Origin of the sequence: Rhizobium sp. BK196 (genome assembly GCF_014193255.1) — a bacterium.
In the GTDB taxonomy this organism is placed as follows: Bacteria; Pseudomonadota; Alphaproteobacteria; order Rhizobiales; family Rhizobiaceae; genus Rhizobium.
In genome coordinates, this window is sequence record NZ_JACHZB010000011.1 from 115,344 (window position 1) to 173,014 (window position 57,671).

Here is a 57,671-nt window from a genome sequence, read left to right on the forward strand (position 1 = left end):
TGCTATTGCCTGGAAATTACAGAAGTCGATCCTCAAAAGAGCACGCTCCTCTTCGATCGTTTCATTTCAATGGATCGGGACGAACCGCCGGATATCGATGTTGATTTCGAGCATGAGCGGCGGGAAGAAGTCATTCAGTCTATTTATAAAAGATACGGTATTATGCATGCCGGGCTGACGGCTGCCGTCACCAGCTATCGCACTCGCTCGGCTGGCCGTGAGGTCGCCAAGGCCTTCGGTCTGTCGGAGGATGTTCAATCGGCGATCAGCAGCCTCGTCTGGGGATGGTCCGAAGACAATCTCTCGGAGCGGGATGCCAAGGCAGCTGGTCTCGATATCAAGGATCCAGTGACACGGAATGTGCTGAAATATGCCTGCGAGCTTCTCAGTTTTCCGCGCCATCTCACGCAGCATGTCGGCGGTTTCGTCATCACACGAGACCGGCTCGACGAGGTCGTGCCGATCATGAAGACGGCAATGCCGGATCGCTATATGATCGAGTGGGACAAGGACGATCTCGACAACGTCAAAATCCTCAAGGTGGATGTCCTGGCACTTGGTATGCTGACCTGCTTACGCAGGGCTTTCACGCTGCTTGCGCTGCACTACGACGTGAAAAAGACACTCGCGGACCTCGGCAATAGGGAGCACGGAGAGGAAGGCGAACCAGTTTATGACATGATGGGTCGGGCCGATACGCTTGGCGTTTTCCAGATTGAGAGCCGGGCGCAGATGAGTATGTTACCGCGCCTGAAGCCCAGAATCTTCTATGACCTCGTGATTGAAGTGGCGATCGTCCGGCCTGGTCCGATCCAGGGCGACATGGTGCACCCCTATCTGAAGCGCAGAGAGCTGCGGAATAAGAACCTTCCAATCGAATATCCAAGCGAAGAACTGAAGACTGTTCTTGAAAGAACCCTCGGGGTTCCCCTGTTTCAGGAACAGGCCATGCAGATTGCTATCACCGCAGCAGATTTTGAACCAGCAGAAGCAGATCGGCTCCGACGGTCGATGGCGACATTCAAGAGAACCGGCACCATTGATAGTTTCCAAAAACGGTTCGTGGATGGAATGATTAAAAATGGCTACGACCCTGAGTTCGCGGAGCAATGTTTCAACCAGATCAAGGGTTTTGGTGAATATGGCTTTCCCGAGAGCCATGCGGCCTCATTTGCTCTGCTCGTCTATGCATCCTCGTGGCTGAAAGCCTATTATCCCGACGTCTTCTGCGCGGCGATGCTGAATTCGCAGCCGATGGGTTTTTATGCGCCGGCGCAACTGGTGCGGGATGCACGTGAGCATGGGGTGAAAATCCTGCCGGCAGATATCAATCTGTCGAATTGGGAGTGTACGCTTGAAGAGGCGGCTTTTGAGCCGGCAGCAATCGATTTTCGTCACGGCGAGATGCGGGATATCATCAAGACTCGCCATGCTGTTCGGCTTGGTCTTCTGCAGATCAAGGGTGTTTCCCCTAAAGATATGGGAAAGCTCATCGAAAACCGCGGTGAGAGTTACCATTCTGTACGTGACCTCTGGTTACGCTCCGGCCTGCAGAAATCTGTCATCGAGCGGCTGGCAGATGCAGATGCCTTTCAATCCATCGGACTATCACGACGTCAGGCGTTGTGGGCGGTGCGAGCACTGGATGTGAAAAGCGCGACTGAGGAACTGCCGCTCTTCGAGAAGGTTCGCCACATCGATCCTCAGCCTGAGCCGGCTGCCAAACTCCCTGACATGCTGCCGGGCGAACAGGTCATCGAGGATTACCGCTACCTGTCGCTCTCTTTGAAAGGGCATCCCGTTTCCTTCCTGCGTGAAGAGCTAGGCAGGACGGGCGTGACGCGCAATGTCGATCTGCTTCGCGTTGCGAATGGGAGGCGCGTGATCATCGCGGGATTGGTGCTGGTACGCCAGCAGCCGGGTTCCGCGAAAGGTGTGATCTTCATGACGCTGGAGGACGAGACCGGCGTTGCCAATGCCATCGTCTGGAAGAAAGTCTTCGAAAAATACCGCGCCGTGGTCATGGGCGCCCGGCTCGTGAAAATCTATGGCAAATTACAAAGCCAGAGCGGCGTCATCCATACCGTTGTCGAACGTATCGAGGATATGACGCCGCTGCTCGGTATCCTTCAGCGAGAGACGAAACGCTTCGGCGTCAGCGAACGCTCGGACGAGGTGTTGCGCGCGACACAGGATCACCGGCAGCGGAAGGAGGCGGATAGCCTGGCGCGGGACAACCTGCTCAGCAAGATCGGCGAGAAAAGACCATCAGAGAGGGCGAGGGATGGTGATATCGCGGAGACCGCGAGCGTGATGCCGCGCGGGCGCAATTTCCACTGATTGACGCTCGCGGCCTGGAAATTGATGCTTCTTAAGGACTTACGAACAAGCTCGCCGGTGTGTGATGTCCCGCTGCGGAATCGTGATCGAATGAGGGTCGCGATTTTTCTTGACAGTTCCTATCTTCTTTTGCAGAAAACACGATAGTAAGTGTCATGTTTGGAATGAAGACGTGCTCGTCTGCAGTTGCAATTACATAACCGACAAGGAAATCCGGGACGTCATCAACAATCTTCTCGATGAGGATTGCTGGCAGCTTATCGTGCCGGCGAAGGTCTATCACGCCATGGCCAAACGCGGCCGCTGCTGCGGTTGTTTCCCGAACGTTGTCGATATCATCATCCAGACAACCGAAGATTATCATGCCCGCCGCCACTCGACGGAATCGGAAATATTTGATTTCATGTCGCGCCTGAGAAAATTCCATGAAGAAAACAGGAGAGCGGACATTGAAAGGCGACAAAAAGGTCATCGAGCGGCTTAACGAGGCTCTATTTTTAGAGCTCGGTGCGGTCAACCAGTATTGGGTTCACTATCGTCTTCTCGAGGACTGGGGCTACACTAAGCTCGCCAAGAAGGAGCGCGCCGAATCGATCGAGGAAATGCATCATGCCGACCGGCTGGTCGCGCGCATCATCTTCCTCGAAGGCCATCCCAATCTACAGACGCTTGCGCCGCTGCGCATCGGTCAGAACGTCAAGGAAGTTCTCGAGGCCGATCTTGCCGGAGAATATGACGCCCGCACCGCCTACAAGAAATCGCGCGATATCTGTCATGACGCCGGCGACTATGTTTCCATGAAGCTTTTCGAAGAGCTGCTGGCAGACGAGGAAGGCCATATCGATTTCCTCGAAACGCAGCTCGACCTGCTCGAAAAGATCGGAGAAGCGAAGTACGGCCAGCTCAACGCAGACTCGGCCAACGAAGCCGAATAACGCGCTATCGACAATCTCCTCTCAGCCGGCCGCCTCTTGGGCGGCCGGTTTCGTTTTGGCGCATCGATGAATGCTTCGGCCTATGCTGTTCAATCTTCCGGGGTCAAGCTTGAGAGGTGGCTGAACTCCGCCACGACCCGTTCATAGACGGCGCGCTTGAAGGGAACGATCAGGCCGGGCAGCTCTTCCATCGGCTTCCATTCCCAAGCATTGAATTCCGGCTCATGGCCGCCGGGGGGCGGGTTGATGGCGATCTCGCTTTCGTCGCCCTCGAAGCGAAAGGCGAACCAGCGCTGGGTCTGGCCACGATATTTGCCCCTTAAGCCGATGCCGATCAGCTGCGGCGGAAGGTCGTAATTGATCCAGTCCTTGGCCTCGGCGAGCAAGGTGACGGACCTGATGCCGGTTTCTTCGTAGAGTTCTCGATAGGCCGCCTCCAGCGGGTCCTCGCCCTTGTCGATGCCGCCCTGCGGCATCTGCCAGAGCTGGGGAGAGCCGTCATATTCGGAATTGCCGTCGGGAATGCGCCGCCCGGCCCAGACGAGGCCCTCGCGGTTGAGGATCATCACACCAACGCAGGGGCGATAGGGCAGGTCCTCGGCTTTTACGGTCGCCTCGCTCATGGTTCTCTCCGCTCAAGGATTCTTGGGGTCGTTGACGAGTGCTGCGACGCCGACAATCTCGATGCCGCGCATGGTCGCTTCCTCGCTCCATTTGGAGATTGCGTCAATGCTCTCGTCGAAAGCCGAGGCAACACCGATCGCCTGGCCATTGCGGCGGGCGATGCGCTCCAGTTCATCGAGCTTCTGCAGGATGGTGTTCACATCGACCTGGCCGTCCAGTTGCAGGTCGGCGAAAGCGTAGGGAAGTTCCGTGCCCTTGGCGACCGCAGCCGTCTTGGATTGCGCCGAAGTGCCATCGTCGAGGAACAGCAGCCCACGCTTGCCGATATCCCGCATGACCGGTTCCATCGCCTTGGGATCGGAGAGGAAACGTCCGCCCAGATAGTTCATGATGCCGGTGTAATTGGTGATTTCGCCCATGGCCCGATGCAGGCTTTCGAGGTTGCGCGCGACGGGCCTCGACGTCAGCAGCGTATCCGGTCCTGGATCATTCGCTGGATAATCAAATGGCTCCAGCGGCACCTGCAGCAATATTTCGTGTCCACCGCGGCGGGCATCCTGCATCCAGCGCTGCAGGCTGTTGCCGCTGGCGGCAAAGGCGAAGGTTATCTCCTCCGGCAATTGCTGTATGGCCCGTTGCGTGCCGGTCTGGCTGAGACCGAGGCCGCTGAGGACGATTGCTATCCGGATGCCGCGCGTGCCGGACCACGGCCGCGCATATTGATCCATCGGTCGCCGGCCATCGGGACCTGTGATCGGCAGCCGGCCGAAGGGCGTCTCTTCGAGCAGGTCGTCGTTGGGAATAGCCGCCATGCGGGGGTCCTGGCCGATTTGCGTGGCATCGACTAGAACCGGGCCGCTGCCGTCGCGGGATCGGGGGCTATACTTGGTAACGACAGAGCCATCCCCGGTGACCATGCGCTCCACGTTGGCGCCTGAGTTCGGCTCCGAACGCGGCGCACCGTTTGCCGCCTGATTGCCCGAGGTTGAAGGTTGCTGGATCGTATCGGTGGGCGGGGCGGCGGACGAGTCCTGCTGCGCCGGAGGCTTCGATTGCTCAAGGCCATCACTGCGAAATGCCGTGTAAAGGGAAAAGCCGCCAATCGCGACAAGACAGATACTCGAAGCAATCTGCCCGATCCGCAGTATGCCAGGGCGCTTTCGGGCGGCCTTGCGGTTGCGGCCCAGGGGTGCATGCAGGTCCGTTCCCAATTCCTTGCCACTCCAAAACCGGGAAACAGCAGAAAGTCTCAAGGCCGGGCGTGTTGCCCGGCCTTGAGATCGATGAATTACTTGGCGACGACGGCCTTATCCGGGTTCGGCGGGAATGACGGATCGGTCTTCTTGCCTCGCAGCAGGTCGAGCGCGTAGTTGAGCTGGACGTCGTCCTTCGGATCCGGCGGGACGTAGGCGACCGAGCCCGAACCTTCGTCGGTCTCGCTCTGGCCCTTGATGTGGCCGCGCAGGGCGGATTCGCCCTCGGTCACCATCTTGCCCTGGAGATCGGCGGGAAGGGGTTCTTCCACCTTGATGTCAGGCGTGATGCCGGTACCCTGGATCGAGCGGCCCGATGGCGTGTAATAAAGCGCCGTCGTCAGGCGCAGCGCGCCGTTTTCGCCAAGCGGAATGATGGTCTGCACCGAGCCCTTGCCGAATGAACGCGTGCCGAGAACGGTGGCACGGCGCAGATCCTGCAGGGCGCCGGCAACGATTTCCGATGCGGAAGCCGAGCCGCCGTTGATGAGGACGATCAGCGGCTTGCCATCCGTCAGATCGCCCGGACCGGCGTTGAAGCGGCGGGTTTCGTCCGGATTGCGGCCCCGGGTGGACACGACTTCGCCGCGCTGCAGGAAGGCGTCGGAAACATTGATCGCCTGATCGAGCAGACCCCCGGGGTTGAGACGCAGGTCAAGGACGAAGCCCTTGAGCTTGTCAGCCGGAACGGTCGCCTTGATCTTGGTGATCGCCTTTTCGAGATCGGGATAGGTCTTTTCGGTGAAGGAGATGACGCGCAGATAGCCGACATCATCCTCGACGCGCGACTTCACAGCCTGGACGGCAACGACGTCACGAACAATCGTCAATTCAATCGGCTTGTCGGCACCCTTGCGGATCAGCGTCAGCTTGATTGGCGTATTGACCGCGCCGCGCATCTTTTCGACGGCGTCTTCGAGCTTCAGGCCGCGGACGGACTGGCCATCGATCTCGGAAATATAGTCGCCGGCCAGAACGCCAGCTTTGGCAGCCGGAGTATCGTCGATCGGGGTGATGACCTTGACGAGCTCGTCTTCCATGGTGACTTCGATGCCGAGGCCGCCGAACTCGCCCTTGGTCTGGGTGCGCATGTCTTCGGCGTCCTTCGCATTCATGTAGCTGGAATGCGGATCGAGCGAGGACAGCATGCCGTTGATGGCGCTTTCGATCAGCTTATCCTCGGCCGGCGGCGTTACGTATTGTGCACGCACGCGTTCGAAGACGTCGCCGAATACCGAAAGCTCCTTATAGGTCGATGCGCCCGCCGCCTCTGCAGGCACGCCTGCGGAGTAAATGACGCTCATTGCGGTCGCGCCCATCAGGGCGCCGACCAGAACAAGAGAAGCCCTACGAATCATTGCGTGCCTTTCCAGTGTCTTTGGCGGTCCACCACGGCCGGGAATCGACCGGTTTACCGTCCTTTCGAAACTCAATGTAAAGCGTTGGCCGATCTGTTTCCAGCGCCAATGCAGTTGCGCTTGCCACTCTTTTCGCACCCATCACAGCCAGGGGTTCGCCGGAGAAAACAAATTTTCCCTGACGGGTGCTGATCGTATCCATGCCTGAGAGAACCAGGTGGTATCCGTCGCCGGCATCAAGGATGATCATCTGGCCATAGCTGCGGAAAGCACCGGCAAAAACCACCAGCCCGTCAGCAGGGGCCGTGATCACCGTTTCCGGATTGGTCGCGACCGTCATTCCCATCGCCTCGTGTCCGGTGCCATCGGCATCCCCGAACTGGCGCAGAATATCGCCTGCCACAGGCAGCTCCAGCTTCGCCTTCAAATCTCCGAAAGGATATGCGGGCGCAATGCGGTTTTTATCGGGCACTCCGCTGTCAGCCAAAGCCTTTGCCTGAGCGCGCTGCTCGTCGGTCAGGAGCTTGCGGTTTTCCTCTGCCTGCCTGGCGGCAGCGGCAGCATCGCGCACGGAGGCGATCTCCGTTTCCATCGAGGCGACGAGGCTTTCGAGCGTCGTTGCCTTGCTCGCCAGTTCCTGAGACCGCCGCTTTTCGGCTTCCAGTTCGGCGGCATTGGTGCGGCTCAACTTGTCGTTTTCGGCAAGCAGCAGGTCCATGCGCCGCTCCTCCTCCAGGCTGTTTGCCATGGTGGTGGTCAGGCCTTCCTTCTCCTTGGCACTTGCCGTCTGCAAAGCCGCGAGATCGGTGAGATCGGCTGCCAGCTTTTCGGTCTCCTTGCGGATACCAGGAACGACAGCGCCGAGCAGAATGGCGCTGCGAACCGAAGCCAGCGCATCATCGGGTGTGACGAGAAGGGCCGGCGGCGGGTTGCGGCCCATGCGCTGCAATGCGGCAAGAACCTCGGCCAGAAGGCCGCGGCGCTCGTGCAGCGAACGTCGGATGCCGTCTTCCTTGACGCCAAGCTCGGCGAGCTTCTTCTCGCTGTCGAGGATCTTGCCTTCCAAGCCTTTGCGGCGCGCGGCGGAATCGATCAATGCCTGTCGGATGCTTGCCGTGCTCTTTTCCAGATTGTCGATGCTGCTTTGAAGCTCGCTCACCTTGTCCGAGGAGAGGTTGATCGTCTTCGACAGCTTGTCGAGCTCTGCCCGCGTCTCGTCGCGCTTCTTCGCCAGTTCGGCGGCGGGGTCAGGCGGTGGTTGTTCGGCTGACGTGACCGGGGCGGCCTGTTCGGCTGTCGCAGGCGGAGCCGGCGCGTCCTGCGCCTGTACGGCAAAGGGGTTTCCCGAAATGGCAATGACGGCCGCACCGAGCCCTGCGGCAACGGCCGGCAAAAACAGGCGGGATCGCTTGGGGGCAGCTCTCGTCATGCGTGTCGGGGTTTACTCGTTCAAATCGCTCGGAATCTAAGCTGATTTGGGGCTATTGGCCAGAAAGTTTGAAGGAGAAGAGGTCGTCACGCAAAACACGGCTGCGTGAGTGTTTTTGGCCGCGTCAAACACGATGGTAAGGGTGGCCGGAAAGGATGGTCACCGCCCGATAGAGCTGTTCGGCAATCAGCGTGCGGACGATCTGATGAGGCCATGTCATCTTGCCAAGGCAAAGAGTCATGTCGGCCCGGTCGTAGAGGGAAGGATCGAGGCCATCGGCGCCGCCGATCGCGATCGTCAGGTCGCGTTTGCCCTGATCGCGATAGGTGCCGAGGAGATTGGCGAAAGCTTCGCTGTCCAGCGCCTTGCCGCGTTCATCGAGGAGAATGAGGATGCCGCCTTCGGAGAGCGACTTCTGCAGCATCGCCGCCTCCTCGCGCTTGCGGGTCTCCGCATTGGAGGCGCGGCTTTCAGCCACTTCGGCGATACGAGAAAATTCCAGGCCAACCGCAGGACCGGCCTTGGCAAAACGGTCGAAATAGCGGGCCGCAAGATCCTTTTCGGGGCCGGACTTCAGCCGTCCCACCGCAAAAAGACCAATCCGCATTCATCCGCTCCTGCTATGCCGCGCTTTGGAAGCGCAATGTGGACTTACCGGCCAGCGATTGAAAGCTGGCCCGGCCAGTTACCACGTCTCAGGCGCCGGACGAATGCCGGGCTGCCTGTCAGTGCCGCGTTTCCTCATCCATATCCGGAGCCGCCCACATCTTTTCGATGTTGTAGAACTCGCGAATTTCGGGACGGAACACATGCACGATGATGTCACCGGTATCGATCAGGATCCAGTCACCACCTTCCTGACCTTCGACGCGGGCTGTACCGAAGCCCTCGTCCTTGAGATCGGTCAGAAGATGATCGGCGATCGCCATGACATGCCTGTTCGAGCGGCCGGAGACGACAACCATGTAGTCTCCAAGCGCCGATTTTCCGGCAATGTTGATGGTGACGATATCTTCAGCTTTGGAGTCCTCGAGGCTGACGAGGACGGCTTCCAGAGCACGGGCGGCGGCATCGGCGCCACGTTCCGCACCCTTCGGGAGAACGGCAAGCGTTTTTCCCTTGGCGTGTACTGTTGTCAGTGCTTTCCCTTTCCTGGAATGACAAACCATGCACAACACGGATCCGGTACAACCGGATCATGGTTAAGATAGGCATCAAACCATTAACGTTTCAAGACGCGGCGCAGCGCGCGAGCGGCGGAAAGCCGCATTTGGCGTCACGAAATCAAGATTTCGACCCTCGGTCGAGATGGAGGGGCTGTGTACAGCGTTTGCGGTAGGGCGTAAAGTGCCGATGATTTCCGCAAATACTGACCGAAATGACCAAAACTGCCAAAAATCCGCTCGCCCCCGTCCTGCGAATCACCTTTCCCGATGACGATCGCCTCGGCCACGGCAAGATGGAGCTGCTCGAGCATATCCGCGAGACAGGTTCCATCTCGGCGGCCGGCCGCGCAATGGACATGTCCTATCGCCGTGCGTGGATGCTGGTTGCCGAGATGAACCGCATGTTCAAGTCGCAGGTGGTGGAATCGCAGCGTGGCGGCCAGAAGGGTGGTGGCGCGGCACTGACGCCGTTCGGCGAGCAACTGCTGGCGCGCTTTCGCGACATGGAAAAGACGGTACGCACCAGCCTTGCCGATGATCTCGCCTGGCTGGAAAACAACCGCAATCCGCTGCCGGACGGCCGGCGCTGATCAGGCTTGCAGCGCCACCGTCTTGATAACGGCGAAAGCCGGCATGCCCCGATATAATCCCAGACGCTCGCAGGACAGGGCAGTGATGCGCGAGAGCACGGCGTCGCCGGTGCAATCGAGGCGGATCTCGACGGTTCCATCCTCCGTTGGTGAAACCTGCGTGACGGTTCCTTCCAGAATGTTGAGGGCACTCAGCCCTTCCGGCTTCCGCGTTGCCAGCATCACGTCTCGGGCGGGGATATGGATGCGCACGGGCCTGCCTATGGCCGGCGCAGCACCCGGAACATAGAGCCTGCCCGCCTTCAGCAGCACCGTCGAAATCCGATTGGCCAAATCGATATCTTCGACCGTGCCTTCCAGAACGGCACCGGCTTCCTTTTGGTCCTCCGGGAGCAGCGACGAACGGCTGAGGATCTCTGTTGCGGGGCCTGCGGCTTCCACCTTGCCGTCGCGCATGACCACGACCCGATTTGCCAGGCGCGCGACTTCGGAGATCGAATGGCTGACATAGACGATCGGAATATCCATCTCGTCGCGCAGACGCTCGAGATAGGGCAGAATCTCGGCCTTGCGGGCTTCGTCCAAGGCGGCCAGGGGTTCGTCCATCAGGAGCAGGCGCGGCGAAGAAAGCAGTGCGCGACCGATCGCGACACGCTGCTTCTCGCCCCCCGACAGCTTTGAAGGGCTGCGGGCGAGCAACTGGCCGATGTCGAGCAGGTCGACGACATGATCGAAATTTTCAATGCGTGCGGATTTCGGCGTGAACCAGCGGCCATAGGAGAGGTTTGCCCGGACGCTCAAATGCGGAAAAAGCCGCGCTTCCTGGAAGACGTAGCCGAAACGGCGGCGGTGCCGGGGAACGAAGATGCCCTCTGCCGTATCCGTCAGCGCCTCGCCGTCGAGCAGGATCCGGCCTTCGGCCGGTCGTGTGAGGCCGGCGATGATGCGGATCACGGAGGTCTTGCCGGAGCCGGAACGACCGAAGAGCGCCGTCACGCCGCGTTCGGAGGTGAAGGCGGCATCGAGCCCGAAGGCGCCGAGGCGATGTCTTGCTTCAACGATGAGCGTCATTCCGGATCGGTCCTCCGGCCGGCGAGATAGGCAAGGAATTCCGAGGCGAGCAGGGCCAGCATGGAAATGGCGATGGAAATAAGGGTGAGCCGCATGGCGACGGCGTCACCGCCGGGCACCTGGGTGAAGGTATAGATGGCGGTCGATAGTGTCTGCGTTTCGCCCGGGATATTGGAGACGAAGGTGATGGTGGCGCCGAACTCGCCCATCGCCTTGGCAAAGCAGAGGATCATGCCGGTAATGATGCCCGGAATGATCAGCGGCAGCGTGACGGTCAGGAAGACCCAAGCCGGGCTTGCGCCGAGCGTTCCGGCCGCTTCCTCCAGCTTGCGGTCGACGGCCTCGATGGAGAGACGGACGCTGCGCACCATAAGCGGGAAGCCCATGACGCCGCAGGCGAGCGCTGCACCCGTCCAGCGGAAGGACAGTACGATGCCCAGATATTGATCCAGCAGGCTGCCGATCGGGCCGCGGCGGCCGAAAAGGACTAGCAGGATGAAGCCGGTCACGACAGGTGGCAGGATCAGCGGCAGGTGGACGATGCCATTCAGGACGGACTTGCCCCAGAAGCGGCCGCGGGCAAGCAGCAAGGCGACGAGGATGCCGAGCGGCAGGCTCGCCACCATGGCGACGAAGGAAATGCGCAGGCTCAGCAGGATCGCCGTCCATTCCTCATCGCGCAAGCCGAACATATCCAAAACGTCATCTTCTCCGAAACAGTGAAGGCCGCCGAAGCGAACCGTTCACGCTAGGCTCTGGGCGCTGATTGCGCAATTATTTCAGGATGGTGAAACCCTGCGTCGTGAAGAATGGGGCAGCCTTGTCCGACTTCAGGAAGTCGAGATAGGCAGCGGCATCCGGGTTCTTGCTCCCAGCAAGCAGGGCGACCGGGTAGATGATCGGTGGGTGGGAATCGGCCGGGAAGGTGCCGACGATCGCAACGCCCTTATCGGCCGCCGCATCGGTCCGATAGACGATTCCGTATGGTGCTTCGCCGCGGGAAACGAGGGCGAGGGCGGCGCGCACGCTTTCTGAATAGGCAACCTTGGTCTCGACGGACTTCCAGACGCCGAGTTTGTCGAGCGCTGTCTGGCCATACTTGCCGGCCGGAACCGACTTCGGCTCGCCCATGGCGAGCTTGCCGTCGCCGAGGAGGCCGGCGAGATCGAAGCCCACCTTGATTTCAACCGGTTTCTGTTTGCCGTTTTCAGCGACCAGAACGAGGCGGTTGCCGAGCAAGTTGGAGCGTGTGTCCATCTTGATCAGCTTTTTATCGGCGACATAGTCCATCCAGTTCAGGTCGGCAGAAATAAACACGTCAGCAGGGGCTGCATTCTCGATCTGCTTTGCCAGTGCGCCGCTTGCCGCATAAGAAACAACGGTTTCCCTGCCACTTTCCTTGGCCCAAGCGGCGTTGGCCGCATCAAGCGCATTTTTGAGGCTTGCAGCGGCGAAGACAGCTACCCTTTCGGCGGCTGCGGCAGGCGTCGAAAGCGCTGCTGCGCCAAGCCAGATGGCCGAGATCGCGGCGGTTGCCAGTTTCATCCAGTGGCGGCGGCTCTGCATAGTTTCTTCTCCCCGGATTCGAAATAGTTAGACGAATATAACGGTGTGTGGGCTTTGGCTAGAGTTGTATTTGGTAGAACATAACGGTGGCGGAGCGCGAATTTTTTGCACGCCGTCTCTTCACGCATTCGTGAGGTGCATGGCTCTCCTTGAGCCGAGAGCTCGTGAGGAAAAAATGTGGCGCTTCTACCTAGTAAATGACAAGAGATCTGAGGGGCCAGTTTGGATCAACCTGTTTTTGCTGATTAAATTGGCAGCGAAGGCGGTACTGTCCCACAGAGGTTTGCATTCTAAGCATTGCTGCAATGCACCAACCTATATTCACCTTCTGAACAAATGTGCTAAAAGACAATCATCCGACGGCTTCTCCTCCTCCCATAGCCGTCCGATAGGATCGACAACACTCCTCCTCCCAGTTGTCGATCAAGTTTTAAGCCCGACGCACCTCCTCCCGCGTCGGGCTTTTCATTTCCGGGAACTTTCAAACAATCCGATTTATTCCGCGGCCTTGTGCTGATCGCCGTTACGAATGGCTGTCGAGCTCAAAGTCGAGCGCGGACCGTGAATGAAGGTCCAGGCGGGCGCCGGTTTTTTCCAGAGAATACGGGCATCATCCTCGTCAATGCGGGCAAAAGCAAAGGTCTTGGCCATTTTCGAGGAAAGGTAGGAGAGCGTCGAGCCTGGTCTGTCGATAACCGCGATCGGAAAAGTCCGAGCGATATTCTGCCATTTCTGCCAGCGGTGGAAATTCTCCAGGCTATCGGCGCCCATGATCCAGATGAAATGCACATGCGGATTGCGCGCCTTGACCCGGGCAAGCGTATTGGCCGTGTAGCTTACGCCAAATGCCTGCTCGAATGCGGTGACCTTAATATGCGGGTCGGTCGCGATCGCCTCGCTGCGCGCTATACGCTCCGAAAGAGGTGCCAGATAATTGCGGCTTTTCAGCGGATTGCCCGGTGTCACCATCCACCAGAGCTGATCCAGCCCCAGGCGGCGGATGGCGATTTCGGCGACCAGGACATGGCCCTCATGCGGCGGATTGAACGAGCCGCCGAACAGACCGACGATCATGCCGCGTTCGCTATGCGGCATGCGGAGATAGCGCCGGTCTACATGCTCTGTGGTCACGTCAGGGCCGCGTCTGTCCGTTGCCGCGAACGCGGTACTTGAAGGAGGTGAGCTGCTCGACGCCAACAGGACCGCGCGCATGCATCTTGCCGGTGGCGATGCCGATTTCCGCACCCATGCCGAATTCTCCGCCATCGGCAAACTGGGTGGAGGCGTTGTGCAGCAGAATGGCCGAGTCGATCTCCGTAAAGAAGCGCTCGACGACCTCAGGGTCTTCGGCAAGCACGGCTTCGGTGTGGTTCGACGAATATTTCTGGATATGGCCGATCGCGCCGGAAATGCCGTCGACGACGGCAACGGAAATGATCGCGTCCAGATATTCGGCCGACCAGTCTTCTTCGGTCGCAGGCTTGAGGCCGGATACTACGTTGAGAACCGCGGCCGAACCGCGAACCTCGCAGCCGGCTTCAGTCAGAACCTTGAGCAATGGTGCCAGATGCGTGCCGATGGCAGCACTGTCTACCAGCAGCGTTTCAGCCGCGCCGCAGACGCCGGTGCGGCGCATCTTGGCATTGACGATGATTTTTTTCGCCATTTCGAGATCGGCGGAGGCGTCGACATAGATATGGCAGAGGCCTTCGAGATGGGCGAAAACCGGTACGCGTGCCTCGCTCTGGACGCGAGCAACGAGGCTCTTACCGCCGCGCGGTACGATAACGTCGATTGCACCATCAAGCCCGCGCAGCATGGCGCCGACGGCGGCGCGATCGGTGACGGGCACAAGCTGAATCGCATGTTCCGGCAGGTCGGCAGATTTCAAACCCTCGACCATGCAGGCATGGATCGCAGCCGAGGAACGGCGCGAATCCGAACCGCAGCGCAGGATCACCGCATTGCCGGCCTTCAGGCAGAGCGCACCGGCATCGGCCGTGACGTTCGGCCGGCTTTCGAAGATGACGCCGATGACGCCGAGTGGTGTGCGGACACGTTCGATCTTCAGGCCGTTCGGGCGATCCCAGGCGGCGATGACCTCGCCGACAGGATCGGGAAGAGCCGCAATCGCGCGGATGCCCTCAGCCATTTCCGTGACGCGCTTGTCATTCAGCGTCAGGCGATCGATGAAGGAGGCGAGCATGTCCGTGCCCTCGACATCCTTCAAATCTTTCGCATTTTCCGAAAGGATATGGGCTTTGTTCGCAAGGATGGCATCCGCCATGGCGTTCAGAGCCTTGTTCTTGGCATTGGTGGAAGCAAAGCCCAATGGTCGCGCGGCGGCCTTGGCCTTGCGGCCGATGTCGTTCATCAGCGCGTCAATGTCAGGGCTTAGCGCAACCGTATCAAGCATAGCTTGCGTCCTTCTTCTGCCTTTCTGATCTCGAACCGATCTGCGCCGTCATCACCATATCGTCGCGATGGACCATGGCGGCGCGGCCGGGATAACCGAGGATCGCCTCGATTTCAGCCGATTTGCGGCCGGCGATCTGGCGGGCTTCTTCTGCGTCGTAGCTGACCAGCCCACGGGCGATCTCGCGGCCGGAGGGGGCGATGATCGCGACCGTATCGCCGCGGGCGAAATTGCCGGAGATGCTGCGCACGCCGGCGGGCAGCAGGCTCTTGCCGGCGCCGAGTGCGGTGACGGCACCTTCATCGAGATGCAGCATGCCGGCCGGCTGAAGCTGTCCGGCAATCCAGGTCTTGCGGGCGGTGACGGGCGTGCCCGAAGGCGCAAACCAGGAGGAGCGCGCACCGTTTTCGATTGCCGAAAGCGGGCTTTCCGTCTTGCCTGACGCGATGATCATGGCGCAGCCCGAAGTCGTCGCGATCTTGCCGGCATCGATCTTGGTGCGCATGCCGCCGCGTGAGAGTTCGGAGGCCGCACCACCGGCCATGGCTTCGATCTCGGGGGTGATTTCCGCAATGGTTTCCAGGAACTGCGCATTCGGATCGAGATGCGGCGGGGCAGTGTAGAGACCGTCGATATCGGAGAGAAGGATCAGCAGGTCCGCGCCTGTCATGGTCGCGACGCGAGCAGCCAGGCGGTCGTTATCGCCATAGCGGATTTCGCTGGTCGCGACCGTATCGTTCTCATTGATGATCGGCACGGCGCCGATCTTCAAAAGCTGGTTGATGGTGGCGCGGGCGTTGAGATAACGGCGACGCTCTTCGGTGTCGCCGAGCGTCAGCAGGATTTGGCCGGCGACGATATCGTCGCGCGACAGGCTTTCCGACCAGGCACGTGCCAGCGCGATCTGGCCGACGGCCGCCGCCGCCTGGCTTTCCTCCAGCTTCAGGGCGCCCGAGGGAAGATCGAGCACCGAGCGGCCGAGTGCTATAGCGCCTGACGATACCACAAGGATATCGACGCCTTTGGACTTCAGCGCAGCGATATCGGCGCACATGGCATCGAGCCATGATTTCTTCAGACCGGTCTTGCGATCGACCAGGAGCGCCGAGCCGATCTTGATGACGACGCGGCGGTAGCGATCCAGCGGTTTGCGGCTACTCATCGCTCTCGTCCTCGTCGTTGAGGATCATGTCGCGATGGCGCAGCTTAGGGGTCTTGGCCGGCTTTTCCTCGGTATTGGCTTCGACGATGATATCGCGAAGCGCGCGCAGCACTTCCGTCATTCCCTTGCCGGTGACGGCGGAAATCAGGAACGGCGTCTTGCCGCAGGCCTTGGCGAGTTCCTTCGCCTTCTTCTTCAGGGTCGCATCGTCGAGCACGTCGATCTGCGAGAGCGCGACGATTTCCGGCTTGTCGACGAGGTCGTTGCCATAGGCTTCGAGCTCGTGCTTCACCGTCTTGTAGGCCTTGCCGACCTTTTCCTCCTGGGCAGAGACGAGATGCAGCAGTACGCGCGTGCGCTCGACATGACCGAGGAAACGGTCGCCGATGCCCACGCCCTCATGCGCGCCCTCGATAAGACCGGGAATATCGGCAAGGATGAATTCTTGGCTGTCGATGGTCGCGACACCGAGGTTCGGATGCAGCGTCGTAAAAGGATAGTTGGCGATCTTGGGGCGCGCGCGGGTGACCGAAGCGAGGAAGGTGGACTTGCCGGCATTCGGCAGGCCGACGAGGCCAGCATCGGCAATCAGCTTCAGATGCAGCCAGATGGTCTTTTCTTCGCCCTCAAGTCCGGGATTGGCCCAGTCCGGCGCCTGGTTGACCGAAGACTTGAAATGAGCGTTGCCGAAGCCGCCATTGCCGCCTTTTGCCAGGCAGAAGCGCTGGCCTTCCTCGGTCAGGTCGCAGATGAGGGTTTCCTGATCCTCTTCGAAGATCTGCGTGCCGACGGGAACCTTGAGCGTCACGTCGTCGCCATTCGCGCCGGTGCGGTTCTTGCCCATGCCGTGCATGCCGACCTTGGCCTTGAAGTGCTGCTGATAGCGAAAATCGATCAGCGTGTTGAGGCCATTGACGGCCTCGACCCACACATCGCCGCCGCGTCCGCCGTCGCCTCCGTCGGGCCCGCCGAACTCGATGAACTTCTCACGGCGGAAGGAAACGCTGCCCGCGCCGCCATCACCCGACCGGATATAGACCTTTGCTTCATCGAGAAATTTCATTTTACTTCCAGTACTCGGTGCGTTTGGGCGACCCCTCTTGGCCCACTCGATATAGGCGGTTCAGGCGGAGGTCAAAGAATATCGTGATTTTTGCGAGCTATAACATACAGTACGGCTTCGGTCTCGATGGCAGATACGATCTGGAACGCATCGCCGAAAGTCTTGAAGGCGCTGATGTCATCGCCCTGCAGGAGGTGACGAGAGGTTTCATTCGCAACGATTATGCCGACATGCCCGCCATCATCGCGGCCTTGTTTCCCGACCATTTCTGGGTCTATGGAGCGGCCTGCGACATCCATGTCGAGGCGCCGGAGGGCCAGGTTCCCCTGCCGCGCGGCACCCGTTTCCAGTTCGGCAATATGGTCCTGTCGCGATGGCCCATCCTGTCGACGCGAACGCTGCTTCTGCCGCGCAGCCGTACGGTCGACAAGGTCAATTTGCAGCGCGGTGCGACGGAATCCGTCATTGCCACACCTGAGGGTGCTCTCCGCGTCTATTCCGTTCATCTCGACCACGTTTCGATCGACGAGCGCATTGCGCAGCTCCACTATCTCAGCGATCGCATCAATGCGTTCATTCAGGAGGGCGCGTCGCTGACCGGAGCCTGTGAACTCGGGCTTCCTGAGCCGCCGCTGCCGGAGGATTACGTGATCATGGGCGATTTCAATATGGAGCCGGAATCGCCGGAATATTGCACCTTCGCTGGCGCTTTTGACGGGTTTTACGGCCGTACGGCGCGGATCGGCACGCCCGTCGACGCTTTTGCGGCGCTTGGCGCCTACACGCCCGGCAGCTACAGCTGGATGGATCCGGAAGATCACGGCAGGCGTATGCATATCGATTACTGTTTCGTCAGTTGCGGCCTCAAGGACCGGTTGAGATCGGCTGTCATTGATACGAATTCCCCAGGTTCGGATCATTTTCCCCTGCGGGTCGAGATCGGCGATTGAAAGGACGCCGCTTTTGCCGCGGCGTCCTCGTTAATTCAGGCCACTTTCTGCTGCTGCAGCGCGCCGGGCTGCAGCACGGTTTCGATATGGGCGACCATGGTGTTGCGGGCGAAAGAGTAGATTTCGCTGCAGCCGGTCATCCGGAAACCGAGCTTTTCCTGCAGCCGGAGCGACGCAGGATTGTCGGCAAAGACGCCCGAATGAACGGGAATGTCAGGCATGCGCTGTGAGAAACGCTCCAGCGCTGCTTCCGCCGCCTCGCTCATGTAGCCGCGCTGCCAGTAGTAGCGGTTCAGCCAGTAACCGAGGTGCCAGCGGCCGTGACGGAGTTCGATCGACACATTGCCGATATGAACATCATCACTGCCGGTGATCGCCAAACTCCAGTCAGGCATGACGCCTGACGTGACCGCGATCAGCCAATCCAGCGCATCCTGCCGGTCGTAGGGGGCGGGAACGCGGGCCAGCATGCGGGTGACTGCGAAATCGGAAAGTGATTCCGCGATCGCCGGAGCGTCACTCAGCCTGTGCGGGCGAAGCGTCAGCCTTGCCGTCGTGATGACCGGAGCAGGGCCGGGCATCATAGGCTTGCTCTTGGGCCGCTGAAGGGTAGCCGGACTCATGAGATTGCCCCCCAGCTTCTCAGAGACATCCAGGTCTTCCGGTCGAGCCGGTACCATTCGACCGGCACGTTGCTGCCGAGCGCCAGCGAAGCGGCAAGGCCGGATCCCTGGAACTGGAAGCCGCACTTCTGGATGACGCGGCGCGAGGCGACGTTCATGACCCGGCAGCGGGCGTCGATCTGCTCGACCTGCTGCCGCGTCCTGAATACCATGTCGACGAGGGCATGGCAGGCCTCGGTCATATAACCCTGGTTCCAATAGGGTTCGCCGAGCCAATAGCCGATCTCGACGGTCTTTTCGTCGGTATGCGGCTCCACGCCGCAGCAGCCCATGAAGGCGCCGTTTTCGGCCTTGGTGATGGCATAGACGCACTTGCCAATCTCGCCATTTCGCGTACGCCAAACAAAGTCGGCGGCATCATTGGCGGTATAGGGGTGCGGCATACGCGATACCATGGTGGCGACTTTGGCGTTGTTGGCGAGATGGGCAAGGGCGTCAATGTCTTCCTCGTGGGGCGCGCGCATGACGAGCCTTTCCGATAACAAGACAGGGCAATCGGTCCTTAACCGCTCCGGCCTCAGCCGTTCCATGGAAGACCGCTGGTCTTCCCGGGTTGACCGTGATTGGTCGACCCTTATCAATTCGCCTTGCATGTTCAGTCCTCCTGTTTGGACAAAGAAAAAGGGGAGATGGCGCCCCATCTCCCCTGTTTTCTGGACTGAACCTGGTACGGTCAGCCGGGTCGATGAGACGCCGGCTGTTTTTGAGCGCTACCGGCTTATTCCGCTGCTTCCGCTTTCGGCATTACAGACACGTAGACGCGACCATTGGCCTTCGTTCGGTAGTCCACATTGCCAGCCGTAAGCGCAAAAATGGTGTGATCCTTGCCGAGGCCGACATTGGCGCCCGGATGCCACTGGGTTCCGCGCTGGCGAACGATGATGTTGCCAGCTACGACGTTCTCGCCGCCGAACTTCTTCACGCCGAGGCGCTTGGATTCGGAATCGCGACCGTTACGCGAGGAACCGCCAGCTTTTTTATGTGCCATTGGAGTTCTCCTTTAAACCTGAAACCCGTTGATCTTACTTGGCGGCCACGATGTCCGTGATGCGGACAACCGTGTGATGCTGGCGATGGCCGCGCGAACGCTTCGAATTCTGACGACGACGCTTCTTGAAGGCGATGACCTTCTTGCCGCGGGTCTGGTCGACGACTTCCGCCTTGACGGAGGCGCCGGCTACGAAGGGCGCACCGATCGCTGCGTCGGCACCTTCGCCGATCACGAGGACTTCGGTGAATTCAATGGAGTCGCCAGCGGAGGCTTCAAGCTTCTCGATGGTCAGCACGTCATTGGCTGCCACACGGTACTGCTTACCGCCGGTCTTGATGACTGCGAACATTATTTTATCCTTTCATGTTCGATCCAGCTCTCCCCGCAAAGCGCAGGTGGCTGTCTTTTTATCAGTCGAAGTTAAGCAGGGATTTCAGGGAACTAGCCCGGAACTCTGGTCTGCCGGTGAAACCCCACGCGAGCGCGAGGCGGGCAAGGGGCGGATTACTCCACTCCTATTGCGGATGCGGGATACGCGAGTGACAGAAAGGTGTCAAGGCAAAAGGATGGAAAAGCTTGAGATTTCGGCTTGCCAGCCTGTCATTTGCTCGTTATGAGAACGCCCGCGCCGAACAAGCGCCGACCTAGACCGCGGAGAGGTGGCAGAGTGGTCGAATGCACCGCACTCGAAATGCGGCATACCTGCAAGGGTATCGTGGGTTCAAATCCCACCCTCTCCGCCATACCGCCGGCAACCGATTGCAGCCCTTTGTCGATCGTCGAGCCCAAGGCATCGACCGTCGCCAGTCTTTCACTATATTCTGGCCACAGCGTGAAGCGATTCCGATTTTTCTGAGTGGACTTTTACCACGTCATCCAGCCTTTCGCCTTTCCCCATGTTGATGATCACGGAGATTATCGGCGAGAAGGTTGAGTCCGAGACGGACGTCAGGAGAAAGAGGGGCGTCGGGAGAAGTCAGCGGCGAGAAAGGCCCATTTGTTTTCGGGGCCTGCATAGGATGCATGAGATGCATAGGCCATTTCAACGGCTCTATAGGAAATGTCAGATTCAATGCCTGTCATGTCACCGTCTGACATTTCCCGCACGACCAATGAAAAAGCCTATGCATCTTATGTATCCTATGCGCTGAGGTATTCGAAGCCCTGTCATTTGGACTCAGAATTTCCGGGCCGATGCATATCCGGTTCGGCGAGAGCATCATGATGCTGGTGATGCCGGCGTTCAATGTCTCGGAGAAGGTAGCGCTGCCGTATCTTTTGCGTAGCTCTCACAGCGATCGGAGAACAGCTTCTCGCTCAGGAAATCGACGAGCACTCGGACCTTGGGAGAAAGGTGCCGGTTGGACGGCCAGAGCAGGTGGAACTGGCCGGGGGCATCTATGTGAGCGTCCAGCACGGTGCGCAGCCTGCCGTCGGCCAGCGGGTCGCGGGCGAGGAAATCCGGCATGCAGCCGATACCCATGCCGCTGATGGTGGCGCCGCGAAGGGCTTCCATGTTGTTGCAGGTCAGAACGGTACGGGTTCTGATTTCGGGATGGTCCGCGGTGAGGCTGAGCGGCCAGGGCTGCAGCTTTCCGGAATTGGGGAATCGGAACCGGACGCTCTGATGGCCTTGGAGATCGCGGGGACAATCCGGTGTTCCGTATTTTTCCAGATAGGCAGGCGCGGCGCATAGCAGGAGCTGAAACGGGCGAAGTGCGCGCGACATCAGTCTCGAATCTGGCAAGGTCCCGCTGCGGATTGCAACATCGACGCCTTCTTCGATCAGATCGACAATCCGGTCGTTGAAGTCGAGATCCAGTTCGACCTCCGGGTAGAGGTTCACGAATTCCGGCAGGATCGGCAGAATCAGATGGTAGCTGACCAGCGGCACGCTGACGCGCAGCCGCCCCCGAGGGGTCGCGACAGCCTGAGCGAGCGAGGCCTGGGCATCTTCCAGGTCATCAAGGATGCGCCGGCAGCGCTCGTGGAACAGGCGGCCTTCTTCGGTCAACCGCAAGCTTCGTGTCGAGCGCTGGAACAGGCGGACGCCGAGTTGTTGTTCAAGCGCGGTCACAGCCTTGCCGACAGCGGAGGCGGAAAGGCCGAGAGCTCGGCCGGCGGCGACGAAACTTCCAAGATCCGCAGTTCTGACAAATGCCGTGAGGCCACCCAGAGGTTGGTCCATAAGTCGATCCATTCGAGCGGTTTCTTCCTTTATATGCGGAACAAACCGTAGGTTATTGAAGCATTATCCTCAATTTATGCTGCTTCCCGCAATCGAAGTCCAGGCGTTTCAGCGCCGCCCGCGCCCCTCTCAGGCGCGTCCCACATTCGAACCAGCGGATATCAGATGACCGTTCCCCATAAATCCAAACCTGCAAGTATGGCGGAGAAAATCTTCGTCTTGATCGCCGTCTGCTCGGCAGCGGCGGCCATGCCTCTCACCTTTACAGGTCCCGCCGTGGCCCTGCCGGCGATCAGTGCCGAACTCGGCGGCAGCCCGATCGCTCACAACTGGGTCACCAACGCCTTCATGCTGACATTTGGCAGCACATTGATGGCGGCCGGCGCGCTGGCAGACAGCTATGGCCGCAAGCGCGTCTTCCTGTGCGGCCTTGCCGCCTTCATCCTATTTTCCGGGGGGCTTGCCTTTTCGCCTGACATCGTCTGGTTCGACAGCCTTCGCGCGCTTCAGGGCTTCGGCTCGGCCGCGGCCTTTTCCGGCGGGATGGCATCGCTGGCGCAGGAGTTCGACGGAAAGGAACGCATGCGTTCCTTCAGTCTCGTGGGTGCCAGTTTCGGGGTCGGCCTGGCGTTTGGGCCGATGGCGTCGGGCATGATGATCGAGGCCTACGAGTGGCGGGCGATTTTCGTGCTCGTGGTCGGCCTCGCTATCATCGCCTTCGTCTTCGGGTCGGTATTCCTGACGGAAACCCGCGACCCCGAGGCAAGAGGGCTCGACTGGCCAGGCGCGATCAGCTTCACGTTGGCCCTGTCGCTCTTTACCTATGGCGTGCTGCGGGCGCCGGAAAGCGGCTGGAGCGATGCTCTCACGCTTGGGCTCATTTTGGGCTCGGCGCTGCTGATGGCCGTCTTCTGCTTCATCGAGCACCTCGTAAGGCGGCCGATGCTCGATCTGACGCTTTTCCGCTATCCTCGCTTTGTCAGTGTGCAGCTTCTGGCGGCTGCTCCCGCTTATGCTTTCGTTGTCCTGCTGATCCTGCTGCCGTTGCGCTTCGTCGGCGTCGAGCGTTTGAGCGCGGTTGCCGCCGGACAGATGATGATCGCGCTTTCCGGTCCGCTTCTCATCCTGCCGGTCGCGGCCGGGCTGCTGACCCGGTGGTTGCCGGCAGCTACGATCTGCAGCGTCGGTCTCGTCATTTCGGCCGCCGGTCTTTTCTGGCTCGCACACATTCCCGTCGGTTCGGATCATGTGGCGCTTATTGCACCGCTGCTGACGATTGGTATCGGCATCAGCCTGCCCTGGGGCCTCATGGACGGGCTTGCCGTCAGTGTCGTGCCGAAGGAGCGTGCCGGCATGGCAACCGGGATATTCAGTACGACCCGCGTCGCAGGCGAAGGGGTAGCGCTCGCCATCGTGAGCGCAGTCCTCTCCGCGCTGACGCAGTCCTATCTTGGAACAAGCCATGAAGCGACGGTGGCGGCACAGCGATTGGTGACGGGAGATCTCAATGGTGCGGGCCGGGCTCTTTCGGGCATGGGAGAACTGGAACTCATCCATGCCTATAATAGCGCCTTCGGGCTACTTCTATGGTTTTTGACCGGCATCACGATCCTGACGGCAATCGTCATTTTCACCTTCATGGGACGAGGTACCGGCGAAGCCAGGGAGGCGGCTGAAGAGTCTATCGCCGTTTGAACATATCAGGGCGGATGAACGTTTCCGCCCTTTTAACTATAGATATTGAAAAACTACTCTTACCGAAGCAATTTATCCTGCAAAATTACATCCCGCAGTAACGACTCCTAAAGTCCGGGCTGGCACTTTTATTCTCATTGGCATTGCGTATGCGTTTTTACTGGCTGGGGTTTTGCAATGAGTCGTAATCGGGATGATTGGGTCAGCCAGCGGGCATATGCTATCTGGGAAGAGGAAGGCCGGCCGCATGGTCGGGGCGAAAGCCACTGGGCGCAGGCGCTCAGGGAATTCGAACAGCTCGAGGCTACCAAGGCTTCCGCCGATGGGAGCGATCTCATCGAAAAGCTCAAGGCAGCCGGGCGCCTGATGCGAGTCTATGATGAGGCCGAGGCAAAGGACGATCAAAGCAGCCGGTGCAAGGCGGCGGGCCGCTAGGCTCGGCTGAGGCCTGCATCGCAGAGGCGCTTTTATATGCTGAATGGTAAAAGCCGCCAGCCGTCGTGCCGGCGGCTTTTTCGTCGTCAGGCCGGCTTGTTCGCAAACATGGTGTGAACGGTCCACGGCTCTGTATATTCGTCGAAGCCGCCAGCCAAGCATCGCAGCTCGTTCCGGTCCTGGCCCCCGATTACTGGCGAGCGGCCCAGCTGAGACCGCGTCGGAGAATGAGGGGCATGTAGGGGTGGCTGAATTCGGCAGCGACATGGCCGAGTGCGGAATAGAAGACGCGACCCTCGCCGAAATGCCGCTTGAACACGACGGGCATCGTGACATTGCGGGCGGCGGGATCGTACTGGCCGGTGAAGGTCGTCGTGGCGAGAATTTCGACTGAGGGATCGTAGTGCAGATAATACTGCTCCGAGCGATAGTCGAAGTCCGGAATACCTTCCATCAGCGGATCGTCCTGCCGCGTTACGGCAACCTTGAAGTCAATGATATTGCCGGGATGGGCAACCCAGGTAACGCCGGAGACGTAGCGGAAGGCTGCGCTTTCCTTGAAGGAGGTGGCAAGGCAGCCGTGATGGCCGCCAAGGCCGAGGCCGCCGCGAACGGCTTGGGTCAGGGCATCTGCGTGCGGCTTTTCCAGCTTCTCGCCGGTAATGACCGGCACCAGAAGATCGGCATTTGCGAGAAGCCGCGAGCCGAAGATGCCGAGGTCATTGGTGATTTCGACTGCAAAGCCGTCCTCGCGCAACAATTCACCAACGATATTGGCGCAGGGCTCCGGCTCGTGGCCCTGCCAGCCGCCCCAGACGATGATCGCCTTTTTCATATTTCCTCCTCTAGGCCTGATTAAGCAGGCTTTCGACGGTAACACTATAGCGCAACGGTTCGCCGGCCAGAGGTCGCTCGATCTCTTCGACCGTGAAAGCGCTGAGACGATGGGTTCATTGCCGACGTCGCTAGCGATATAACGAATGTCTTCGATGCGAAAGTCGTTGCCGGCACACTAGAGACATGGCCGGCTTTCGATGTAGCCGGCAAGCCAATCGCTCTTTCGAAAAGCATATTCCGTATAAAAGGCATCTCTAATCTTCTTATTTTTGCAAATATGTAACCGAGATAACTTTTTACTGACGCGTAACTTGTCTAAGGTCCGCGCATCTGTGGCTTGCAAAAGGTGAGATGTATGGCAGGTGAAACGGTACTCGTCGTCGGCGGCGCTGGGTATATTGGCTCGCATACGTGTCTCGATCTGGCGAACAAGGGCTACAAGCCCGTCGTCTTCGACAATTTTTCCAACGGCCATCGCGAATTCGTCAGATGGGGACCGGCGGAAGAGGGTGATATCCGCGATCGCGCCCGGCTCGATGAGGTGCTGGCAAAGCATAAGCCGTCGGCGATCCTGCATTTTGCGGCGCTGATCGAGGTCGGCGAATCGGTCAAGGATCCAGTCTCTTTTTATGAGAACAATGTCATTGGTACATTGACGCTGCTGTCGGCGGCGCAGGCGGCGGGCATCAATGCCTTCGTCTTCTCGTCCACCTGCGCGACCTATGGTCTGCCGCAGAGCGTGCCGCTCGATGAGACGCACCGCCAGGTGCCGATCAATCCCTATGGCCGCACCAAATATATCGTCGAGCAGGCGCTTGCCGATTACGACCAGTACAAGAGCCTTCGCTCCGTCGTGCTGCGCTATTTCAATGCCGCCGGTGCCGATTTCGAGGGCCGCATCGGCGAATGGCACCAGCCGGAAACGCATGCGATCCCGCTGGCGATCGATGCAGCACTCGGCCGTCGCCAGGGCTTCAAGGTCTTCGGCAGCGACTATGAGACGCGCGACGGCACCTGCGTGCGCGACTATATCCACGTTCTCGATCTTGCCGATGCACATGTGCGCGCCGTCCAATATCTGCTTGATGGCGGCGAATCCGTTGCGCTCAATCTCGGCACGGGCACCGGCACCACGGTGAAGGAGTTGCTCGGCGCCATCGAGGATGTCTCCAGGAAGCCCTTCCCGGTGGAGTATATCGGTCGCCGTGAAGGCGATTCGCACACTCTGGTCGCCAATAACGACAAGGCGCGCGACGTGCTCGGCTGGGTGCCGCAGTATGATCTCTCGCAGATCATCCAGTCGGCCTGGAACTGGCATGCGAGATCAAACCATCACTGAACGCGGGTCACGGCCCAACGTTCTCGTCATCACTGCGGATCAATGGCGCGGCGATTGTCTCTCTTCTGTGGGGCACGCCTGCGTCAGGACGCCCAATGTCGATGCCCTGGCGAAGGAGGGCACGCTCTTCCGGCGCCATTATGCCGGTGCTGCTCCCTGTTCGCCGGCGCGCGCCACGCTCTATACCGGCCTCTACCAGATGAACCACCGGGTCTGCCGGAACGGCTCGCCGCTCGACCGGCGCTTCGACAATCTGGCGCTGGCGGCAAGGCGGGCGGGCTACGATCCGACGCTGTTCGGCTACACGGACACGGCGCCCGATCCACGCGAGATGGATGCCAATGATCCGCATCTGACGACCTATGAAGGCGTGCTGCCGGGGTTTACGGTTCGCCAGCTGCTGCCCGAGCATGAAAGACAGTGGCTTTCCTGGTTGCGGTCGCGCGGTCGTGCTGATGCCGTCAGCCGAGATGTCCACATTGCGGTCGGCGCTGCAGCAGGGGAGATCTCGGATGCAGCGCCAGCCTATTCACGCGAAGAGACGCAGACCGCTTTCCTGACCGAGGAATTCATCCGCTGGATGGGCGAGCAGGATTCACCATGGTTCGCGCATATTTCCTTCCTGCGGCCGCATCCGCCCTTCTCGGTACCAGAGCCGTTCAACCGCATGTTCAAGCCGGGTGAAGGTCCGGCCTTTGCACGCGCGACAGACCGCGAGATGGAACAGCAAGGCCATCCCTATCTCGCTTATGCCATGCCGCGTGCCGGCAAGGGCAGTTTCATCCAGGGGGCGGAAGGGCCGCTCAGCGACTGGACCGCTACCGATTTCGATGCCATCAGGTCGATCTACTACGGTATGATCGCAGAGGTGGATGACCAGCTCGGTCGTATCTGGCAAGCGCTGAAAGACGCAGGCACCTGGCACGACACGATCGTCGTCTTCACGTCCGATCACGCCGAGATGGCGGGCGATCACTGGACGCTCGGCAAGGGCGGCTATTTCGACGGTAGCTATCATATTCCGCTCGTCATCCGCGATCCTGGCGCGGCTTCTTCCGGTGGTGTCGTCCAGAATTTCACCAGTGCTGCCGATGTATTCCCGACGCTCTGCGATCGGCTGGGCATCAGACCTGCCAATGGCATCGACGGGCACTCGCTTGTGCCTTTCCTCGATGGCGGCGTGGCGCCCGGCTGGCGGGATGCGGCTTTCTGGGAATTCGATTTCCGGGATATCGCGCATGGCGGGGCGGAGCGGCATTTCGGCCTTCGGTCGAACGAGCTGAATCTTGCAGTCATCCGCGACAACAGGTTCAAATACGTGCATTTCACGGCATTGCCGGCGCTGCTCTTCGATCTTTTCGAGGATCCGATGGAACTGCGCAATCTTGCCGATGATCCGGCCTATGCTTCGGTACGGCTCACCTACGCAGAACGGCTGCTGTCGCTCAGGGCACGACATCTGGATCAGACGCTTGCCTACACCGAACTGACGGAAAAAGGGCCGGTAACGTACCGACCCTGATAAGCGTCAGAAATTTCCAAGGAAATCTCGCTTGCCGACGGGCGCACCCTGGTTGCGCAGGATGGCATGTGCCGTTGTCACGTGGAAGTAGAAGTTCGGCAGTGCGAAGAGGGCGACATATTCGATGCCCGGCACGACCGAACCGTTGCGGCCGGGTATGGTTATATCCCTGACGTCGCTGCCTTCCAAAGCCTCCGGCGAGAAGCTGGCGAGATAGGCTTCCGTCTTCGCCATGCGCTCACGCAGCTCTGCGATCGTGGTTTCATTGTCCTCGAATTTCGGTGCGTCGGTTGCAGTCAGTCGGGAGAGCGCAAATTTAGCGGTGTCGCTGGCACGCTGATACTGGCCGGAAAGCGGCAGCATGTCCGGGGCGAGACGCGCGTTCACGAGAATGGTGGGATCGATCTTCTTTTCCTCGGCAAGCGCTTCTGCCTTGTCGAGGTAGGTTTTCAGGCTGGCAATGCCGCGCAGGAACATCGGCACGGTCAGGCGATACATCGAAATGGACATCTGTCCTGTCTCCAAAAATCTTCAAGCAAGCAGCCCGTGTGCGCGGGCCGCTATGAACTTCGACTAGATGGGGATTTCTAGGACGATCACAATAAGCGTTTGTGACGGTTTGCCGTCCATCGTGGCTGGAGTGCAACGGGCCGATCATCCGGAATTCACCGCGGTACCCAGTCCCTGCGCTGCAATGGTATCCGAAATCGGCAAAGAGGCTTGACGCCGTTTCGATAAAATGGAATGAATATTCCGCAAAGCAAATTTAACGGTTTGTTTGTTCCGTTTTGACGGAGCCGTCGCGGGAGAGGCGGTGCGGGATTGAGGTCCGCAGATGGATGTCTGGGACTCCGGCGTGAGGAGGGTGCAGCCGGGCACCGTTTTGTGGAGGAAAAATGCAATGAAAAAATTCATCCTGGGCACTGCGATGGCGCTCGTCCTGTCGACGGCCGCACACGCGGAAACCGTCGGCGTTTCGATGGCCAAGTTCGACGACAACTTCCTGACCGTTCTGCGCAACGGCATGACCGATTATGCAAAGACCCTTAAGGGGGTCACACTGCAGGTTGAAGACGCGCAGAATGACGTTTCCAAGCAGCAGAGCCAGATCCAGAATTTCATCGCCTCCAAGGTCGACGCAATTATCGTCAACCCTGTCGATACCGATGCGACGACGGCGATGTCGAAGCTTGCTGCCGATGCAGGCATTCCGCTGGTTTACGTCAACCGCCAGCCTGTCAATGTCGATACGCTGCCGGACAAGCAGGCTTTCGTCGCTTCCAACGAGCAGGAATCCGGGACGCTCGAAACCAAGGAAATCTGCCGTATTCTCGGCGGCAAGGGCAAGGCCGTCGTCATCATGGGCGAGCTCTCCAACCAGGCTGCGCGGATGCGCACCCAGGACGTTCACGACGTCGTCAAGACCGATGAATGCAAGGGACTGGAGATCGTGGAAGAGCAGACGGCAAACTGGGATCGCACCCAGGGCGCCGACCTGATGACCAACTGGCTCTCCAGCGGCATCGAGTTCGACGCCGTGATCTCCAACAACGACGAAATGGCGATCGGCGCCATCCAGGCGCTGAAAGCGGCCGGCAAGGATATGAAGAAGGTCGTTATCGGCGGTGTCGACGCCACGCAGGACGCGCTTGCCGCAATGCAGGCCGGCGACCTCGACGTCACCGTATTCCAGGATGCCGCCGGCCAGGGTAAGGGCGCGCTCGATACAGCACTCAAGATCGCGAAGGGCGAAAAGGTCGAGAAGAAGGTCTACATTCCCTTCCAGCTCGTCACGCCTGCCAACGTCAAGGACTTTGTCTCCAAGAACTGAGGCAAACGCCAAGGAGGATGCGGGCTCCGCCCGCATCCTTTCAGCCTGTCCGTATCCGGAGGAGATGATATGGCCGTCAGCCCGTCAACCATGGCCGCCGTGCGCGCAAGCGGCGCAGTTCCGAATGCGGAATATCTTTTGAGCGCAGAAGGCGTGCGCAAGGAATTTCCCGGGGTAGTCGCGCTCGACGACGTGCAGTTCCGGCTGAAGCGCGCTTCCGTGCATGCTCTGATGGGCGAAAACGGCGCCGGCAAATCGACGCTGATGAAGATCCTCGCCGGCATCTATACGCCCGACAAGGGCGATATCCGGCTGAAGGGGGTCGAAATCCGGTTGAAATCCCCGCTCGATGCGCTGGAAAACGGCATCGCTATGATCCATCAGGAACTGAACCTGATGCCGTTCATGACGGTCGCTGAAAATATCTGGATTCGCCGCGAGCCGAAGAACCGTTTCGGTTTCGTCGATCACGGCGTGATGCATCGCATGACCGAGGAGCTGTTTGCGCGGCTCAATATCGCAATCGACCCCGATATCGAGGTCCGCTACCTCTCGGTCGCAAACCGGCAGATGGTCGAGATTGCCAAGGCGGTTTCGTATAATTCCGACGTGCTCATCATGGACGAGCCGACCTCGGCGCTGACGGAGCGCGAAGTCGAGCATCTTTTCCGTATTATCCGCGATCTGAGAGCCCAGGGTATCGGCATCGTCTACATCACTCACAAGATGAACGAGCTTTTCGAGATCGCCGACGAGTTTTCCGTCTTCCGCGACGGTCGCTATATCGGCACGCATGCTTCGACGCAGGTCACCCGTGACGACATCATCCGCATGATGGTCGGGCGCGAGATCACCCAGATGTTCCCCAAGGAAGAGGTGCCGATTGGCGAGGTCGTCCTCTCCGTCAGGGATCTCTGTCTCAACAGGGTTTTCCAGAACGTTTCCTTCGAGGTGAGAGCCGGCGAGATTCTCGGCGTGGCGGGCCTCGTCGGCTCCGGACGGTCGAATGTCGCTGAAACGCTTTTTGGGGTGACGCCGGCAAGCTCCGGCTCGATCGAGCTGTTTGGCAAGCCGGTGACGATTTCCTCGCCGACCGAGGCTATCCGCCACCGGATGGCGTTCCTGACCGAGGACCGGAAAGATACGGGGTGCCTGCTGATCCTCGATATTCTGGAGAACATGCAGATCGCCGTCCTGCAGGATAGGTTTGTCAAGGCTGGCTTCGTGCAGCAGGGCGCAGTCGAAGCGACCTGTGAAGACATGGCAAAAAGGCTGCGGGTGAAAACGCCCAATCTTTACGAGCGCGTCGAAAATCTTTCCGGTGGCAATCAGCAGAAGGTGCTGATCGGGCGCTGGCTGCTTACTCATCCAAAGATTCTGATCCTCGATGAGCCGACGCGCGGCATCGATGTCGGCGCCAAGGCGGAAATTCACCGGCTGGTCACGGAAATGGCGCGCAACGGCGTGGCGATCATCATGATCTCGTCGGAGATGCCAGAAGTCCTCGGAATGAGCGACCGCATCATGGTCATGCATGAAGGGCGCGTGACCGGTTTCCTCAATCGCGATGAAGCAACGCAGATCAAGGTGATGGAGCTGGCTGCGCAGTGATGCGCGCCTGTGATCACCCAAGGGAGGTTTGACATGAATACCACGGCAGCAGAGAGTCCGGCTCCGCTCGCAACTCGGCCGAGACGGCGGCGCATGCCGCCGGAACTCAGCATTTTCCTCGTGCTTGTTGGCATCGCGCTGGTCTATGAAGTGCTGGGCTGGCTGTTCATCGGCCAGAGCTTCCTCCTGAATTCGCAGCGCCTGACGATCATGATCCTGCAGGTCTCTGTGATCGGCATCATTGCCGTCGGCGTCACCCAAGTCATCATCACGGGTGGCATCGATCTTTCGTCGGGCTCGGTCGTTGGCATGACGGCGATGATCGCGACGAGCTTCGCGCAGTCCTCCACCTGGGGGCGGGCTGTTTTTCCTTCGCTGACCGATCTGCCTGCTCTTGTGCCGATCGTGATCGGCCTGCTGATCGGGGCGGTCGCCGGCCTCATAAACGGCTCGCTCATCGCTTATACGAAGATCCCGCCGTTCATCGCGACGCTCGGCATGTTCGTGTCGGCCAGAGGCGTCGCGAAGTGGTATACGAAGGGGCAGCCGGTTTCAGGGATCACCGAACAGTTCCATTTCATCGGAACCAAGGCATGGCCAGTCGTCGTCTTCCTCGTCGTCGCGCTTATCTTCCACATTGCGTTGCGTTACACGCGCTACGGAAAGTTCACCTACGCGATCGGTGCCAATCCGCAGGCTGCACGCGTTTCCGGCATCGATATCGAGGCGCATCTCGTCAAGGTCTATGTGATTGCGGGACTGCTGGCCGGTCTTGCCGGTATCGTCACGGCAGCGCGCGCCGAAACCGCGCAGGCGAGCATGGGTGTCGGATATGAACTCGACGCGATCGCTGCGACCGTCATCGGCGGCACATCGCTGACCGGCGGTGTCGGGCGCATCACCGGCACCGTCATCGGCACCGTCATCCTCGGTGTCATGACGTCAGGCTTCACTTTTCTCAGGATCGACGCCTACTATCAGGAAATAGTCAAGGGTGTCATCATCGTTGCGGCCGTCGTTATCGACGTCTACAGACAGAAGAAACGGACCAAGCACTGAACCGGAAAAGGGGGCTTCGAGCCCCCTTCATCGTTTCATGGGGAATGGCTGCGATCACGACGAAGGATCAAGGGCCCCCGATGTCTTCAGATGGTGCGTGAGTTTCTGGCGATCACCCAAAATCATCTCGGAAGGAATAGCGGCGGGATAGAAGAGGGCGATTTCAAGTCCCTCCGCGATAGCGTCATCCATTGGTCCCGGCAACTCTTCCTCACGCATCCGTGCTGTGAAGACGGTGAGCAGAAAATCGAAGGTTTCGCCTTGTGGTGAGATAAACCTTTTTCGTTCGACTTCGATCAGATCCACCAGATCCAAAGACACGCCGATCTCTTCCATTATCTCCCGGCGAAATGCGGCGGAGAAATCCTCGCCTTCTTCGACCGTTCCACCCGGCAGAGACCTGCCTGCATGCATACCGCTTCTCTTCGCCAGGACGATTTGACCTCTGGCATTATGAATGATGCCGATCGCTCCGCCCAACGCCCGACGGGAAAAGTGCTTGTGTTTCTGTGCCTCAAAATCAGCTTCCGGCAAGGGCTGATCGGCCGTCGACAGCCTGGCACGCGGGTATTGTCGGATAAGCGTTTGGAAAATTTCCTTGCTCATGGGGTTCTTTCAGGTCATCGGCAAAAGGCATTCCACGGCGATTGGGCCTGCGGGCCGCGCCATTGACGGTACTTGTGTCGCTCTGCTTCTGCATCGCAAAATTGCATGGCTTCCACAGCGCGCCTTTGTAAAAAAAGAGGTGGCGCTTTCCGTCAGCTTTTCTATTCTTGCCGCTTCGATCCGCCCGCTCGGGCAGTGCAGGAAAGCAGATGCAACTCGTATTCGACGGTCATAACGACGTTCTCCTTCGACTCTGGTCTCATGCGAAAGACGGAAGTGATCCGGTCGCGGAATTTGCTGATGGCACGACGGCAGGTCATATAGATGCTCCGCGTTCAAAGGCCGGCGGTCTGGCGGGCGGCCTTTGTGCCATCTACATTCCCTCGGGCGATCTGGTTTTTGCCGATCCCGATGCGAATGGCCATTATGCGACGCCGCTTGCCGCTCCGCTTGATCCCCTGCCCTCGCTTGCCATAGCCACAGAGATGGCGGCGATCGCGCTCAGACTCGACCGTGCCGGTGCCTGGCGACTTTGCCGCTCGGTTCAGGATATCCGCAAGGCGATGGCGTCGGGCGTTTTTGCCGCTGTCATGCATATGGAGGGCTGCGAGGCGATCGGCGCCGATCTCGCTGCTCTGGATGTTTTTTATGCCGCCGGGCTGCGTTCGCTCGGCCCGGTATGGAGCCGGCACAATATCTTTGGGCACGGCGTGCCCTTTGCCTTCCCGAGCTCACCGGATACGGCGCCGGGTTTGACGGAAGCCGGCTTTGCGCTGGTGCGCGAGTGCAACCGCCTCGGCATCCTGATCGATCTCGCCCACATCACCGAGAAGGGTTTCTGGGATGTGGCGGAGACGAGTGACCAGCCGCTCGTCGCCAGCCATTCCAACGCCCATGCTCTGACACCGGTCGCCCGCAACCTCACCGACAGGCAGCTCGACGCGATCCGTGAGCGTCGCGGTCTTGTCGGTGTGAACTATGCGACGGCAATGCTTCGTCCGGATGGCCGCTCCGATGCCGATACGCCGCTTTCCGACATGATCTGCCATATCGATTACCTCGTGAACCGGGTCGGAATCGATTGCGTGGCGCTCGGTTCGGACTTTGACGGCGCCACCATTCCGGAAGAAATTGGTGATGCCTCGGGCAACCAGAGGCTGATTGCCGCTCTCCGGCAAGCTGGCTATGGTGCGGAGGACTTGACCAAAATCGCCAGCGAAAACTGGCTTCGCATTCTGGCTTCGGCGTGGAGGGAAGAGGACGCCTGAGACCAAATAATACTTAGTAATCAATCAAAACAGGGGAACAAGCCATGATGATTACCAAACTCAACCGCAGCTTCCGCCTTCTTTCCGCAGGGGCTGCGCTTTCGCTCCTGATGGCAGCAGCGCCCGCTGCCTTCGCAGAGACGCCGAAGGACACGCTCGTCGAAGGTTTTGCCATCGACGACATCATCACGATGGATCCGGGCGAAGCTTTCGAGCTTTCGACGGCTGAGGTCACCAGCAATACCTACAGCCTGCTCGTTCGTCTCGACATGAACGACACTTCGAAGATCAAGGGCGACCTCGCCGACAGCTGGACCGTTTCCGATGATGGTCTCACTTATACGTTCAAGCTGAAGCCGGATCTGAAGTTCGCCTCCGGCAATCCGATCACCGCCGAAGACGTTGCCTGGTCCTTCGAGCGCGCCGTCAAGCTCGACAAGAGCCCGGCCTTCATTCTCACCCAGTTCGGCCTGACCGGCGACAACGTCACCGAGAAGGCCAAGGCTGCCGACCCGACCACCTTCACCTTTACCGTCGACAAGGCCTATGCGCCGAGCTTCGTGCTGAACTGCCTGACGGCAACAGTTGCTTCCGTCGTCGACAAGAAGTTGGTGATGGACCACGTGAAACCGGTCACGGTCGATGCCGATCACAAATACGACAATGACTTCGGCAATGAATGGCTGAAGACGAATTATGCCGGTTCCGGCGCTTACAAACTGCGTGAATGGCGCGCCAACGAAGTCGTCGTCATGGAACGCAACGACAATTATTATGGCGAGAAAGCCAAGCTCAACCGCGTTATCTACCGCTACATGAAGGAAAGCTCGGCGCAGCGCCTGGCGCTTGAGGCCGGCGATATCGATATCGCCCGCAACCTTGAGCCTGGCGACCTCGATGCGGTGGCCAAGAATGCGGATCTCGCGACCACCAATGCGCCGAAGAGCACGGTCTATTACGTCAGCCTCAACAGCAAGAACGAGAACCTGAAGAAGCCTGAGGTCCAGGAAGCCTTCAAGTATCTCGTCGACTATGACGCGATTGGCGCGACCCTCATCAAGGGCATCGGTGAGATCCACCAGACCTTCCTGCCGACTGGCCAGCTCGGAGCGCTGAACGAGAACCCCTACAAGCTCGACGTTGCCAAGGCGAAGGAACTGCTCGCCAAGGCAGGCGTGCCGGACGGTTTCTCGGTCACCATGGATGTTCGCAACACGCAGCCGGTCACCGGCATTGCCGAATCCATGCAGCAGACGCTTGCCCAGGCCGGGGTGAAGATGGAGATCATCCCCGGTGACGGTAAGCAGACGCTGACCAAGTACCGCGCCCGCACGCACGACATGTATATCGGCCAGTGGGGATCGGACTATTTCGATCCGAACTCCAATGCTGATACTTTTACCTCCAACCCCGACAATTCCGATGCGGGCACGGTGAAGACGCTTGCATGGCGCAATACGTGGGAAGCGCCCGAGCTTGACAAGGAGACGAAGGCTGCCCTGCTCGAGCGTGACGCCGCCAAGCGTGCGGCCATGTATGAGGACATTCAGAAGAAGTTCCTGGCCAACAGCCCCTTCGTCATCATCTTCCAGCAAATCGAAGTGGCTGGCTATCGCAAGAGCCTCAAAGACTTCAAGCTGGGTCCCAGCTTCGACACCAACTATGTAGGCCCGATCTCGAAGTGATGGGGCCGGCTAGGCTGATCCAGTGAGTATCGTCGAAACGAGACAGGAGGCGCGGCCCCGCAAGGGCCGTGCACTCTCCTTTGCGAAGGCGCTGGGGCGTTTCCTCTTCGCCGCCGTCACCACCTATCTCGGCCTTCTGGCTGTCACCTTCTTCATTGGCCGCGTCGTGCCGATCGATCCCGTGCTCGCCATTCTTGGCGACCGCGCGCCGACCCATGTCGTAGAGCGCGTGCGCCGCGAGATGGGCTTTGACCTGCCGCTCTACGAGCAGTTCTACATCTATCTCAAGGGCATACTTTCCGGTGATTTCGGCAATTCGGTGCTGACCACCAATCCTGTCATGGTCGATATTCGCCGCGTCTTCCCGGCCACGCTGGAACTTGCGACCGTCGGCACGATCATCGGCTCTGTCATTGGCGTGCCGCTCGGTGTACTGGCTGCCGTGCGCCGCGGCAGCATTGCCGACCAGGTCGTGCGCGTCATCGGCCTTGTCGGCTATTCGGTGCCGATCTTCTGGCTGGCGTTGATCTCGCTCGTCATCTTCTATGCGCAGCTGCGCTGGGTGGCTTTCCCCGGTCGCATCGATATCGTCTACGAATACAGCTTCACACCGGTCACCGGCTTCTATCTCCTCGATAGTGCCTGGCAGGGGCAGTGGGATGTTTTTTATGACGTCTTCCGCCACATCATCCTGCCGGCCTCGCTGCTCGGTTATTTCTCGCTCGCTTATATCAGCCGCATGACCCGCAGCTTCATGCTGAACGAGCTGTCGCAGGAATATGTGGTGGCGGCTCGCGCCAAGGGCCTTTCTGAGACACGGGTGATCTGGGGGCATGCGTTGAGAAATGCAGCGGTGCCGCTCGTGACCGTCATAGCGCTTTCCTATGCAGGTCTGCTTGAAGGCTCGGTATTGACGGAGACGGTCTTCTCCTGGCCCGGCATCGGCCTCTACATCACCAACTCGCTGCAAAACGCCGACATGAACGCCGTGCTTGGCGGCACGATCGTCATTGGCACGGTGTTCGTCGGCATCAACCTTATTTCCGATCTCCTCTATCGGATACTCGACCCGAGGACGCGCGACCGATGACGGTTCCGACCACGCCTTCCACGCCCGTGAGCCGCCGTGACTGGTTGCTGTCCGACCGGCCGCAGTCGCGCATGCAGGCTCGACTCGGCCGCGCCTACGTTACCTGGCGGCAATTCACCGCTAACCGGCTCGCCGTCATCGGTCTGCTGATCATCGTGGCGCTGTTGCTGATTGCTGCCTTTGCCAATCTGATCGCCACCCACAATCCCGTTGTCGGCGATCTCAAGAATGCTCGCCTGCTGCCGCCCGGCAGCGCCGGCTATCTGCTTGGCACCGATGATCAGGGCCGCGATATCTTCTCGCGTCTCATCTACGGCTCGCGGCTGACGCTGCTCGTCGTGGTCCTTGTCGCCGTTATCTCCGCGCCTGTTGGACTCATCGTCGGCACGGTATCGGGTTATGCCGGCGGATGGGTGGATGCGACGCTGATGCGCATCACCGATATCTTCCTTGCCTTCCCGAAGCTCGTGCTGGCACTTGCCTTCGTCGCAGCCCTCGGGCCTGGCATCCAGAACGCCATCATCGCCATCGCCATCACCTCCTGGCCGCCTTATGCGCGCATCGCCCGCGCCGAGACACTGACGGTCCGGCGGTCCGATTATATCTCGGCGGTCAAGCTGATGGGCGCTTCGCCGCTGCGCATCATTATCAGGCACGTCATGCCGCTCTGTATTTCCTCGCTGATCGTGCGCGTGACGCTCGACATGGCGGGCATCATCCTGACGGCGGCCGGCCTCGGCTTCCTCGGTCTCGGCGCACAGCCGCCGCTGCCGGAATGGGGCGCGATGATCGCCTCTGGGCGCCGTTTCATCCTCGACCAATGGTGGGTCGCAGCCATGCCCGGCATTGCCATCCTCGTTGTCAGCCTCGGCTTCAACCTTCTGGGTGATGGCCTGCGCGATGCGCTCGATCCGAAGGAGGCTGGCCAATGAGCTCGCTTCTGACAGTGAAAAACCTGCGTGTCAGCTATCCGACCCGCACGGGTGTCATTGAGGCCGTGCGCGGTGTTTCCTTCATCCTCGGCAAGGAGCGGCTCGGCATCGTCGGCGAATCCGGCTCCGGCAAATCGCAGACCGGCCGCGCCATCATGGGGCTGACGCCGAAGCACGGCCTCGTCACCGCCGACACGCTGGATTTCAGCGGCCTCGATCTCCTCAAGGCCTCGGCCGCCGACCGGCGCAAGCTTCGCGGCAAACGCATCGCCATGATCCTGCAGGATCCGAAATATTCGCTCGATCCGGTCATGACCATCGGCAAGCAAATCTGCGAAACATTGCGCACGCATGAGAAGGTCGGCAAAGGCGAGGCGCGAGACCGTGCGCTCGACATGCTGGAAGCGGTGCAGATCCGCGATCCCCAGCGCGTCTTCGATCTCTATCCGCACGAGGTTTCGGGTGGCATGGGCCAGCGCGCGATGATCGCCATGATGCTGGTCGCCGGGCCCGAACTCTTGATCGCCGACGAGCCTACCTCGGCGCTCGACGTAACGGTTCAGCTCGATGTTTTGAGGATCATGGACCGGCTGGTGTCCGAACGCGGCATGGGGTTGATTTTCGTCTCCCACGATCTAAGGCTCGTCTCCTCCTTCTGCGACCGCGTCATCGTCATGTATGCCGGCCGCATCGTCGAAGAGATTGCCGCGTCCGAACTCCGCAATGCGAAACATCCTTATACGCAGGGCCTGCTGAACTGCATGCCGCAGATCGGTGAAAACAGGCATCCGCTGCCGGTTCTCGACCGCAAGCCGGAGTGGGCTTTATGAGCACAGCGTTGTCCGCAGACCATCTCGGTGTCGTCTACGACCATTTCCATGCGCTGAAAGATGTGAGCATTTCCATTGAAAGTGGCGAATCCTTCGGCCTCGTTGGTGAATCCGGCTCGGGCAAGTCCACGTTGCTACGCGCCGTTGCCGGGCTCGCTCCTGTCAGTGAGGGAGCGATCCACATTCACGGCGAGGAGCTTAAAGGCTGGAAGCGCAGCAGAAGCTTCTATCGAAGCGTCCAGATGGTCTTCCAGGATCCCTATGGCTCGCTGCACCCCCGCCAGACTGTCGACCGGTTGCTTCTGGAGCCGCTTGCCATCCACGGTATCGGCGATGGCGAGAAGCGTATTGCCCGGGCGCTCGACGAGGTTGGGCTCGGCAATGGTTTTCGGTTCCGCTACCCGCATCAGCTTTCCGGAGGTCAGCGGCAGCGTGTGGCAATCGCCCGCGCACTGATCGTCGAACCGTCCATCCTGCTGCTCGATGAGCCGACATCGGCGTTGGATGCCTCCGTGCAGGCCGAGGTTCTCAATCTTCTGGAGCAGATCCGGCGTGATCGGAAATTGACCTTCGTCATGGTCAGTCACGATCTCGGTGTCGTCACCCATATGTGCGAGAGGCTTGCGGTGATGCGCGGCGGCGCCGTCGTTGAACGGCTGACATCGGCCGAACTTGCCGCAGGCAGCGTTCACGAGGAGTATACGCGAAATTTGATGATCGCGAGCAAGGGTTTCGTGAAGGCTTGAAAGCCAATGGTTTCAAGTCCTTGAAAAATCTGGCATGCCCGCGGGCGTTAAGGATAATGTTTCCCTAAAACACGACCATTCGACTAGACTATTGACAGCTGCCTTAGTTCTGTCATGATCTCGTTAACGACCGTTAGCTTTCGTGATCGATGGAGGTTGAGGCATGTTCTTTCTCGGTGGGATGACCATGGGTTACCTCGATCCGCCTGTTAAGGCCGAGCGGAGGGAAATCGCCTCCGCGACTATCCCGGCGGAAAAGGATCGCCGGTTGATCGAAACATCCCCGAGCGCACCTCAGAGCGACAGCTCTGCCGAACGTTCCTGGCTCTGGGCATGGCGCGCGCTCTGCTGAAATCGGACCCGGGCGGATTTTCTCTTTCGTCCGCTCTGGACGGAAAATTATCTCTACCTACATTATAGAGTATAAGAATATAAAGCGAGCCGGCAATTCGGCCGCAAAACAAACAGACGGAGGCGACACATGGCAAATCTGGGTATCTCGCATACTCATGTGAACCAGTACGGATCCGTACCGGCAAAGAAGCCGGTCACCACGCGGCATAGAATCCAGACCGCGATCCATGCAGCCCTTTTCACGGCGGCTTTCCTTTTTGTCGTCGCTATGGTTTGTGGCGTCGTCGGCTGACGCCGGCGCGTCCTTGAGCGCCCATTTGATGGCGCTCATTTGATCGAGTAATTTTCCATCTGGAACAATTGGGGCGCGTCAGCATTCTCCTGACACTTTGGTGCTCACAGGAGAGTGGTCATGAAGGGCATTCCACGATGGTTGCTCGATAGTCCGATGCCCATCACCCTTTTTCTTTCCTGTTCTATGCAGTTTAGTCCATATCCGAAAGTAGGCGTAAGGCGCTGATCGCGTCAGGACGCCGTAAGGCGCATGGATGTTGCCATGCGCCTTTTTTCATGCCGGCGGCTGGAATTGCAGGATCGTCCTTTGCCTTGAATTATTTCGATTGCGTCCAAGTTTCTCCAGTGGCTTCGCAGGGGCGCTGGAAAGCCACGGCCATCCGTAAAGTCATGCCATCATCCGGATGGCCTGTCGCCGAAAGGGAGCAAGCCTCCTGTCGATCCTGCTTTTGCTGATCTCGAAGATGACCAGCCCGTTCATGCGACAGTCATCGCAAGCAGTGCAGACCTAGCCGGAATAAGAGAGCTGTTTGGATCCAGAACCGAAAGCCATGAACATTTCCAATCCATCTCCGAGCCTGTCGCGCGCGTCCGAGAAGCAGATCGACCACAACGACTCGATCCGCTCGACTTATTTATCCAACGAAGACATCAGGGCAATGGGCGAAGGTGTGGCCAGCGGTGCAGTCAGCGCATTGCCTGCCTTCGCGCCTTTCGACTTCTTCTCGCGCACCAGGGAAAACGAGAAGGAAATCCTGCGAGTCTACCGCACGACCGCAGCCGATGTCGAAGCCGGAGAGACGATCACGCCGGCGGCCGAATGGCTGCTCGACAATCATTACATCGTCGAAGAGGCCATTCAGGAAATCCGCCGCGATTTCCCGCGCCGTTTCTATCGCGAACTGCCGCTTATGAACGTCGGCGGTGTCGGTATCCCGCGTACACTCGTTCTCGCCTGGCTCTATGTCGCCCATACCCACAGCACCGTCTCGCAGGAAAGCCTGACGGCGCTGGTCGACGGCTTCCAACAGCACGAGACGCTGAAGATCGGCGAACTCTGGGCGTTGCCGACGCTGGTGCGCTACGTGCTCGTCGAAAATCTCCGCCGTATTTCGAGCCGCGTCGAACGGAGCCGCCGCCTGCGCCGCCGTGCCAACGAGGCTGCCGACGAATTGGTCCGCCTTGCCGACACGGCAAAGGCCGCTGCCTATCTGAAGACGCTCGAAGAGTTTGCCGAGGACAATACGTTTTCGACGCAATTTCTTTACCGCATGCGTGATGGCTCACGGAGTTCGAGCCTCGCCATTTCCTGGCTCGACGAGCGGCTTGAGAAGCTCGGTCGTGACAGCGAAGAAACGCTGATGGCGGAACACGGCCGGCTCTCCTCCGGCAACGTGATGATGGGTAATATCATCCGCAGCCTGCGTGAAATAAACGATGCGGACTGGTCCGTCTGGGTCGAGCAGGTCAGCCGTGTCGACAGACTGCTCTGGGATCATTCCGATTATGGCAATCTCGATTCCGGCTCGCGCAATACCTATCGCAGACAGATCGAAAAGCTTGCCATGCACTCGCCGCTGAGCGAGGTGGAAATCGCCAAGCTTGCCATAGACATGGTGGTAGAGGCCGGGCTTTCCGATGAGCCGCTGGGGCACGAGCCCAACATCGGCGATTTCATTACGGGGACTCAACGCCCGAAACTCGAAGCGCGGGCAAACTATCGTCCAACACTGGCGCAGCATTTCGTTCGCTCGGTGCGGAAGTTCAACTGGATGGCGATCGCCGTTCCCGTCGTGATGATCACCATCATCGCCATGGCTGTAGTTGGAAGCTTCATGGTCGAGGCCGGCATGGGGCCAATTGAAATCGCCTTACTGCTGATCCTCTTCTCGCTGCCCGCGTCGGAAGGCGCAACCGGCTTTTTCAACACAGCGCTTTCCTTCCTCGTCACGCCGGCGCGGCTCGTCGGTTATGAATTCAAGCAGGGCATTCCTGCGGATGCGCGCACTCTGCTCGTCGTACCATGCCTGATCTCCAATCGTGACAGCGTCGACGAGATGGTGCGCAACCTCGAGGTTCACTATCTCGCCAATCCGCGCGGCGAGATCTATTTCGCGTTGCTCAGCGACTGGCCGGACAGCGATGTGGAGGAAACCTCTGCCGATCTGGAAGTCCTGGAATATGCGCGCCGGGAGATCGCCAATCTTTCGGCTCGCTACGCCCATGACGGCAAGACGCGTTTCTATTTACTGCACCGCCGCCGGCTCCATAATCCATCTGAAGGCGTCTGGATGGGCTGGGAGCGCAAACGTGGCAAGCTGCACGAGCTGAACCTGCTGCTGCGCGGCGATCGAGACACCACCTTTCTGCCGGGCGCCAATACCCTACCGGCCGACGTTCAATATGTCATGACGCTCGATGCCGACACGCGGCTTATGCGCGATATCGTCACCAAACTCGTTGGCAAGCTCCACCATCCGATCAACCGTCCGACCATCAACCTGAAAAGCGGGCGTGTCGAAAGCGGCTACGGCATTTTGCAGCCGCGCGTCACACCGTCACTGACGACCGGCAAGGATGCCTCGGTCTTCCAGCGTGTTTTTTCGATCAATCGTGGCCTCGATCCCTACGTCTTCACGGTTTCGGATGTTTATCAGGACCTTGCCGGCGAAGGCACGTTTACCGGCAAGGGTCTTTATCATGTCGATGCTTTCGAGGCTTCGCTCAAAGGTCGTATCGAAGAGAATTCGGTGCTCAGCCATGACCTTCTCGAGGGGTCGATGGCGCGCTGCGCACTCGTTACCGATCTCGAACTCGTCGAAGACTTCCCGGTTCGCTATGAGGTCGAGAGCTCACGCCAGCATCGCTGGGCGCGGGGCGATTGGCAGCTTTTGCCCTATATGTTCAGCCCGAAACGCGGTGTTACGGCGCTCGGGCGTTGGAAGATGTTCGACAATCTGCGCCGGTCGGCGACACCGATCGCCTGGTTCCTCGCTTCCGTGCTCGGCTGGTATCTGATGGAGCCATTTGGGGCGCTGATCTGGCAGATCCTGTTGATCTTCTGCCTGTTCGTGGCGCCAACCCTTTCGCTCATCAATGGTATCATTCCCCGGACCAGCGATGTCGTCGCCCGCGCCCATCTTTATACTGTCTGGTCGGATGTTGCGGCTGCCAATGCCCAGGTGGCGCTGCGCATCATCTTTATCGCCGACACTGTCTGCATGATGGCGGACGCGATCGGACGATCGCTCTACCGTCTCTTCGTCAGCCGCAAGCTGCTCCTGCAATGGCGCACCGCGGCCAGTGTCGGGGCCGGGAAGCAGGGCACCATCCTCTCCTACTATGGAGCGATGTGGCATGCTCCGGTTCTGGCGATTTTGTCGGTTGTTTTCGCCGCATTGTCGGGCAACGACTCTTTCTTGGTCGGCATTCCCTTCGGGCTGCTCTGGATCTGTTCGCCCGCCGTCGCCTGGTATGTGAGCCAGTCGGCCGAGACGGAAGACCGGCTCAACATACCGGACGCGGTCTCCGGCGAACTGCGCAAGATCGCGCGCCGCACCTGGCGTTACTTCGAAACCTTCACGACCGCAGAGCAGAACCATCTGCCGCCCGACAACGTACAGGAAACGCCCCACGTCATCGTCGCGACACGCACTTCGCCCACAAATATCGGCGTCTATCTCCTATCCGTCATTTCCGGCCGCCAGTTCGGCTGGTTCTCCTTCGAGGAGACGATCGAGCGCCTGGAGCATACGATCGCCACGATCGACCGCATGGAAAAGTTCCGCGGCCATCTCTTCAATTGGTATCACACCGATACGCTGCAGACGCTTGGACCTCGCTATGTTTCGGCAGTCGACAGCGGTAATCTGGCCGGTCACCTGATTGCCGTTTCAGCGGCTTGCCGCGACTGGGCGGAAGCACCTTCGGCACATGTCCAGGGGAATCTCGACGGTGTGGGTGATACGGCGGGCATCCTCGGTGAAGTGCTGGCCGATCTTCCCGATGACCGCAAGACCGTGCGGCCACTGCGCCGCCGTCTGGAAGAACGCATTTCCGGCTTTCAGAATGCACTTGCCGCTGTCAAGCGCGAGCACGAGTTTGCCTCGATCCGTGTCATCAACCTCGCGGTCCTGGCGCGCGACATCCAAAACCTTGCCGGTAACCTGCATCACGAGGTGAAGTCGAAGCAGACGGAAGAGGTCACGTTGTGGGCGGCCTCGCTGGTCAAGGTCTGCGAGGCTCACATCTCCGATAGTACCTTCGACCTTTCCAATATCGATGCATTGCGCCCCCGCCTGGTCGCGCTCCGCGACAAGACCCGCGATCTCGCCTTTTCGATGGAATTCGGCTTTCTATACCGTCCAGAGCGTCGCCTGCTGTCGATTGGTTATCGCGTGGAAAGCGGCGAGCTCGATGCGGCCTGTTATGACCTTCTGGCTTCGGAATGCCGTCTCACCTCGCTCTTCGGCATCGCCAAGGGCGACCTGCCGACGGAGCATTGGTATAAGCTCGGCCGGCAGGTCGTTCCGGTCGGCTCGCGCGGAGCGCTGGTCTCCTGGTCCGGCTCGATGTTCGAATATCTGATGCCGCCGCTCGTCATGCAGGAGCGCGGTGGAGGCATCCTCAACCAGACCAACAATCTCGTCATCGCCGAACAGATGAACCATGCCCGTAAGCTCGGCACGCCCTGGGGCATCTCGGAAGCAGCCTTCAATGCTCGCGACCACAACCTCAACTATCAGTACACGAACTTCGGCGTGCCGACGCTCGGCCTGAAGCGCGGTCTCGGCCACAATGCCGTCATCGCACCCTATGCCTCGCTGCTCGCCAGCCAATATTATCCGGGGGCATCACTTGAAAACCTGCAGAGGCTTCGCAAGCTCGGCGCTCTCGGCAAGTTCGGCTTTCACGACGCCGTCGACTTCACGCCAACACGCGTGCCTGAAGGCAGGCAATGCGCTGTCGTCTACAACTACTATGCGCACCATCACGGCATGTCGATCGCAGCCGTGGCCAACGTCGCTTTCGACGGCATGCTGCGTGAGCTCTTCCACTCCGATCCTGTCATCGAGGCGGCTGAACTGCTGCTGCAGGAAAAAGCCCCGCGCGACATCTCCGTCATGAGTGGCAAGGATGAATCCAGTACGCCCGCCAGCATCCAGGACGATTTGATGCGGCCCGTTATCCGCAAGATCGACGATCCGGCTTCGCGCGAACGCGAGCTCGTCTTCCTGTCGAATGGCCATTATTCCCTGATGCTGACGGCAACGGGTGCGGGTTATGCCCGCTGGAACGGTCTATCCGTCTCCCGCTGGAAAGCAGATCCGACCGAAGACCGCTGGGGCAATTTCATCTTCCTGCGTGACACGGAGACCCATGAATGGTGGTCAGCCACATCAGAGCCAAAGAGCGTGGAGGGCGAAACGGTCCGAGTGGAATTTGCTGACGAGAAGGTCGTGTTCAGCAAAGTTCTTGGCGATCTCACGAGCGAAGTCGAATGCATCGTTGCCACCGAACATGATGCGGAAGCCCGCCGCCTGACGCTATTCAACATGGGCACGGAAGATCGCTTCATCGAAGTGACGTCCTATCTCGAGCCGGTCATTACATCCGACGACACGGACAGCGCGCATCCGGCTTTCGCCCGCATGTTCGTGAAAACAGAGATCGACAAGCGCGGCGATGTCATCCGTGCCGAGCGTAACAAGCGCGATCCGAACGAACCGGATATGAGTCTCGCGCATCTAATCGTCGACAATGGCGGGGATACGCGGCACACGGAATCCGAAACCGACCGGCGGACGTTCATCGGCCGTGGCCGCACTCTTTCGAGTGCCGCTGCCTTCGATCCGGGTGCTACCCTTTCCGGCACCGACGGTTTCACTTTGGATCCCATCCTGTCGTTGCGCCGGACGGTGCGCGTGCCAGCCGGCAAGAAGGTGAGCGTGATCTTCTGGACCATTGCAGCACCAAGCCGTGCCGAGGTGGACAAGGCCATCGATCGCTATCGCCATCCGGATGCCTTCAACCACGAACTCATCCAGGCCTGGACGCGCACACAGGTGCAGATGCGCCATGTCGGTGTCAGCTCGCAACAGGCGGCAGCGTTCCAGCATCTCGGCCGCTTTCTCGTCTACCCCGATATGCAGCTTCGCGGCGACCACGGCGCCGTCCGGGCCGGCATGCAGTCGCAGTCGGCGCTCTGGCCGCTGGCGATTTCGGGGGATTTCCCAATCTTCACACTGCGCATCGACGACGACATGGACCTCGAAATCGCCCGCGAAGCGCTCCTGGCGCAGGAATATCTGCGCTCGCGTGGGGTGGCTGCCGATCTCGTCATCATGAACGAGCGCGCCTCGTCCTATGCACAGGATATGCAGCACGCACTCGACGCCATGTGCGAAAACGTGCGCCGCCTCGGTCATGCCGACGGCTTGCGACAGCATATTTTCGCGGTCCGCAAGGATTTGATGGAGGAGAGCACCTATCAGGCGCTGATCGCCGCCTCGCGGGTGACACTGCATGCCAAGAACGGCAAGGTTGTCGACCAGATGAATCGCGCCCGCATACTGTTTACGCCCGATAAGGAAGAGCCTGAGAACACGGAACAAACCGAGCGCGCCAGGATGGCGATCAAGCGTGTAACGCCTCTGCCGGCCCCGACTATCAAGACCGTTGTCATTGATGAAGAAGGCGATCTCGACTTCTGGAATGGCATCGGCGGCTTTGTCCGCGACGGCAGCGAATATGTCGTGCGTCTCCCGGGCGGGCAGGCGACGCCGCAGCCTTGGATCAATGTCATCTCGAACGACCGCTTCGGTTTCCATGTATCGGCGGAAGGTGCCGGTTTCACCTGGAGCGTCAATTCGCGTGACTACCAGCTCACCCCCTGGTCGAACGACGCAGTCATCAACCGTTCCGGCGAAGCCCTCTACATAGCGGATCTCGAAAGCGGTGCGGTCATGACGCCGTTTGCAGGACTTTCCCGGCGCAATGACATTCGCTTCGAAGCGCGCCACGGCCTCGGCTATTCCAGCTTCTCCAGCACGCAGCACGAGATCGCGCTGGAAGTGACGCAGACCGTGCATCGCGAGAAGCCGGTGAAGCTGCAGCGCCTGCGCCTGCGCAACGCCGGCTCGGCAAGCCGTAAGCTCAGGCTCTACGCCTATGTACAATGGGTCCTTGGGAATAATCCGCAGAAGACCGCCTCTTTCGTCCTGTCGAAACATGACGAGGAGACAGGGGCGCTGTTTGCGACGAACCCCTACAGCATCGACTATTCGGGTCGCACCGCCTTCTTCGCCGCGAGCGAGAGGATTTCGAGTTTCTCGGCAAGTCGTTGCGAGTTCATCGGCAAGAGCGGGACGATTGTGGCGCCTGTCGCCGTGACCGCGGCGGCTGCTCTGTCCGGTTCCACAGGTCTTGACGGCGATCCGGCAGCGGTCCTTGCCATCGATATCGAGCTTGGCGCCGGCGAAGAGCGTGACGTCACTTTCTTTCTGGGTGATGCGTCGACCGAAGAGGAGGCGCGCGTCCTGCTTGCCGATATCAGAAAGGCCTCGTTCGATGAAGCGGTGCAGGCAAACCGGGGCTTCTGGCAGGAATTCACCGGCAGGCTGCAGATCTCGACGCCGGATCAGGGCATGAACAACCTTGTCAATACTTGGCTGCCCTATCAGAGCCTCGGCTGCCGCATCATGGCGCGGACGGCCTTCTACCAGGCGAGCGGTGCCTTCGGCTTCCGCGACCAATTGCAGGATACACTGGCCTTCGTGCTGCAGGAGCCTCGGCTTGCGCGAGGGCAGATCATCAACGCGGCCTCGCGCCAGTTTCGCGAGGGGGACGTACAGCACTGGTGGCTGCCGGAGACGGGGGCGGGCGTACGCACTGTGATTTCCGACGATGTCGTGTGGCTCGCCTATGCGATCGATCATTACTGTACCGTCAGCGGCGACAAAAGCGTGCTCGACGAGCAGGTTGCCTTCCTCGATGGGCCTGCGCTGCTGGAAGGCCAGCATGACTCTTTCTTCAAGCCGGAAATATCCGAGGATACGGCAACCATTTATGAACATGCAGCTCTGGCGCTCGACCTCGCCATTGCTCGCAAGGGAACGAACGGCCTGCCGCTCTTCCTCGGCGGCGACTGGAATGACGGGATGAATCGCGTCGGCATCGACGGCAGCGGCACGAGTGTCTGGCTCGGCTGGTTTCTTGCCGGAACACTGCGCTCTTTCATACCGTATGCCGAAGACCGCGGCGACAAAGTCCGTACGCAGCATTGGAAGGCGCATCTCATCGAACTCAAGACGGCGCTCGAAAACGTTGCCTGGGACGGCGACTATTACCGCCGCGGCACTTTCGACGACGGCACGCCACTCGGCTCGAAGGAGAGCCTCGAATGCCAGATCGATTCGATTGCACAGTCCTGGAGCGGGCTCTCGGGCGAAGGTGATCCGAAGCGGGCTGTCAAGGCGATGGATGCGGTGCTCGACCGGCTGGTTGACGAGGATGCACGGATCATCCGCCTTTTCACCCCGCCTTTTGAAAGGTCGCCGAAGGATCCAGGCTATATCGGGGCCTATCCGCCCGGCGTTCGCGAGAATGGCGGCCAGTATACGCATGCCGCCACCTGGGTGGTCATGGCGCTGGCGGAATTGAAGCGGGGTGACGATGCCCTGCGCTGCTTTCAGATCCTCAACCCGATCACCCATTCGCTGGACAAGGCGGCGGCCGAACGGTATCGCGTCGAGCCCTACGTCGTGGCAGCCGATGTCTATGGGCATGAACCCTATGTCGGGCGCGGTGGCTGGACCTGGTACACCGGCTCGGCCGGCTGGCTCTATCGGGCGGTGGTGGAGGGTATACTTGGTATCCGGCTAAAGGGTGGACAACTTTTTGTGAACCCGTCGCTTCCTTCCAATTGGGACGGGTTTGCGGCAGAGATCGAATGCGGCGGAAGCAAATACCGCATTTCGGTCTCAAAAGCGTCCAATGCTGACGGCTACAATCTATCGATAGACGGCAGCGAAGTCGCCAATCCCCACGAGGGATATCAGGTCGGATAGCAGCAATCTCCAAGCTGATTTTCCGGCGATTCGTGTGGCCACAGGGGGAACCCTTTTGGCCAGCGTAGCGTTTGCAAAACGGATGACAGGAGAGACACCATGGCAGGTATGCCGACCAAAGCCATTGGCGCCCAACGAACTTCCACATCGGTAGCGGCGTCCAAGCGCGATACGAGGCTTGATGTGATTCGCGGTCTTGCGCTCATCACGATCTTCATCAATCACGTTCCGGGGCAAATCTTCGAATATATTACGACCAAAAATTTCGGCTTTTCCGATGCCGCCGAAGCCTTCGTACTAATCTCGGGCATCGCAGTCGGCCTTGCCTACGGTGCCCGCTTCAAGCCGGGCGCGCGCCTGGAAATGGCGATCAAGGCGGCAAGGCGCGCCTTCACGCTTTACCTCGCCCATATGATCACCACCTTCGTGACGCTCGCGCTCTTCATCTGCGGCGCCTGGCTGTTTCACCGGCCGGGACTATTGGTCGAGATCAATATCCTGGCGGTGCTGATGAACTTGAAGGAAGGCATTCCGGCTCTGCTCTTGCTCGGCCACCAGATCGGCTACAACAACATCCTGCCGATGTATGGCGCGCTGATGCTGATGGTGCCGCTAATCCTGCTTCTGAACGAGAAAAGCACGCTGCTGGCATTAGCGGTTTCCGGTGCGGTCTGGCTGCTTGCGGGCATCTACCATCTTGCCCCGCAAAACATGTTGTTCGAGGGAGACTGGTTCCTCAATCCCTTCTCCTGGCAGTTCTTGTTTACGATCGGCGTCGTCTCGATGATGCATGTCAAGCGCGGCGGTATGCTTCCTCGTCATCCGTTGCTTTTCGCGCTGGCACTCAGCTATGTCGTGCTTTCCTTCATCTGGGTGACGGCGCGTCTCTGGGATCTCGGGAACTATCTTGCCGCCCTCGGCCTGCCGGCGGTGCTGACCGATTTCGACAAGACATTCCTGTCGCTGCCACGCCTTCTGCACGTGTTGGCTCTCGCCTATCTGGTGATCAATATTCCCGTTGTGTCGAAGGCTTTCCGCCGCCCGGCCGATCATCCGCTGACGATTCTCGGCCGGCATTCGCTGAACATCTTCGTCGCCGGCACCATCCTTGCGATGGTTGGGCAGGTTCTGCTCTACATTACCAACCGCGATCAGATCATCGGCCCGATCTTCGTGCTTGCCGGCATCGCCGTCCAGTTCGCCTATGCCTATCATCTCGAATACAAGCGCGAACAGGAAAAGGGCCGGCCTCTCGCCGGTGTCGTCCCGGTGCCGGTCCGTATCAACCGGTCGGTGGATTCTTACGGCCACGGCAAACTGAAATAGGCAGAGGCTTTATTGTATCGGAGAGCCGGCGGTCGACAGGCCGCCGGCTCTTTCTTCTATCCCGACATGGGGAGATCGATCTCGTTCCCTTAAAGCCAGCCCGATTTCCGAAAACGCCAAAATAGAATGCCACAAAGGCTCAGAATGACGGCGATGACGACGTAATAGCCGTATTCCGTTTTCAATTCCGGCATACTCTCGAAGTTCATGCCGTAGATGCCGGCGATCGCTGTCGGCACCGCCGCGATCGCAACCCAGGCTGCCAGCTGGCGGGTGATCATGCCCTGGCGCTGCTGCTCCAGAAGGTTGCTGGCTTCGAAGACCGACGTGATGACGTCCTTAAGCCCACCAGTCGTGGTTTCGACGCGCCTGATATGGTCGTTGACATCCCTGAAGTATTTGCGTGCCTCGCTGTCGATGCAGGGCAGATCGAGGTGAACCAGCTTTCCGCACACTTCCGACATCGGGCCGAGGACGCGCTGGAAGCGAATGATCTGGCGCCTCAAGCGGAAGAGCCGCTTGATCTGCTCTCGACTCAGGAAGGCATCGAGCATTCGCTGCTCCATTTCCAGCACGCGATCCTCTATGGCCTGCACGACGGGGAGGTATCCATCGACGATGAAATCCAGCACGCCGTGCAGGACGTAATCTGGGCCGTTCTTCAGGGTCTCGGGCGCGGCTTCAAGTTGTTTGCGCAGTGCGCCATGGCCGCGATCGGAACCATGTCTGACAGTGACGACGTGATAGTCGCCGACGAAGATTGCCGTCTCGCCGTACTCGATGACGTCACCGTCCAGATGGGCGGTCTTGGTAATGAGGAAGAGTTGTCCATCGTAGATATCGAGTTTGGGAACCTGGATCGGGCTCAGAGCATCTTCCACCGCAAGATGATGGAGGCCGAACGTTTTTTGCAGGGCAAAAAGTTCTCGCTCGTCCGGATCGTGCAGGCCGATCCAGACGAACTCGTTCTTCACCGTCGGCACGGTGCCGGTGTCAATTTCGAAGGACCCTGCTCGCTGACCATCGCGGTACAGGTAGGAGGCAACAATGCTCATCGACGCTCCACTCAATTATGCGTCCGCCATCCCCGGCATCTCGCGGCCCTCCGGAAGAAGGTGCAGCCCAAAGCCGGAAGGACAAGACCTCGCGAATAACCATGAGATCTTGATTTTCTAGCCGTTCATCACGAATGGAACGGCTACGCTCCTCGATCCATTTTGTTCCCTAAGGCAATGCCATTCATAAGGAGCACGAAGATGTGCTTCGAGTCGTCCGAAGCGAGGCCGCACCTGATGGTCAGTCGTAACGTGCCGCCGAATATTTCCTGCTTGATGCCCATCAGGACTGAACGCTCTGTGGTCGGCCGTCTTCGCGGCAAGCCGATTCCGCTGTGGTTATTGACCGGAGCGGCAGCCGCTACCGTTTCGTAGGTGTCGCTGCCAGAGATGGCCGCGGCAGACTGGATGCCTTTCGCTTAAGCAGGGTAAGTGGATCGTCGCGCCCGATCTCGTCTATGAGGAAGCTGCCTGGATCAGTTCGGCGTTGCGATCGATGCTGCAAACGCCAAGTGCCTGCTGCCAGTGCTTCACCTGGAATTTCATCCAACAAAAAAGCCGGAAGGGGAGTGCCCTTCCGGCTTTTGATTGTTTTCGTTCGAAGCCGATCAGGCGGCTTCGGTCGCGTGGGCCTTGCGGACCTCGTCGTCCGTCAGGATACCGCTGGCGCGCAGCAGGGCGGCGAAGCGGCCGTTCGAGTGGCTGAGCTCATCGAAGCTACCGTTCTCGACGATGCGACCGTTGTCCAGGAACAGCACCATATCGGCCTCACGGACCGTCGAAAGACGGTGGGCGATGATGAAAGTGGTACGGTTCTGGCGCAGGTTGTCGATTGCAGCCTTGACGCGGGCTTCCGTTTCGACGTCGAGCGCCGACGTTGCCTCGTCCAGCACCAGGATCGGCGCGTCCTTGAGGATGGCGCGGGCGATCGCGATACGCTGGCGCTCACCGCCGGACAGCTTGTTGCCGCGTTCACCGACATGGGTATCGTACTGCTCGTCGCGGTTCTCGATGAAGTCGGCAGCGGCAGCGGCTTCGGCGGCGCGGCGCATATCCTCTTCCGAAGCATTCTCGCGGCCAAGACGGATGTTGTCGCTGATCGAGCGGTTCAACAGGCCTGCATCCTGGAAGACGGTGGCGATATAGCGGCGCAGCGACTTGCGCGTGACCTTGCTGATATCATGGCCGTCGACGAGGATCCGGCCGCCCTGCGGGTCGTAGACGCGCTGGAGCAGGTTGACGAGCGTCGTCTTGCCGGCGCCGGTCGGGCCGACGATCGCAACAGTCTGGCCGGCCTTCACCTTGAAGGACACGTTGTGCAGGCCCTGGGAGCTGTTGGCGAAGCCGAAAGAGACGTCGTCGAACTCGATATCGCCCTTGACGTCCTTGATTTCGCCGTTGCCGGCCGGCTCTTCACGCTCGCGGACGGAATCTTCCAGATTGTAGAAGTCTTCCAGCTTCGAACGTGCTTCGAAGATCTGCGTCGCGAACTGGCGCATCAGGTCCAGGCGAGCGATCAGCAGGTTGGCAAAGCCGATGAAGGCAATGACGTCACCAACGCGCAATTCGCCGTTCTGAACGAGCACGGTTCCGATGACGAGCACGATCATCATGGCGATCGTCGAGGCCATACGGTTCAGCGCACTGGCAAGCGCCCACCAGTCGAGCACCGGATACTGCGCCTGCAGCAGACGGTCGGCAAAAGACTTCAGCGCATGGGTTTCAGCCTCGATACGGTTATAGCTATGCAGCACCGAGACATTGCTGATGGAATCGCTGACATGGCCGAAGACGGTGTGGTAGTGGTTTTCGACCGAAGCTTGACCATCCTTCGTGCGGCTCATGACCACGCGGCCGATGAGCCAGTATGCGATGCCGAGCACGATCAGGACGGCGGAGAGACGATAATCCATCGAGATCGCGGTCGGGATAAGCAAACCGAGCGCAATTGCCGTCGAAAGATGGTTGCGCATGAATTCGAGCCATAGACCAAACAGAGTTTCGCAAGCACGCAGCAGCGTATGCAGCGCGTTGGACGTGCCCCGCTGGTGATGCCAGGAAAGCGGCATTGAGATAATGCGCCCGAAGGCCTCCGTCAGAAGCGTCGCGCGGCGGCCGTGAGCCAGCCTGTCCGCTTCGCGCGCCACGAGAACGAAGGCGATGGTATTGAAGACGGCAAATGCCGCCCACATCATGAGAATCGGCTTGACTTCGCCCTTACCGGAAATCGCATCGATAATACGGCCGAAAAGGATCGGCTCGGCGATGGTGATGGCCGCCAATACGATATTCGCGATAACGACGAGGGATACGCGGAGCTTGTAGGCGCCGAGATAGCGCAGAGCTCTTGCATAGACCTTGAATAACGACACGTCGGGACCTCTTTTGCATCTGCGAAGAACGGGAGGGTTGGATGCTACAGAAATCTACCTGAACCGACGATTAACGGGACATTCAGGTCTGAAATCCGGCTTCAAAATTCGCGCGCCCATGTGATCGCGGAATGCGATAAGTGGCCATAGTTTCGAAATTGTTGCTTAGGCATATATCGCGACAATTTGCGCTTGCATTCCCTGGAGCGTCTAGCGCACCATCCAGTTTGTGAACTGCAATTTTTAATAGGGACCATTCAGCGGCGGCTCAGCAGGCTTGTTTCGGCGGTCTCGTTGGTCCGGGCAAGAGGCATTTTGTGCAAATTCATACTCTAGTTCAATTACTTATTATTCTTGGCGAGCGTTCCGACAGCGAAAGTGCGGTCGAGGAACTCGATAAGGTGATCCGCGTATACGGATTCGATTTCTATGGTCTGCTTCGCCACCCCAAGCAAGGAGACAACCCATGGAGTGTGACAATGGCCAGTCGATGGCCGGAAGGATGGTCACACGTCTATGCCGTGAAAAAATACGTTCTCGTCGATCCGACCGTGCGGTATCTTGCGCATGCGCAGCGGCCTTTCCGCTGGCGTGACAGTATGTCCGCCTTTCGGAATGACCCACATCAGCGCCGGATGGAGCAAATGATGGTCGATGCCTTCGGCCACGGACTGGAAGACGGCTATGTCTTCCCGATCTATGGACGAAACGGCATCCTGGGCAGCCTCAGCCTCGGCGGCAGGCCCGTTGAGCTCTCGCCGGCCGAAATCTCCCTTTTCGAGGCGATCGCCCGCAAGGCCTTCTGGCGGCTGCTCGATCTGCAGGGCGAAGCTATCGGGCTGGAAACGGTGCCGATGATCGACACACAGCTGACCCGGCGCGAAATGGAAATCCTGCATTATCTTGCCGAGGGCATGACCTCGATGGAAATCAGCAAGCATCTGAAGATCTCCAATCATACGGTCGACTGGTACATGAACGGTCTGCAGGATAAGCTAAAGGCCAAGAACCGGCAGCAGGCAGTGGCGCTTGCTTTCCGGTATGGTTTGATTACCTGAGATCTGGAGAAATTCTATTTCGTCGAGATGAGGGAAATTGAACTTTCTGTAACAGCACGTTAAGAATTCTCTTCGCGGGTGCAGCATGCCCCGTTTTTCGTGCTTTGAGGAGAGTACATTGCCCATATCGAAGATTCTTGTCGCCAACCGGTCCGAAATCGCCATCCGCGTCTTCCGCGCGGCCAATGAACTCGGAATAAAAACGGTCGCGATATGGGCTGAGGAAGACAAGCTGGCGCTGCACCGCTTCAAGGCCGACGAGAGCTATCAAGTCGGCCGCGGCCCGCATCTTTCCCGCGATCTCGGACCGATCGAAAGCTATCTTTCGATCGATGAAGTGATCCGAGTCGCCAAGCTTTCCGGCGCTGACGCCATTCATCCGGGCTACGGCCTGCTTTCGGAAAGCCCCGAATTCGTTGATGCCTGCAATGCTGCAGGCATCACCTTCATCGGCCCGAGGGCCGACACTATGCGTCAGCTCGGCAACAAGGTGGCGGCACGCAACCTTGCCATTTCCGTCGGCGTTCCCGTTGTTCCGGCGACAGAGCCGCTGCCCGACGACATGGCGGAAGTTGCCAAGATGGCTGCCGCGATCGGATATCCCGTGATGCTGAAGGCCTCATGGGGCGGTGGCGGACGCGGCATGCGCGTCATCCGCTCGGAAGCCGATCTCGCCCGCGAGGTAACGGAAGCCAAGCGCGAGGCGATGGCCGCCTTCGGCAAGGACGAAGTCTATCTCGAAAAACTCGTCGAGCGCGCCCGCCACGTCGAAAGCCAGATCCTCGGCGATACGCATGGCAATGTCGTTCATCTCTTCGAGCGCGACTGCTCCATCCAGCGCCGTAATCAGAAGGTCGTCGAGCGCGCGCCCGCCCCGTATCTTTCGGACGCGCAACGCCAGGAACTTGCCGCCTATTCACTCAAGATCGCGCAGGCGACGAACTACGTCGGCGCCGGTACCGTCGAATATCTGATGGATGCCGATACCGGCAAATTCTACTTCATTGAAGTCAATCCGCGCATCCAGGTCGAGCATACCGTCACCGAAGTCGTGACCGGCATCGATATCGTCAAGGCGCAGATCCACATCCTCGACGGCTTTGCAATTGGCACCGAAGAATCCGGCGTGCCGAAGCAGGCGGACATCCGCCTCAACGGCCATGCGCTGCAGTGCCGTATCACGACGGAAGATCCGGAGCACAATTTCATTCCGGATTACGGCCGTATCACCGCCTATCGTTCTGCATCGGGTTTCGGCATCCGTCTCGATGGCGGCACGTCCTACACGGGCGCGATCATCACCCGTTACTACGATCCGCTGCTGGTGAAGGTGACGGCCTGGGCACCGAACCCGCTGGAAGCCATTTCCCGCATGGACCGCGCACTGCGCGAATTCCGTATCCGCGGCGTCGCCACCAACCTGACCTTCCTCGAAGCGATCATCACGCATCCGAAGTTCCAGGATAATTCCTATACGACACGTTTCATCGACACCACGCCGGAGCTTTTCCAGCAGGTCAAGCGCCAGGACCGCGCCACCAAGCTTTTGACCTACCTCGCCGATGTCACCGTCAACGGTCATCCCGAGGCAAAGGATCGCCCGCGGCCATCGGAGGATGCTGCCAAGCCGGTCGTACCCTATGCGGACGGCGGTAAGGTCCCCGACGGTACGAAGCAGCGTCTCGATCAGCTCGGCCCGAAGAAATTCGGCGAGTGGATGCGCGAGCAGAAGCAGGTGCTGCTGACCGATACGACGATGCGCGACGGTCACCAGTCGCTGCTCGCCACTCGCATGCGCACCTATGATATCGCCAGGATCGCCGGCACCTATGCGCATGCGTTGCCGAATCTTTTGTCGCTGGAATGTTGGGGTGGTGCGACCTTCGACGTCTCCATGCGCTTTCTGACCGAGGATCCGTGGGAGCGTCTGGGGCTGATCCGCGAGGCGGCTCCGAACCTGCTCCTGCAGATGTTGCTGCGCGGAGCGAACGGCGTCGGCTACAAGAACTATCCTGACAACGTCGTGAAATATTTCGTCCGTCAGGCCGCCAAGGGCGGCATCGACCTTTTCCGCGTCTTCGACTGCCTGAACTGGGTGGAGAACATGCGTGTGTCGATGGATGCGGTGGCAGAGGAGAACAAGCTCTGTGAGGCGGCGATCTGCTACACAGGCGATATCCTCAATTCGGCCCGTCCGAAATATGACCTGAAATATTATACGGATCTTGCCGTCGAGCTCGAAAAGGCCGGCGCGCATATCATCGCATTGAAGGACATGGCGGGCCTGTTGAAACCGGCCGCGGCCAAGGTGCTGTTCAAGGCGCTGCGCGAAGCGACCAGCCTGCCGATCCATTTCCACACGCATGATACGTCGGGCATTGCCGCGGCCACGGTTCTTGCTGCAGTGGATGCCGGCGTCGATGCTGTCGATGCGGCGATGGACGCATTGTCCGGCAATACGTCGCAGCCCTGCCTTGGCTCCATCGTCGAAGCGCTGCGTGGCGCCGAGCGCGATCCGGGCCTCGACCCGGAATGGATCCGCCGCATCTCCTTCTATTGGGAAGCGGTTCGCAATCAGTATGCGGCATTCGAGAGCGATCTCAAGGGACCGGCGTCGGAAGTCTATCTGCACGAAATGCCGGGCGGCCAGTTCACCAATCTCAAGGAACAGGCCCGCTCGCTGGGTTTGGAAACCCGCTGGCACCAAGTGGCGCAGGCCTATGCCGACGCCAACCAGATGTTCGGCGATATCGTCAAGGTGACGCCGTCGTCCAAGGTCGTTGGCGACATGGCGCTGATGATGGTGAGCCAGGACCTGACGGTTGCCGATGTGGTCAGCGCTGAGAAGGAAGTCTCGTTCCCGGAATCGGTCG

General features: G+C 59.5%; 47 protein-coding genes and 1 tRNA gene (2 of these 48 cut by a window edge). 25 read left to right on the forward strand and 23 right to left on the reverse strand.

The window, feature by feature from the left end; all coding sequences use genetic code 11:
- The 3 genes from FHT78_RS27705 to bfr form a co-directional block, all read left to right on the forward strand.
- A protein-coding gene (locus FHT78_RS27705) for an error-prone DNA polymerase (RefSeq protein ID WP_183749756.1) crosses the window boundary here: on the forward strand, positions 1-2,340 show its 3' portion. Its footprint begins 1,140 nt before the window's first position; the window shows 2,340 of its 3,480 coding nt (coding positions 1,141-3,480); the start codon falls outside the window, past its left edge; it ends in the stop codon at positions 2,338-2,340.
- A gap of 109 nt (positions 2,341-2,449) precedes the next feature.
- The gene (locus FHT78_RS29510; protein WP_246715436.1) at positions 2,450-2,824 is read left to right on the forward strand and encodes a (2Fe-2S)-binding protein; all 375 of its coding nucleotides are present in this window, start codon (positions 2,450-2,452) and stop codon (positions 2,822-2,824) included.
- Complete coding sequence (gene bfr, locus FHT78_RS27715; RefSeq protein WP_027512212.1) at positions 2,790-3,275, forward strand: bacterioferritin; 486 nt, start codon at positions 2,790-2,792, stop codon at positions 3,273-3,275. The genes FHT78_RS29510 and bfr overlap by 35 nt, the downstream gene beginning before the upstream one ends.
- Positions 3,276-3,364: 89 nt before the next feature.
- On the opposite strand, the gene FHT78_RS27720 is transcribed toward bfr, so the two are convergent.
- The 6 genes from FHT78_RS27720 to rsfS all read right to left on the reverse strand — a co-directional run bounded on the left by FHT78_RS27720 (position 3,365) and on the right by rsfS (position 9,108).
- A complete protein-coding gene (locus tag FHT78_RS27720; protein WP_183749758.1) occupies positions 3,365-3,898 on the reverse strand; it encodes an RNA pyrophosphohydrolase in 534 nt (177 codons plus the stop codon).
- A 12-nt stretch (positions 3,899-3,910) separates the two neighbouring features.
- On the reverse strand, positions 3,911-5,110 hold the full coding sequence (locus FHT78_RS27725; protein ID WP_183749759.1) for a divergent polysaccharide deacetylase family protein: 1,200 nt from the start codon (positions 5,108-5,110) through the stop codon (positions 3,911-3,913).
- A gap of 77 nt (positions 5,111-5,187) precedes the next feature.
- Positions 5,188-6,510: a S41 family peptidase gene (locus tag FHT78_RS27730; RefSeq protein ID WP_183749760.1), complete on the reverse strand. Its 1,323-nt coding sequence runs from the start codon at positions 6,508-6,510 to the stop codon at positions 5,188-5,190.
- Positions 6,500-7,909: a murein hydrolase activator EnvC gene (locus FHT78_RS27735; protein WP_183749867.1), complete on the reverse strand. Its 1,410-nt coding sequence runs from the start codon at positions 7,907-7,909 to the stop codon at positions 6,500-6,502. Before FHT78_RS27735 ends, FHT78_RS27730 begins: the two co-directional genes overlap by 11 nt.
- 154 nt (positions 7,910-8,063) lie before the next feature.
- Positions 8,064-8,546: a 23S rRNA (pseudouridine(1915)-N(3))-methyltransferase RlmH gene (gene rlmH / locus FHT78_RS27740; protein ID WP_183749761.1), complete on the reverse strand. Its 483-nt coding sequence runs from the start codon at positions 8,544-8,546 to the stop codon at positions 8,064-8,066.
- 118 nt (positions 8,547-8,664) lie between these two features.
- Entirely contained in the window at positions 8,665-9,108 is a 444-nt protein-coding gene (rsfS, locus tag FHT78_RS27745) for a ribosome silencing factor (RefSeq protein WP_183749762.1), read from the reverse strand.
- Positions 9,109-9,317: 209 nt separating this feature from the next.
- Here rsfS and FHT78_RS27750 point away from each other — a divergent pair, with 209 nt between their 5' ends.
- Positions 9,318-9,695, forward strand: a complete 378-nt coding sequence (locus tag FHT78_RS27750; protein ID WP_183749763.1) for a winged helix-turn-helix domain-containing protein — start codon at positions 9,318-9,320, stop codon at positions 9,693-9,695.
- Here the strand turns inward: FHT78_RS27750 and modC are convergent, their stop codons facing one another.
- The 7 genes from modC to obgE all read right to left on the reverse strand — a co-directional run bounded on the left by modC (position 9,696) and on the right by obgE (position 16,973).
- On the reverse strand, positions 9,696-10,766 hold the full coding sequence (gene modC, locus FHT78_RS27755) for a molybdenum ABC transporter ATP-binding protein (protein WP_183749764.1): 1,071 nt from the start codon (positions 10,764-10,766) through the stop codon (positions 9,696-9,698).
- Complete coding sequence (gene modB, locus FHT78_RS27760; RefSeq protein ID WP_183749765.1) at positions 10,763-11,464, reverse strand: molybdate ABC transporter permease subunit; 702 nt, start codon at positions 11,462-11,464, stop codon at positions 10,763-10,765. The genes modC and modB overlap by 4 nt, the downstream gene beginning before the upstream one ends.
- 76 nt (positions 11,465-11,540) lie before the next feature.
- Positions 11,541-12,332 (reverse strand): molybdate ABC transporter substrate-binding protein, encoded by a 792-nt coding sequence (gene modA, locus FHT78_RS27765; RefSeq protein WP_183749766.1) that lies wholly within the window; start codon positions 12,330-12,332, stop codon positions 11,541-11,543.
- A 495-nt stretch (positions 12,333-12,827) separates the two neighbouring features.
- Positions 12,828-13,427 carry a nicotinate-nucleotide adenylyltransferase gene (locus FHT78_RS27770; protein WP_246715438.1) on the reverse strand — a complete coding sequence of 200 codons (600 nt, stop codon included), beginning with the start codon at positions 13,425-13,427 and terminating at the stop codon, positions 12,828-12,830.
- Between the two features lie 37 nt (positions 13,428-13,464).
- Positions 13,465-14,748, reverse strand: a complete 1,284-nt coding sequence (locus FHT78_RS27775) for a glutamate-5-semialdehyde dehydrogenase (protein WP_183749768.1) — start codon at positions 14,746-14,748, stop codon at positions 13,465-13,467.
- Positions 14,741-15,910 (reverse strand): glutamate 5-kinase, encoded by a 1,170-nt coding sequence (gene proB / locus FHT78_RS27780; RefSeq protein ID WP_183749769.1) that lies wholly within the window; start codon positions 15,908-15,910, stop codon positions 14,741-14,743. Before proB ends, FHT78_RS27775 begins: the two co-directional genes overlap by 8 nt.
- Entirely contained in the window at positions 15,903-16,973 is a 1,071-nt protein-coding gene (gene obgE / locus FHT78_RS27785; RefSeq protein ID WP_183749770.1) for a GTPase ObgE, read from the reverse strand. The genes proB and obgE overlap by 8 nt, the downstream gene beginning before the upstream one ends.
- Before the next feature lie 83 nt (positions 16,974-17,056).
- Here obgE and FHT78_RS27790 point away from each other — a divergent pair, with 83 nt between their 5' ends.
- Positions 17,057-17,923: an endonuclease/exonuclease/phosphatase family protein gene (locus tag FHT78_RS27790; protein ID WP_183749771.1), complete on the forward strand. Its 867-nt coding sequence runs from the start codon at positions 17,057-17,059 to the stop codon at positions 17,921-17,923.
- A 35-nt stretch (positions 17,924-17,958) separates the two neighbouring features.
- On the opposite strand, the gene FHT78_RS27795 is transcribed toward FHT78_RS27790, so the two are convergent.
- The 4 genes from FHT78_RS27795 to rplU all read right to left on the reverse strand — a co-directional run bounded on the left by FHT78_RS27795 (position 17,959) and on the right by rplU (position 19,946).
- Positions 17,959-18,546, reverse strand: a complete 588-nt coding sequence (locus tag FHT78_RS27795) for a GNAT family N-acetyltransferase (protein WP_183749772.1) — start codon at positions 18,544-18,546, stop codon at positions 17,959-17,961.
- Complete coding sequence (locus tag FHT78_RS27800; RefSeq protein ID WP_183749773.1) at positions 18,543-19,199, reverse strand: GNAT family protein; 657 nt, start codon at positions 19,197-19,199, stop codon at positions 18,543-18,545. The genes FHT78_RS27795 and FHT78_RS27800 overlap by 4 nt, the downstream gene beginning before the upstream one ends.
- 125 nt (positions 19,200-19,324) lie before the next feature.
- Positions 19,325-19,594 (reverse strand): 50S ribosomal protein L27, encoded by a 270-nt coding sequence (gene rpmA / locus FHT78_RS27805; RefSeq protein WP_113429721.1) that lies wholly within the window; start codon positions 19,592-19,594, stop codon positions 19,325-19,327.
- 34 nt (positions 19,595-19,628) lie between these two features.
- Positions 19,629-19,946, reverse strand: a complete 318-nt coding sequence (gene rplU, locus FHT78_RS27810; protein WP_007824851.1) for a 50S ribosomal protein L21 — start codon at positions 19,944-19,946, stop codon at positions 19,629-19,631.
- A 304-nt stretch (positions 19,947-20,250) separates the two neighbouring features.
- Between rplU and FHT78_RS27815 the strand changes: the two genes are divergently transcribed.
- Positions 20,251-20,340, forward strand: a tRNA-Ser gene (locus FHT78_RS27815).
- A gap of 500 nt (positions 20,341-20,840) precedes the next feature.
- Here FHT78_RS27815 and FHT78_RS27820 read toward each other — a convergent pair.
- Positions 20,841-21,785 carry a LysR family transcriptional regulator gene (locus tag FHT78_RS27820; protein WP_183749774.1) on the reverse strand — a complete coding sequence of 315 codons (945 nt, stop codon included), beginning with the start codon at positions 21,783-21,785 and terminating at the stop codon, positions 20,841-20,843.
- Positions 21,786-21,950: 165 nt separating this feature from the next.
- Here FHT78_RS27820 and FHT78_RS27825 point away from each other — a divergent pair, with 165 nt between their 5' ends.
- Together FHT78_RS27825 and FHT78_RS27830 are read left to right on the forward strand one after the other, a co-directional pair.
- Positions 21,951-23,480: an MFS transporter gene (locus FHT78_RS27825; RefSeq protein ID WP_183749775.1), complete on the forward strand. Its 1,530-nt coding sequence runs from the start codon at positions 21,951-21,953 to the stop codon at positions 23,478-23,480.
- 177 nt (positions 23,481-23,657) lie between these two features.
- Positions 23,658-23,915 carry a DUF2934 domain-containing protein gene (locus FHT78_RS27830; protein ID WP_183749776.1) on the forward strand — a complete coding sequence of 86 codons (258 nt, stop codon included), beginning with the start codon at positions 23,658-23,660 and terminating at the stop codon, positions 23,913-23,915.
- A 190-nt stretch (positions 23,916-24,105) separates the two neighbouring features.
- On the opposite strand, the gene FHT78_RS27835 is transcribed toward FHT78_RS27830, so the two are convergent.
- Positions 24,106-24,750 carry a ThuA domain-containing protein gene (locus tag FHT78_RS27835; RefSeq protein WP_183749777.1) on the reverse strand — a complete coding sequence of 215 codons (645 nt, stop codon included), beginning with the start codon at positions 24,748-24,750 and terminating at the stop codon, positions 24,106-24,108.
- A gap of 357 nt (positions 24,751-25,107) precedes the next feature.
- Between FHT78_RS27835 and galE the strand changes: the two genes are divergently transcribed.
- Together galE and FHT78_RS27845 are read left to right on the forward strand one after the other, a co-directional pair.
- Positions 25,108-26,091 carry a UDP-glucose 4-epimerase GalE gene (gene galE, locus FHT78_RS27840; RefSeq protein WP_007824880.1) on the forward strand — a complete coding sequence of 328 codons (984 nt, stop codon included), beginning with the start codon at positions 25,108-25,110 and terminating at the stop codon, positions 26,089-26,091.
- Positions 26,069-27,613, forward strand: coding sequence for an alkaline phosphatase family protein (locus tag FHT78_RS27845; protein ID WP_183749778.1), 1,545 nt, complete (start codon positions 26,069-26,071; stop codon positions 27,611-27,613). The genes galE and FHT78_RS27845 overlap by 23 nt, the downstream gene beginning before the upstream one ends.
- A 6-nt stretch (positions 27,614-27,619) precedes the next feature.
- Here the strand turns inward: FHT78_RS27845 and FHT78_RS27850 are convergent, their stop codons facing one another.
- A complete protein-coding gene (locus tag FHT78_RS27850) occupies positions 27,620-28,123 on the reverse strand; it encodes a DUF1993 domain-containing protein (protein ID WP_183749779.1) in 504 nt (167 codons plus the stop codon).
- Between the two features lie 391 nt (positions 28,124-28,514).
- Here FHT78_RS27850 and FHT78_RS27855 point away from each other — a divergent pair, with 391 nt between their 5' ends.
- The 3 genes from FHT78_RS27855 to FHT78_RS27865 all read left to right on the forward strand — a co-directional run bounded on the left by FHT78_RS27855 (position 28,515) and on the right by FHT78_RS27865 (position 32,114).
- The gene (locus FHT78_RS27855; protein ID WP_183749780.1) at positions 28,515-29,444 is read left to right on the forward strand and encodes a sugar ABC transporter substrate-binding protein; all 930 of its coding nucleotides are present in this window, start codon (positions 28,515-28,517) and stop codon (positions 29,442-29,444) included.
- A 69-nt stretch (positions 29,445-29,513) separates the two neighbouring features.
- Entirely contained in the window at positions 29,514-31,055 is a 1,542-nt protein-coding gene (locus tag FHT78_RS27860; RefSeq protein WP_183749781.1) for a sugar ABC transporter ATP-binding protein, read from the forward strand.
- Positions 31,056-31,088: 33 nt separating this feature from the next.
- Positions 31,089-32,114, forward strand: a complete 1,026-nt coding sequence (locus tag FHT78_RS27865; protein ID WP_183749782.1) for an ABC transporter permease — start codon at positions 31,089-31,091, stop codon at positions 32,112-32,114.
- Between the two features lie 54 nt (positions 32,115-32,168).
- Here FHT78_RS27865 and FHT78_RS27870 read toward each other — a convergent pair whose 3' ends face one another.
- Complete coding sequence (locus FHT78_RS27870; RefSeq protein WP_183749783.1) at positions 32,169-32,720, reverse strand: NUDIX hydrolase; 552 nt, start codon at positions 32,718-32,720, stop codon at positions 32,169-32,171.
- Positions 32,721-32,929: 209 nt separating this feature from the next.
- Here FHT78_RS27870 and FHT78_RS27875 point away from each other — a divergent pair, with 209 nt between their 5' ends.
- From FHT78_RS27875 to opgC, 10 genes are all read left to right on the forward strand, one after another.
- Complete coding sequence (locus FHT78_RS27875; RefSeq protein ID WP_183749784.1) at positions 32,930-33,988, forward strand: dipeptidase; 1,059 nt, start codon at positions 32,930-32,932, stop codon at positions 33,986-33,988.
- Between the two features lie 44 nt (positions 33,989-34,032).
- Entirely contained in the window at positions 34,033-35,673 is a 1,641-nt protein-coding gene (locus FHT78_RS27880) for an ABC transporter substrate-binding protein (protein ID WP_183749785.1), read from the forward strand.
- A gap of 22 nt (positions 35,674-35,695) precedes the next feature.
- Entirely contained in the window at positions 35,696-36,763 is a 1,068-nt protein-coding gene (locus FHT78_RS27885; RefSeq protein WP_183749786.1) for an ABC transporter permease, read from the forward strand.
- Positions 36,760-37,695, forward strand: coding sequence for an ABC transporter permease (locus tag FHT78_RS27890; protein WP_183749787.1), 936 nt, complete (start codon positions 36,760-36,762; stop codon positions 37,693-37,695). Before FHT78_RS27885 ends, FHT78_RS27890 begins: the two co-directional genes overlap by 4 nt.
- Positions 37,692-38,525: an ABC transporter ATP-binding protein gene (locus FHT78_RS27895; RefSeq protein WP_183749788.1), complete on the forward strand. Its 834-nt coding sequence runs from the start codon at positions 37,692-37,694 to the stop codon at positions 38,523-38,525. The genes FHT78_RS27890 and FHT78_RS27895 overlap by 4 nt, the downstream gene beginning before the upstream one ends.
- Positions 38,522-39,271, forward strand: coding sequence for an ABC transporter ATP-binding protein (locus FHT78_RS27900; protein WP_183749789.1), 750 nt, complete (start codon positions 38,522-38,524; stop codon positions 39,269-39,271). The genes FHT78_RS27895 and FHT78_RS27900 overlap by 4 nt, the downstream gene beginning before the upstream one ends.
- 163 nt (positions 39,272-39,434) lie before the next feature.
- Complete coding sequence (locus FHT78_RS27905; protein ID WP_183749790.1) at positions 39,435-39,623, forward strand: hypothetical protein; 189 nt, start codon at positions 39,435-39,437, stop codon at positions 39,621-39,623.
- A 129-nt stretch (positions 39,624-39,752) separates the two neighbouring features.
- Complete coding sequence (locus FHT78_RS27910) at positions 39,753-39,917, forward strand: hypothetical protein (protein ID WP_183749791.1); 165 nt, start codon at positions 39,753-39,755, stop codon at positions 39,915-39,917.
- A gap of 553 nt (positions 39,918-40,470) precedes the next feature.
- Positions 40,471-48,987: a glucoamylase family protein gene (locus FHT78_RS27915; RefSeq protein WP_183749792.1), complete on the forward strand. Its 8,517-nt coding sequence runs from the start codon at positions 40,471-40,473 to the stop codon at positions 48,985-48,987.
- A 99-nt stretch (positions 48,988-49,086) separates the two neighbouring features.
- Positions 49,087-50,313 (forward strand): OpgC domain-containing protein, encoded by a 1,227-nt coding sequence (gene opgC, locus FHT78_RS27920; RefSeq protein ID WP_183749793.1) that lies wholly within the window; start codon positions 49,087-49,089, stop codon positions 50,311-50,313.
- A gap of 89 nt (positions 50,314-50,402) precedes the next feature.
- Here the strand turns inward: opgC and FHT78_RS27925 are convergent, their stop codons facing one another.
- Positions 50,403-51,368, reverse strand: a complete 966-nt coding sequence (locus FHT78_RS27925; RefSeq protein WP_183749794.1) for a magnesium and cobalt transport protein CorA — start codon at positions 51,366-51,368, stop codon at positions 50,403-50,405.
- Positions 51,369-51,976: 608 nt separating this feature from the next.
- Positions 51,977-53,740 (reverse strand): glucan ABC transporter ATP-binding protein/ permease, encoded by a 1,764-nt coding sequence (locus FHT78_RS27930; protein ID WP_183749795.1) that lies wholly within the window; start codon positions 53,738-53,740, stop codon positions 51,977-51,979.
- Positions 53,741-54,057: 317 nt separating this feature from the next.
- On the opposite strand from FHT78_RS27930, the gene FHT78_RS27935 reads away from it, so the two are divergent.
- Positions 54,058-54,798: a LuxR family transcriptional regulator gene (locus FHT78_RS27935; RefSeq protein WP_183749796.1), complete on the forward strand. Its 741-nt coding sequence runs from the start codon at positions 54,058-54,060 to the stop codon at positions 54,796-54,798.
- A gap of 118 nt (positions 54,799-54,916) precedes the next feature.
- Positions 54,917-57,671, forward strand: the 5' portion of a protein-coding gene (gene pyc / locus FHT78_RS27940; RefSeq protein ID WP_183749797.1) for a pyruvate carboxylase. The gene runs 710 nt beyond the window's last position; 2,755 of the gene's 3,465 nt are visible here — the first part of the coding sequence; the start codon lies at positions 54,917-54,919; the stop codon falls past the right edge of the window.

What these genes read in the sequence shown, in the direction of transcription:
- FHT78_RS27720 (WP_183749758.1), bottom strand. Translation starts at nt 3,898, where the DNA reads ATGAGCGAGGCGACCGTAAAAGCCGAGGACCTGCCCTATCGCCCCTGC.
- FHT78_RS27730 (WP_183749760.1), bottom strand. Translation starts at nt 6,510, where the DNA reads ATGATTCGTAGGGCTTCTCTTGTTCTGGTCGGCGCCCTGATGGGCGCG.
- rlmH (WP_183749761.1), bottom strand. Translation starts at nt 8,546, where the DNA reads ATGCGGATTGGTCTTTTTGCGGTGGGACGGCTGAAGTCCGGCCCCGAA.
- rsfS (WP_183749762.1), bottom strand. Translation starts at nt 9,108, where the DNA reads ATGGTTTGTCATTCCAGGAAAGGGAAAGCACTGACAACAGTACACGCC.
- FHT78_RS27750 (WP_183749763.1), top strand. Translation starts at nt 9,318, where the DNA reads ATGACCAAAACTGCCAAAAATCCGCTCGCCCCCGTCCTGCGAATCACC.
- modC (WP_183749764.1), bottom strand. Translation starts at nt 10,766, where the DNA reads ATGACGCTCATCGTTGAAGCAAGACATCGCCTCGGCGCCTTCGGGCTC.
- modA (WP_183749766.1), bottom strand. Translation starts at nt 12,332, where the DNA reads ATGCAGAGCCGCCGCCACTGGATGAAACTGGCAACCGCCGCGATCTCG.
- FHT78_RS27770 (WP_246715438.1), bottom strand. Translation starts at nt 13,427, where the DNA reads ATGCCGCATAGCGAACGCGGCATGATCGTCGGTCTGTTCGGCGGCTCG.
- FHT78_RS27775 (WP_183749768.1), bottom strand. Translation starts at nt 14,748, where the DNA reads ATGCTTGATACGGTTGCGCTAAGCCCTGACATTGACGCGCTGATGAAC.
- proB (WP_183749769.1), bottom strand. Translation starts at nt 15,910, where the DNA reads ATGAGTAGCCGCAAACCGCTGGATCGCTACCGCCGCGTCGTCATCAAG.
- obgE (WP_183749770.1), bottom strand. Translation starts at nt 16,973, where the DNA reads ATGAAATTTCTCGATGAAGCAAAGGTCTATATCCGGTCGGGTGATGGC.
- FHT78_RS27795 (WP_183749772.1), bottom strand. Translation starts at nt 18,546, where the DNA reads ATGAGTCCGGCTACCCTTCAGCGGCCCAAGAGCAAGCCTATGATGCCC.
- FHT78_RS27800 (WP_183749773.1), bottom strand. Translation starts at nt 19,199, where the DNA reads ATGCAAGGCGAATTGATAAGGGTCGACCAATCACGGTCAACCCGGGAA.
- rpmA (WP_113429721.1), bottom strand. Translation starts at nt 19,594, where the DNA reads ATGGCACATAAAAAAGCTGGCGGTTCCTCGCGTAACGGTCGCGATTCC.
- rplU (WP_007824851.1), bottom strand. Translation starts at nt 19,946, where the DNA reads ATGTTCGCAGTCATCAAGACCGGCGGTAAGCAGTACCGTGTGGCAGCC.
- FHT78_RS27820 (WP_183749774.1), bottom strand. Translation starts at nt 21,785, where the DNA reads ATGGACCAACCTCTGGGTGGCCTCACGGCATTTGTCAGAACTGCGGAT.
- FHT78_RS27825 (WP_183749775.1), top strand. Translation starts at nt 21,951, where the DNA reads ATGACCGTTCCCCATAAATCCAAACCTGCAAGTATGGCGGAGAAAATC.
- FHT78_RS27830 (WP_183749776.1), top strand. Translation starts at nt 23,658, where the DNA reads ATGAGTCGTAATCGGGATGATTGGGTCAGCCAGCGGGCATATGCTATC.
- FHT78_RS27835 (WP_183749777.1), bottom strand. Translation starts at nt 24,750, where the DNA reads ATGAAAAAGGCGATCATCGTCTGGGGCGGCTGGCAGGGCCACGAGCCG.
- galE (WP_007824880.1), top strand. Translation starts at nt 25,108, where the DNA reads ATGGCAGGTGAAACGGTACTCGTCGTCGGCGGCGCTGGGTATATTGGC.
- FHT78_RS27845 (WP_183749778.1), top strand. Translation starts at nt 26,069, where the DNA reads ATGCGAGATCAAACCATCACTGAACGCGGGTCACGGCCCAACGTTCTC.
- FHT78_RS27850 (WP_183749779.1), bottom strand. Translation starts at nt 28,123, where the DNA reads ATGTCCATTTCGATGTATCGCCTGACCGTGCCGATGTTCCTGCGCGGC.
- FHT78_RS27855 (WP_183749780.1), top strand. Translation starts at nt 28,515, where the DNA reads ATGAAAAAATTCATCCTGGGCACTGCGATGGCGCTCGTCCTGTCGACG.
- FHT78_RS27860 (WP_183749781.1), top strand. Translation starts at nt 29,514, where the DNA reads ATGGCCGTCAGCCCGTCAACCATGGCCGCCGTGCGCGCAAGCGGCGCA.
- FHT78_RS27865 (WP_183749782.1), top strand. Translation starts at nt 31,089, where the DNA reads ATGAATACCACGGCAGCAGAGAGTCCGGCTCCGCTCGCAACTCGGCCG.
- FHT78_RS27870 (WP_183749783.1), bottom strand. Translation starts at nt 32,720, where the DNA reads ATGAGCAAGGAAATTTTCCAAACGCTTATCCGACAATACCCGCGTGCC.
- FHT78_RS27875 (WP_183749784.1), top strand. Translation starts at nt 32,930, where the DNA reads ATGCAACTCGTATTCGACGGTCATAACGACGTTCTCCTTCGACTCTGG.
- FHT78_RS27880 (WP_183749785.1), top strand. Translation starts at nt 34,033, where the DNA reads ATGATGATTACCAAACTCAACCGCAGCTTCCGCCTTCTTTCCGCAGGG.
- FHT78_RS27890 (WP_183749787.1), top strand. Translation starts at nt 36,760, where the DNA reads ATGACGGTTCCGACCACGCCTTCCACGCCCGTGAGCCGCCGTGACTGG.
- FHT78_RS27895 (WP_183749788.1), top strand. Translation starts at nt 37,692, where the DNA reads ATGAGCTCGCTTCTGACAGTGAAAAACCTGCGTGTCAGCTATCCGACC.
- FHT78_RS27900 (WP_183749789.1), top strand. Translation starts at nt 38,522, where the DNA reads ATGAGCACAGCGTTGTCCGCAGACCATCTCGGTGTCGTCTACGACCAT.
- FHT78_RS27905 (WP_183749790.1), top strand. Translation starts at nt 39,435, where the DNA reads ATGTTCTTTCTCGGTGGGATGACCATGGGTTACCTCGATCCGCCTGTT.
- FHT78_RS27910 (WP_183749791.1), top strand. Translation starts at nt 39,753, where the DNA reads ATGGCAAATCTGGGTATCTCGCATACTCATGTGAACCAGTACGGATCC.
- FHT78_RS27915 (WP_183749792.1), top strand. Translation starts at nt 40,471, where the DNA reads ATGAACATTTCCAATCCATCTCCGAGCCTGTCGCGCGCGTCCGAGAAG.
- opgC (WP_183749793.1), top strand. Translation starts at nt 49,087, where the DNA reads ATGGCAGGTATGCCGACCAAAGCCATTGGCGCCCAACGAACTTCCACA.
- FHT78_RS27925 (WP_183749794.1), bottom strand. Translation starts at nt 51,368, where the DNA reads ATGAGCATTGTTGCCTCCTACCTGTACCGCGATGGTCAGCGAGCAGGG.